This window comes from Allohoeflea poritis (assembly GCF_027889715.1).
In the GTDB taxonomy this organism is placed as follows: Bacteria; Pseudomonadota; Alphaproteobacteria; order Rhizobiales; family Rhizobiaceae; genus Hoeflea_A; species Hoeflea_A poritis.
In genome coordinates, this window is record NZ_JAPJZH010000004.1 from 113,035 (window position 1) to 170,705 (window position 57,671).

Consider the following 57,671-nt stretch of genomic DNA (forward strand, 5'->3'; position numbering starts at 1 on the left):
GCTGATCGTTCTGTCGGTGGGCGCCGATCCGCTGGTCGCGGTCGCGGTGGTCGTTTCCGCTGCTCTGCCGACCGCGAAAAACGAGTTCATTCTGGCAAAGCAATACCATCAGTCGGAAGAGCTGGCGGCGCAGACCGTCTCGCTGACCACGGCGATTTCGATCGTAACGCTCATCCTGTGGCTGCTCGCCCTGTCGCGGATCTATCCGGATTCCTTCTCAATCTGACGGTCGGGAGTTTGGTATTGCCTTGCGTTGGCAGCCCGGGCAACTGCCAATGGATGGCATGCCCAGGCGACCAATGGAAAACAGCGACAGGAACCCCCTCGCCTCATGCTCAACGGGAGATACGTACCGATGGCAGAATATGTATTCAAACACGATCATCCCACGGAAGCGGCGCGCATGGATCTCATGGCCTCGGCGCTGGATGAGGCCAGCAAGTACCAGATTTCGAAAGTACCGTTGCGGTCTGACTGGACATGCCTTGAGATCGGCGCGGGCAGCGGTTCGATTTCGCGATGGCTTGCGCCGCAAGTTCCAGAGGGACACGTCACCGCGAGCGATCTTAATCCGGATCTGCTTGCCGGCCTTTCCGGCCCAAATCTGACCACCGAAAGGCTTGACCTGATGGAGGACCTGCCGGAAGCGCGCTACGACTTCATATTCCTGCGCGCTGTCCTACATCATATCCCCGAGCGGGAGAACGCGATCGGCATCCTTGTCGGAGCACTCAAACCGGGTGGCTGGCTGTTGATAAACGAGCCCGATCTTCACCCCATCAATTGCAATCTTCCCGAAGCTTGCCGACCGGTCTGGGAAGGGTTCTACAACTGGGCCGGCGATCGCGGCATAGACTACACAACTGGCCGCCGTATCCCCGCGCTCCTGCAGAGAAATGGCATGGAAAACATCACTTCAGAGGGTCATATCGCTGTCTACCCGGGAGGCTCTGTCCATGCGGAATGGCTGCGTGTGACAATTGCAGAGATTTCGCAATCCATGCTCGACGAAGGCCGGACCACCGCAAAGGATCTGGAGGCATTCGACAAGGCCTCAAAGGATCCGCACGTCTGGCACGCCACCTTCTCTTTTGTCGGTACGAACGCCCAAAAAAAGGCCATTGTAGAACACGCTCGAAAAACTGATTCACACCGAAGCCGTCTACCGGCTGCTGCAAATGAAACTGACTGCCGAGACCTAGAGCAATTCGTCCAGCACCCGTTTGACCGCCGCCGTGTCCTCACCGCCCAGCCCCATGGCCTCCGCTTCGGCGTAAAGCCTGTCGGTCAAGGAAAACAGCGGCGCCGGGGAGCCGAGACCGGCGGCGAATTCCGCGATCAGGTCGAGATCCTTGCGCCACACCTCGTTTTTCATGGTCGGCGGGCTGTAACGCCCCTCGACCATCATCGGGCCGCGCAGCTCGAACATGCGCGACGAGCCGGCCCCGGCGCTGATGACGTCATAGGTCTCCTGTAAATCGAGGCCGGCCCTTTGCGCCAGCACCAGAGCTTCGGCGGCAGCCGTGTTGTGGATCGCCACCAGCAGATTGGCGACGCATTTCATCTTCATGCCGTTGCCGAACTCACCGAGATAGCGCGTTTCGCGTGCGATCGCGTCAAGGAAGGGCCTGCAGCGGCCGACCGCCTCCGCATCGCCGCTCGCCAGCACCACCAGGTCGCCTCTCGCCGCCTGCGCGCCGGTGCCGCTGACCGGGCAGTCGAGCAGCGTGATGTCCCTTTGCGCCAGCGCATCGCGGGCCGCGCGTTTGTCATCGATTTTCAAGGTGCTCAGTTCGACCAGAACACAGTCGGTCGCACCGCTTCTGGCGATATCGGCGACAACGGCCTCGAGCGCCGCGCTGCTTGGCAGCGACAGCAGGATCACCGGAGCCGCCGATGCCACCTCGCCCGCCGATGCTTGAGCTATGCCACCGGCGGCGCGGTGCGCGCTCACCGCTGAGCCGTCCGGATCATAGCCGGCTACAGAATGTCCCGCGGCCAGCAGGTTTTTCGCCATGGCCGAGCCCATGATGCCAAGACCGACAATGCCGACATCGGCTTTCATCGCTTTTCCTCCCTGCCCATTTCGCCTTCAGTCATGGTTGTTTCCTCGGCAAAGGTCAAGAAATTACCGATAATCGTTAATTTTTTGCCTTGCGGGCCGTTCTTTGCCTGTGCGGCAGACCGTGAATCGTTTAAACGACGCACCATGCGCACCCGCCCCGCTTCACGATTGATCATTCAGGACCCGCAGAACCGTGTGCTGCTTTTCCGTTTCATATTCGATCGGGGACCTCTTTCAGGCCAGGACTACTGGGCGACTCCGGGCGGCGGCCTTGAGAATGGCGAGACTTTCGAAGGTGCGGCCAAAAGGGAATTGAAGGAGGAAACGGGGCTTGAAATCGGCGATGTCGGACCCGTGATCGGCCGGCGGAATTTCGCGCTCCGGCTTCCGGACGGCGAAACCGTCATGGCGGTAGAACGTTTCTTCCGCATCGACGTGCAGGATGTCAGCATTTCACGCAACGGCTGGACAATGCTGGAACAACAGGTGATGAAAGAGCACCGCTGGTGGACCCGCACCGAAATCGCGGAGACCGCCGACACCATTTATCCCGAGGATATTTTACTGCTGCTTGAGGGCGAAGCCTGACAGGCGCCTCTAATGCGCCTCGTCCCAGTTGTCGGCGGCGCGGGCATCGACCTTCAACGGCACTTTCATCGCAACTGCGGGCATTGCCGAATTTTCCATGATTCCGGTGACGACGCGAATTGTCCTGTCGACCTCGTCTTCCGGAACCTCGAAGATCAGTTCGTCATGCACCTGCAGCAGCATGCGCGCGGCAAGGCCGGCCTCATCAAGCGCGGTATCCATGCGCACCATGGCACGGCGAATGATATCGGCGGCCGAACCCTGGATCGGCGCATTGATGGCCGCGCGCTCATTGAAGGCCCGCATATGCGGATTGCTGGTGGTGATGTCCGGATAATGGGCGCGGCGCCCGAAAATGGTTTCCACATAGCCGTGTTCGCGGGCAAAGGCCTTGGTGCTGTCCATATAGTCCTTGATGCCCGGAAAGCGCTGGAAATAGGTCTTGATGTATTCGCCGGCCTCGGAACGCTCGATACCGAGCTGGTTGGCAAGGCCGAAGGCGGAAATTCCGTAGATGATGCCGAAATTGATCGCCTTGGCGCGGCGGCGCACCTCCGCCGGCATATCCTTGACCGGCACGCCGAACATTTCGGAAGCCGTCATGGCATGAATGTCCATGCCGTCGGCGAAGGCCTGCTTGAGCGCATCGATATCGGCGACATGGGCAAGCACGCGTAATTCGATCTGCGAATAGTCGGCCGATACCAGCTTGTTGCCGGGCTCGCAGACGAATGCGGTGCGGATCTTGCGGCCCTCGGCGGTGCGCACCGGAATGTTCTGCAGGTTGGGATCAGACGACGACAGGCGGCCGGTGGTGGTGGCGGCCAGCGCATAGGATGTGTGGACGCGGGCCGTCTCGGGATTGATGAAGCCGGGCAGGGCATCCGTATAGGTGGATTTCAGCTTGGTGAGCTGACGCCAGTCGACAATCCTGCGCGGCAGGTCGTGGCCTTCGGCGGCCAGATCCTCGAGCACCTGCGCCGAGGTCGACCATTGCCCGGTCTTGGTCTTCGAGCCGCCCGGCAAGCCCATCTTGCCGAACAGGATCTCGCCGAGCTGTTTGGGCGAGCCGATATTGAACTTCTCGCCGGCCAGCTCGTAAATCTCGTCCTCGAGCGCCGCGGCCCCTTGCGCAAAATCGCCGGAAAGCCGTGACAGGATCTGCCGGTCAACGCTGATGCCGCGCCTCTCCATTCTTCCGAGCACCGGCACCATCGGCCGCTCGAGGCGCTCATAGACCGAAGCAAGGCCCTCAGCGGCAAGGCGCGGCTTCAGCACCTGCCACAGGCGCAGCGTGATGTCGGCATCCTCGGCGGCATAGGCCACCGCCCTGTCGATCTCGACAAAGTCGAAGGTGACAGCGGATTTGCCGCTGCCGGCAACCTCCTTGTAAGCGATCGGCTTGTGGCCGAGCCAGCGATCCGACAGCGCATCCATGCCCTGGCCGCCGCGCCCGGCATCCAGCGCATAGGAAATCAGCATGGTGTCGTCATAGCCGTGCACCTCGATGCCGTAGCGGCTCATCACCAGCCAGTCATATTTGAGGTTCTGCGCGATCTTGAGGATTGACGGATCCTCAAGCAGGTCCTTGAGCTGCGCCAAGGCGTCATCGATCGGCATCTGGCCCTCGGCCAGCCCGCCGCCGAGAAGATCGTCCTGTCCGCTCTTGTGGGCAAGCGGCACATAACATGCCTGCACCGGGCCGGACGCATTGGAGACGGCATCCTGCGGCTGATAGGCGAGCGAAAAGCCGACAAGTTCGGCCTGCATCGCATCGAGCGAGGTCGTTTCCGTATCGAAGGCGACGACACCGGTCTCACGGGCCGCTGCAATGAATTGTGCCAATGCGCCGGAGTCGCGGATGCACAGATAAGCGGCGCTGTCGATCTTCGCATTGGCGGCGGCATCCGCCCGGGCCCTTGCCAGATCGCCGGGCGTCCAGCCGCTCTCTTTTTGTTCTTGTGAAGCCGGCTTCGTATCCGGCCCGTCGCCGCGATCCAGATCGGGACCGCGTGCATCCGCGCCCCATTCGACAGCCACCTCGGCCGGTTCGATTTCCGCGGCGTCGGTTTCGGTCGCCTCGGCAACCCGGCGCGTCAGCGTGTTGAAGCCCATTGCCTTCAAAAAGGCGATCAGCTTCGGCCCGTCCTGGGCGTCGAGATGAAAATCCGCAGGCGTATCCGCGACCGGCACATCGGTCTTCAGCGTCACGAGTTCGCGCGACAGGCGCGCCTGGTCGGCGAATTCGATGAGATTTTCGCGGCGCTTGTTCTGCTTGATCTCGCCGGCCCGTTCGAGCAGCGTGTCGAGATCGCCATAGGCCTCCAGCAGCTGGGCGGCGGTTTTCGGCCCGATGCCCGGAACGCCGGGGATATTGTCGGTCGAATCGCCGGTCAGCGACTGCATGTCGATCATCTTGTCCGGCGGCACGCCCCATTTCTCGACCACATCCGGCGCTGCGATCTGCCGGTCCTTCATGGTGTCGTACATGGTGACGCGATCGGTGACGAGCTGCATCAGGTCCTTGTCGGACGAGACGATGGTGGTATGGGCGCCGGCAGCTTCGGCAAGCCGTGCATAGGTGGCAATCAGATCGTCGGCTTCGAATCCCGCCATTTCGATGCAGGGCAGGTTGAAGGCGCGCGTGGCCTCGCGGATAAGGCCGAATTGCGGGATGAGGTCCTCGGGCGGCGCGTCGCGATTGGCCTTGTATTCGGGGTAGAGCTCGTTGCGGAAGGTCTTGGACGAATGGTCGAAAATGACGGCCAGATGCGTCGGGGTGACCCCGACGGAGGTATCGCGTGCCTCCGAAAGCAGCTTCCAAAGCATGTTGCAGAAGCCCGATACCGCGCCAACCGGCAGGCCGTCCGCCTTGCGCGTGAGCGGCGGCAAGGCATGGTAGGCGCGAAAAATGTAACCCGAGCCGTCAATGAGAAAGAGATGATCGTCCTTGTTCATGGCGAAAGGGATAACGCAGCCGTTTCACCGCGTCCATGGCGGTCTCGCAATTTGAGCAATATCTGCTGTCAAACCGCCGGCCGGTCGGCGCTGCGCTTGGTTGCGAGATAAAGGTTCGTCTCGCTGGCCGAAATGCCCTCGATGAGGCGGATCTTGTGCAGCACCGCATCGAGCGAGGACAGTGTGTCGGTGCCGAGTTCGGCCACCAGGTCCCATTTGCCGTTGGTGGTGTGGATCGCCGTGATCTCCGGCATGCCACGCAGACTGGCGACGATGCGGTCGGCGCCGCGCCCCTGGATCGACAGCAGCATGATGCCGCGCACCGGCAGTTCGAAGGCATCGGAGCGCAAAATCACGCTGAATCCGAGGATTTCACCGGACTGGATCAGCTTCTCCAGCCGGCTGCGCACGGTCGCCCGCGATATGCCGAGCTCAATCGCGAGATCGGATATGGCGGCACGGCCATTGTGGCGCAGCGCCGCGATGAGTTTCTGATCGGTTCCGTCCATATTGGCATACATCTATATCAAAACGCGCAATTGATAATGCAATTTGGCATATTTGCCAAGTTTTTTCCGCCGATCATTGACGAGATAATTCTCTCAACACGAATCGGACGATGGAAATGGCATTAAATCTCAGCCTGATCGGCGCACCCGTCGAGACCGGAGCCAGCCAGCCCGGCTGTTTGATGGGCCCGGACGCGCTCAGGACGGCCGGTATCATCGATGTTTTACGAGGTCTCGGTTACGGCGTGCGGGACCACGGCAATGCCCGTGCGGCGCCCGGGAACGGCGCGACGCACGCCAATACCGCGATCCGCAACCTCGGCGAGACCATCGCCTGGTCGCGAGCGCTCGGCGACATGGGATACCGCGCCGCCGCCGAAGGCGAGTTGCCGGTGTTTCTGGGCGGCGATCATTCCATTTCCATGGGCAGCGTGCCGGCGGTGACGCGCCACGCCGCCGAGCAGGGACGCGAACAGTTCGTGCTGTGGCTGGACGCCCATCCGGACTTCCACACGCTGGATACGACCGAAAGCGGAAACCTGCATGGAACGCCCGTCGCCTATGTCACCGGCCAGCCCGGTTTCGAGGATCATTTTCCGCCGCTCCATGCGACCGTCGATCCACGCAATGTGTGTCTGTTCGGTATCCGCTCCGTCGACGAGTTCGAGCGCGAGAATCTGACCCGCAACGGCGTCAGCGTGCACGACATGCGGGCCATCGACGAACACGGCGTTCCAAGCCTTCTTAACGCCTTCCTCGAACGTGTCCGCGCGGCCGACGGCCGCCTGCATGTCAGTCTCGACGTGGACTTTCTCGATCCGACGATCGCGCCGGCGGTCGGCACAACCGTTCCGGGCGGCGCGACGTTCCGCGAAGCCCATCTCGTCATGGAAATGCTGCATGACAGCGGCCTGGTGACGTCGCTCGACGTGGTTGAGCTCAACCCGTTCCTGGACGAGCGCGGCCGTACCGCGAAACTGATGGTGGACCTGGTTGCCAGCCTGTTCGGCAAGCGGGTCATGGACCGCCCGACGCGGTCCTATTGAACCGAAGGCGAGGAGGAAACTGTCATGGTCCGTTTTGTCGGCGTCGATGCGATGATCAAGCTGGTCCGGAGGACCGGCCTGCAGCCATTTCTCACCGGGCTTTGCGGTGCGATCGAGAGCGATTTCAGCCGCTGGCAGAATTTCGAGAAAACACCGCGCATTGCCAGCCATTCAAGCGTCGGCGTCATCGAACTGATGCCGACCAGCGATGGCGATCACTACGGGTTCAAATATGTCAACGGCCATCCTAAGAACATGAAGGAAGGCTTGCAGACTGTGACAGCCTTCGGCGTTCTGTCCGACGTTTCAACCGGTTACCCGATCCTCGTCAGCGAGATGACATTGCTGACGGCGCTGCGCACCGCGGCGACGTCGGCCATGGCCGCCAAGCACCTCGCCCGTCCGGATTCCCGCTGCATGGCCATCATCGGCAATGGCGCGCAGTCCGAGTTCCAGGCGCTGGCCTTCGCGGCAATCACGGGAATCGAGCAGGTCCGGCTTTACGACATCGACCGCGCGGCCAGCCGCAAATGCGCCGCCAATCTGGCCGGTCGGGGGCTCGACGTGGTCATATGCCCATCCGCGCAGGACGCGGTTTCCGGCGCTGACATCATCACCACCGTGACGGCCGACAAGCAGTATGCCACGATCCTGACCGACAACATGGTCGGCGAGGGTGTGCACATCAACGCGGTCGGCGGCGACTGCCCGGGCAAGACCGAACTGCACCGGGACATCCTCCTGCGCTCCAGAATCTTTGTCGAATTTACGGCACAGACACGTATCGAGGGCGAAATCCAGCAGCTTCCGGAAAATTATCCGGTGACGGAGCTCTGGCAGGTGATTGCCGGGACGGAGGCCGGCCGACAATCGGCCCGGGATATCACGCTGTTCGATTCCGTCGGCTTTGCGATCGAGGATTTCTCGGCCCTCAATTTCGTACGCGAACAGGCCCTAAGCCACGGAATTTACGAGGAACTTGATCTGATCGCGGATCTGCACGACCCGCGCAACCTGTTTGGCGTTCTGGGCCATGGAAGCGCGCCCTTTCGCGGACCGCAGCAGCCGCCTGAAGCGGCGTGATCCCGGCAGAATCCTGGGACGCGGATAACGGGTTTTTCCACTGTAACATAGTCGTGACTGCAATCTCGCGGTTGTGTCCTTGAATTGCCACATTCATCAGCCCAAATCACAGTCACCGGCAAGCAAAAATGCCGATGTCTGGCGAGAGGCATGTCCCCCGCCACGCCGGACACGAGCGGCGACCTCATCCCCCCTCTCCGGGTCGCCGCTCACATCCCCAACGCCACCGTGACTATCCCCTCCAGCCACGGTGGCATCTTTTTGGCGGATTCCCTCACCTCGATCGCACCGAATTTCAGAACCGGGAACCGCATATTGTGTTTCCGGTCCAACTCGCATTAATGTCCGGCTGCGTTTCCCCCAGTTCAGGAGTGCTCCATGGCCGATCTCGACGCCACGCTTTCGCAGGCAGACAGCAATCTCGACGACAGTATCGACAGGCTCACGCAGCTTGTCAGGATAAAATCCATCTCGACGGATCCGGCCTACGCAGCAGACTGCCGCAAGGCAGCCGAATGGCTTGTCGATGCGCTGAACGACATCGGATTTTCCGCAGGCGTGCGCGATACGATCGGCCACCCGATGGTGGTCGCCCATCATGACGGTCCGGACGGGGCGCCGCATGTGCTGTTCTACGGTCACTACGACGTGCAGCCGGTCGACCCGATCGAGCTGTGGACCAACGATCCGTTCGCGCCGGTCATTACCGAGCTTACGCCGGGCCGCAAGGTGATCACCGGGCGGGGAACCAGTGACGACAAGGGACAGCTCATGACCTTTGTCGAGGCATGCCGGGCCTACAAGCAGACCCATGGGACCCTGCCCTGCAAGGTATCGATTCTGTTCGAGGGCGAGGAAGAATCGGGCTCCATATCGCTGCAGCCCTTTCTCGATGCCAATGCGGAAGAACTCAAAGCCGATCTGGCGCTGGTGTGCGATACCGGCATGTGGGATCCCGACACGCCCTCAATCTCCGTGGCGCTGCGCGGCCTGACCGGCGAGGAGGTCACGGTCAAGGCGGCCAGCCGCGATCTGCATTCCGGCCATTACGGCGGCAATGCCGCCAACCCGATCCATATTCTTGCATCCATACTGGGCGCCATGCACGACGCCGACGGCCGGGTGACCATCCCGAATTTCTATGACGGCGTTCACGAAACGCCCGACCACATCAAGGCCGCATGGGAAGCGCTGGGCCCGCCGAAGGGCTTTCTTGAAGATATCGGGCTCTCGATCCCGTCGGGCGAGAAGGACCGAAGCATTCTCGAGCGCTGCTGGGCAAGGCCGACCGCTGAAGTCAACGGCATCGTCGGCGGCTATACGGGCGAGGGCTTCAAGACCGTTATCCCGGCCGAGGCCTCGGCCAAGGTCTCGTTCCGGCTGGTGGGCGATCAGGACCCGGTGGCCGTGCGGGAGAATTTTCGCGCATTCGTCAGACAACGCATTCCGGCGGACTGCTCTGTGGCGTTTGCCGAGCACGGCACATCCGGCGCCATTCAACTGTCCTATGACGCGCCGGAACTTGCCAAGGCGGGCGCGGCGCTGGAGGCGGAATGGGGCAAACCGGCGGCGCTGACCGGCATGGGTGGCTCGATCCCCATCGTCGGCGATTTCCAGTCGAAGCTCGGCATGAACTCGCTGCTCGTCGGCTTCGCGCTTGAAGATGACAGCATCCATTCGCCCAACGAGAAATACGACCTGCGCTCGTTCCACAAGGGCGTGCGCTCGTGGATCAGGATCCTGGACGCGCTGGCAAGCTGACGGGATCGGTCAGGCGCGGCTGGCTATCCGCTCAGCCGCGCCCAGCGCGGCCGTTCGAACAGGAAACGCCCCAAACCGGTGATCTGCACGAGCCAGAACAATAGGACAGGTCCGGCGACCGCCGCAATCCAGACCAGCAGCGAAACCGTTCCGATATCCGTCACCACGCCAAGTTTCAGAAGCACCACGCGCGTGACCGCCATGGGCAGGAAAAAAGCCAGGTAAATCACGATCGAATGGGCACCGCACCAGCGAATGAACTCGCCCTTTCCAAAAGCTGAGAGCACGGCGCTGAGCGAAACCAGCGCGACGACACCGCCGATACCCAGAATCAGCGAGACGACCGGCATCATGGAAAAGGCGATGGTCGAGGCATCCGTGAAGTCAGCCACCCAATCAGGCAGGCCGGCGACCGGAGCCGCCCAGCGCGTTGCGAACCAGGTGACGGCCATGATCGCAATGGTCACCGCCAGCATGGTCACCGGATTGCGCCGCGCGAAATCCGCAAGGGCGAACACCTGCCCGGAAAGCGCATAGCCGGCGAAGAACCAGACGAAATAGGATGCAAATTCGTCGATCACCACCGCGCCCGTATGGATCGGCAACACCTGCAGCAAAACGGCCGCCGCCAGCACAATTGGAACCGGCACTGTGCGCACCAGCCGGGTGACGATGAAGAAGACAGGCAATATGTAGATGAACCACAACGTGCCGAAGGGCTGCACAAAGGCGAGCAGATAGTTGACGAACGGCGCGGCAAGCCCGCCTTCGGCAGCCATGCCCGGCGCCTTGAAGGCGAACTGGATGGTCAGCCAGAGCACGTAGAAATAGGCAAAGTGGAGAACCTTGGTGTCGAGGAACCGGCCAAGCGGTTTGTCGACGCCGCGCATGAAGAACAGACCGGACGCCAGGAAAAAGGCCGGCATGCGCATCGGCTGGCTGACCTCCACGAATATGTGCATCCAGCCATCGGCGCCGGCCGCCTTTTCGACGCCGGCCACCGAATGCAGCATGACGACGAGCAGGATGCAGAAGCCCTTGAGGTAATCGACCCACACGACCCGGCCCGATTCCAGATGAACATAGTCGCGCATCGCGTGAGCCGAAGCGGCTGCGGGTGACTGTTTTTCCACATAGGCCATGGTGCAATCCGTAAGGAAGATCATTGAATTTCCTGATCAAAATAGCAGAGCAACCAAAGCGAAGCGTTAATATCCGCGTGGCAATTGTCCCGGCCCGGCAAAACGATTAACGCCCCCTTAAATTGCCGCAATTAAAGTCCAAGCCGCTCCACCTGAAAAAGTGCTGGGACGCATGGCCAAGAAACGAAAAAACCAAACGCGCATTGAACCGTCGATGACACGCCGCAACGGCCTGCGCGCGAGCGCCGGCGACCGGGTGGCGGGCGGCCATGCATCTGGAAAGCGCAAGGGCGGGTCGACCAAGAGGAAGGCCGGCTCCGGGCGGCGCAAGTCGCGATCCGGATCCGCGCGGCGCGGCCTTACGGGTTTTCTGCAGCGATCGCTCTACTGGTGCTTCGTGATCGGTCTTTGGGTGGCCATCGGGGTCGGCGCCCTTGTGGCCTATTACGGCGCCAAGATGCCGAGCGCGACGACCTGGACGGTTCCCGAGCGGCCGCCGAATGTGAAGATTGTCTCCAGCGACGGACACACCCTCGCCAATCGCGGCGCCACCGGCGGCGAGGCGCTGACCCTGTCGCGCATGTCGCCCTATATCCCGCAAGCCGTGCTGGCCATCGAGGACCGCCGCTTCTATTCCCATTTCGGCGTCGATCCCATTGGCCTTGCCCGCGCCATGACGCAAAACGTGATGGCCGGGCGCATGGTGCAGGGCGGATCGACCCTCACCCAGCAGCTCGCCAAGAACTTATTCCTGTCGCCCGAGCGCACGATCGAGCGAAAGGTGCAGGAAGTGCTGCTCGCCTTCTGGCTCGAATATAATTTCACCAAGGACCAGATCCTGGAGATGTATCTGAACCGGGTCTATTTCGGTTCGGGCTCCTATGGCGTTGAAGCCGCGTCACGGCGCTATTTCAAGAAGCCGGCGCGCGATGTGAACCTGGCGCAGGCGGCGCTGCTCGCCGGCCTCCTGAAAGCACCCTCCCGGCTTTCCCCGGCGCGCAACCCGGATGCCGCCGAAGCGCGCGCCCAGATCGTTCTGGAGGCCATGCGTGACGAGGGTTTCGTGACGGATCGCGAAATCACCACGGCCATGACCCGGGAACCGACGCGGGCCAAGAGCTACTGGACGGGCGCGGAAAATTATGGCGCCGATCTCGTGATGGACCGGCTGGAAGCGCTGATCGGCGGCAAGGTGACCCGCGATCTCATTGTCGATACCACCATCGATTACCGGCTGCAGCAACAGGCGGAAAAGACCATCCGGGGCGCCATCGATCACAGCGGTACCAAGCTCAACGTCTCGCAGGGCGCGCTCGTCTCCGTCGACGGCTCCGGCGCCATCCGTGCGCTGGTCGGCGGCTATGATTATTCCGTCAGCCAGTACGACCGGGCGACGAAGGCGAAGCGGCAGCCCGGCTCGGCCTTCAAGCCGTTCGTCTATGCCGCTGCCCTGGAGATGGGCCGCACGCCGCAATCGGTGCGCAATGACGCGCCGATCCGGATCGGCAAGTGGACGCCGTCCAATTATGATGAGAAATATCGCGGGCCCGTAACGCTGTCCGAGGCGCTGTCCAGCTCCCTCAACACCATCGCGGCGCAGCTTGTCATGGAAGCCGGCGCCGACAATGTCGCCAAGACGGCGCGCCGCCTGGGCATCGAATCCAAGCTGCAGACCAACGCATCCATTGCGCTCGGCACATCGGAAGTGACGCTGACGGAGCTGACAGCCGCCTACGCGCCCTTCATGAATGGCGGCTACAAGGCCACGCCGCACATCATCAAGCGGGTGCGCACGGCCGACGGCAAGGTGCTTTACGAAAACACCTATGACAACCCGCCGCGCGTGCTGCGGCCCGAGATCATCGCCATGATGAACGGCATGCTGGTCAGGGCGGTCAATGAGGGCACCGGCCGCAAGGCCCGCCTCGGCAGCCACCAGGCCGCCGGCAAGACAGGCACCAGCCAGGCGTTCCGCGACGCGCTCTTCATCGGTTACACGGCGCATCTGACGACGGGCGTATGGTTCGGCAATGACGACAGCACGCCGACCCGCAAGGTCACCGGCGGCAGCATGCCGGCACTGGCCTGGCGCAGCTATATGGAGGCCGCCCACAACGGCTCGTCCAACGCCCGGCTGCCCGGTCAATACAATGTGCCGAGCGATCCAAGCCGCGTGGCGGTGCCGATGACCCGGCCCGCCGACGGCGTGGTGCGCAGACCCGCCGGTGCGATCGGCGACACACCGTCACGGCAGTGGTCGGGCGACGTGGCGCAAGAGCGCACCGGCTCGACATCGCGGCGCGCACCGCCCGCCGATGTCGGATCGCGCAACACCGACGAAACGACAACGCTTCTCGACATTATTCTGGGCAACTAGACAATCTGGACCTGGGCGCCAATTCCCATGCGCCACAGGAGCTGGTCGAAACGGTCCTGACCGTAGAACGGTTCTTTATCGAACACGAATACCGGCACGCCCCAGTGTCCGGCTTCCAGCAGCCGGTCGTGATTGGCCGCCAGGATCTGTTCGTAGCGCGATCCGTTACCGCCGGCACGCCGTTGCAGATCGTCCATGTCCAGTCCGGCACGGGCCAGCGCATCGGCAAGCGCCGGGCCCTTGTGCCAGTTCCGAGCGCTTCCATCCCAGATAAGCCGGGTGACCTGATCGAGAAAACGCCACCCGGCGCCGACCTCGTCGGCCGCGAGCGTCAGGTGGTTGAGGCGGTGAATGCGCGGCTGGTGTTCGGCCGCCCGGTAGACGGTCCCCGGCCGCATCTCGACCGGGTAGGGCCGCGCCTCGGCATAGGGCAGGCCGAGGAATGCGGCGGTACGGGCAACGTCACGAAAGAAATAGTCCTGCTCGATCGGCAGGCGGCCCTGGAAGGCGGTGGCGTTGCGCAGAACGCCGGGCTGCACGAGCCGCAGCCGGACATCCACGTCCTCATGCGCCTGCAGCGCCAGGATCCGGTCCAGCACGAAATAGCAATAGGGGCTTTGATGCGACCAATAAACGTCGACGGTTCTCATTCTCCGATTCCCTCCCGGGCAAGGCGCGTAGTGGCTGGGCGTTAAACTGATGCGAAAATGCAACAGCGGGCGCCTTATGTCTGCCACCGCATTCATCGGCCTTGCAAATTGCCCGCCAGCACGGTTTTGTTTGGTTAACATTTCGACGTGGCGGGGGCCATTTCTTGTAATGCGGTTTCGGTATGGAATCGCCGCTTGTTTTGCGGCGCAGTTGTGTTTGGGGACTGCCGCATTCGCGTCGGACGATGCATTTCTAAGCAGATTGGAAATTGGCAAACATGCCAAGGACTGGGAAGCGCGCTTCGGTGGGGGAGCGTTCGACACCGGTCCTGCATCACCCAATCATTTCTCCGGCGGCATCATCAACGGCGAGATCCTGCTGCCGTCACCCGACATACTCGAGGCGATCGGATCGCCACGCCCGCTTGTCGGCGCGGACATCGCGATCTCCGACAATCCGATCCATGTGGTCTACACCGGATTGAACTGGCAGGTTCACCTGAGCCGGCGGCTCTATGTCGGCTTTACCGGCGGCGGGTCATGGAACAGTTCGCGCGTGACGACGGACGCAGCTTCGGGCGCGACCAAGGATCTCGGATCCGACTGGCTGTTTCTTCTGCAGGCAACGATCGGCCTCGACATTACCGACAAACTGCTGGTCGAGGTGTTTTACAATCACTTCTCCAATGCCAGCCTGACGGATTTCAATGTGGGGCTGGAATCGGTCGGTGGGCGCATGGGCTACCGCTTCTAGCCGGAGCCGTATCCGGACATCCGAAGGTTGGAATCGGGCCGTTGAACGCACGGAAAATCGGTGAACTGGCATAAAATCGCGCGCCGGTGCGATTCGGGGCTTTTCAGGACCGCCCGCGCAATGCTATCGGCGGTCGCGCAGAGAGCAAAGATCGAATCCGAATCCTGCCTTGCAGTCCCATTACGTCTTTCTTATATACGGCACAACAACGGCATCCGGCCGGATGCTGGGGGATCGTACCGCTAGGGACTGTCGCATGGAACGCCGCTACGGGTCCGGACAGTTCGCTTCAAGGAGAATGTAAAATGGCAAAAGTAATTGGTATTGACCTGGGAACGACCAATTCCTGCGTCGCCGTCATGGACGGACAAGACGCCAAGGTCATAGAGAATGCAGAGGGCGCCCGCACCACACCGTCAATGGTCGCGTTTACCGATGACGGCGAGCGCCTCACCGGACAGCCGGCCAAGCGTCAGGCCGTCACCAATCCCGAAGACACGCTGTTTGCCGTCAAGCGACTGATCGGTCGCCGCTATGACGACAAGATGGTCGAGAAAGACAAGGGTCTGGTTCCCTACAAGATCGTCAAGGCCGACAATGGCGACGCTTGGGTGGAAGCCGGCGGCAGCAGCTATTCGCCGTCGCAGATCTCGGCCATGATCCTTCAGAAGATGAAGGAAACGGCTGAAGCCTATCTGGGCGAAACGGTCGAGAAGGCCGTTATCACCGTTCCGGCCTACTTCAACGACGCACAGCGCCAGGCCACCAAGGACGCCGGCAAGATCGCCGGCATGGAAGTGCTGCGCATCATCAACGAGCCGACCGCGGCCGCGCTCGCCTACGGTCTGGACAAGAAGGAAGGCAAGACCATTGCCGTCTACGACCTTGGCGGCGGCACCTTCGATATTTCCGTTCTCGAGATCGGGGACGGCGTTTTCGAGGTCAAGTCCACCAATGGCGACACCTTCCTGGGCGGCGAAGACTTCGACATGCGCCTGGTCGATTACCTCGCCAAGGAATTCAAGAAAGACCAGGGCATCGACCTGAAGAACGACAAGCTTGCGCTTCAGCGGCTCAAGGAAGCGGCTGAGAAGGCCAAGATCGAGCTGTCGTCCTCGGCCCAGACGGAAATCAACCTGCCGTTCATCACCGCCGACCAGAGCGGACCCAAGCACCTGACGATGAAGCTGTCGCGTGCCAAGTTCGAGAGCCTGGTCGAGGACCTCGTCCAGCGCACGGTCGACCCCTGCAAGGCGGCCATCAAGGACGCCGGCATCCAGCCGGGCGAAATCGACGAGGTGGTTCTCGTCGGCGGCATGACCCGCATGCCGAAGGTGCAGGAAGTCGTCAAGCAGTTCTTCGGCAAGGAGCCGCACAAGGGCGTGAACCCGGATGAGGTGGTCGCCATGGGCGCCGCCATCCAGGCCGGTGTTCTGCAGGGCGACGTCAAGGACGTGCTGCTTCTGGACGTAACGCCGCTGTCGCTGGGCATCGAGACGCTCGGCGGTGTCTTCACCCGACTGATCGACCGCAATACGACGATCCCGACGAAAAAGTCGCAGACCTTCTCGACGGCGGACGACAATCAGAATGCGGTGACCATCCGTGTCGCCCAGGGCGAGCGCGAAATGGCGGCCGACAACAAGATGCTCGGCCAGTTCGACCTGGTCGGTATCCCGCCGGCACCGCGCGGCGTTCCGCAGATCGAGGTCACGTTCGACATCGACGCCAACGGCATCGTCAACGTTTCGGCAAAGGACAAGGGCACGGGCAAGGAGCACCAGATCCGCATCCAGGCCTCGGGCGGTCTGTCCGATGACGATATCGATCAGATGATCAAGGATGCCGAAAGCAATGCCGAAGCCGACAAGGCCCGGCGTGATGCGGTCGAGGCGAAGAACCAGGCCGAAAGCCTGCTGCACTCGACGGAAAAATCGCTTGCCGATTACGGCGACAAGGTCAGCGAAGACGACCGCAAGGCCATCACCGATGCCGCCGAGGCCTTGAAGGCTGCCGTCGAGGCCGAAGAGCCCGATGCGGAAGACATCAAGGCCAAGACGCAGACCCTGGCGGAAGCCTCGATGAAGCTTGGTCAGGCCATGTACGAAGCACAGCAGGCGGAATCCGCCGAAGCGGACGCTGCGGCCGATGCCGCGGCTGAAGGCGAAGACGTTGTCGACGCTGATTTCGAAGAAATCAACGACGACGACGAGAAGAAATCGGCTTAAGCCGGACGGCCGGCGGACGTGGAAATCGTCTGCCGGCCTTTTGCCTGTCCAGGTTCTCCTGCATATGGCTTTTGACTTTCCGGGAAAACCGATTCAATCATAATGACTCAATCCAACCATGAAGCGGTCTAATGGCCAAGGCTGATTTCTACGAAACGCTCGGCGTGTCCAAGGGCGCAAGCGACAAGGACCTGAAGGGCGCCTTCCGTCGGCTGGCCATGAAGTATCACCCCGACAAGAACCCCGACGATGCTGAGGCCGAGCGCAAATTCAAGGAAATCAACGAGGCGTATGAAACGCTGAAAGACCCGCAAAAGCGGGCCGCCTACGACCAGTTCGGCCACGCCGCTTTCGAGCAGGGCGGACCCGGCGGTTTCGGTGGCGGCGGTTTCGGCGGCGGAGCCCACGCCTTTTCGGACATCTTCGAGGACATATTCGGCGAGATGATGGGCGGCGGACGGTCGCGCCGCAATGCGGGCGGCCGCGAACGCGGCGCCGATCTTCGCTACAACATGGAGATTTCGCTCGAGGAGGCCTTCACCGGGAAAACGGCCCAGATCCGCGTGCCGACATCGGTGCAGTGCGACGAGTGTTCCGGCTCCGGCGCCAAGCCGGGCAGCCAGCCGGTTACCTGCACCACGTGTCAGGGGTCCGGGCGCGTGCGTGCGTCGCAGGGTTTCTTCTCCGTTGAACGCACCTGCCCGACCTGTCACGGGCGCGGCGAGATCATCAGCGATCCATGCACCAAATGTTCCGGCCAGGGCCGGGTCAATGAGGACCGGTCGCTCTCCGTCAACATACCGGCGGGGATCGAGGACGGCACGCGCATACGCCTTGCCGGTGAAGGCGAGGCCGGAATGCGGGGCGGCCCGCAGGGCGATCTCTATATCTTCCTGTCCGTCAGGCCGCATGAATTCTTCCAGCGGGACGGTGCCGACCTTTACTGCACTGTGCCGGTCTCCATGACCACGGCGGCCCTCGGCGGCCAGTTCGACGTCGTGACGCTGGACGGCGCGAAAACGCGCGTCAAGGTTCCGGAAGGAACCCAGACCGGGCGGCAATTCCGGCTGAAGTCCAAGGGCATGCCGGTGCTGCGCTCGTCGCATATGGGCGACCTCTACATCCAGATTGCCATTGAGACCCCGCAGCGGCTGACCAAGCGGCAGCGGGAACTGCTGGAAGAGTTCGAATCCCTGTCCTCGCGGGAAAACAATCCGGAATCCTCCGGCTTCTTCTCCAAGATGCGGCACTTTTTCGACACGCTCAGCGACTGACCGCAGATGCGCCGCAGCACAGCAAGACCTTTCCGGGGGAACATGTGAATGCGGCAACACCTGCAACGACATGTCGCTGACAGATTCAGTCAAAAACTGCGTTTTTTCAAAGGCCTGGTCAGTCAGCCCAAAACCGTGGGCGCTATCGTGCCGACCTCCATCTACATGGCGCGGCGCATGGCGAGTGTCGCCAACCCGGCATCGGGCTTGCCCGTCCTGGAGCTGGGACCCGGAACCGGCGTTGTCACAAGAGCCCTGCTGCGACGCGGGATAGCACCGGAAAACCTGGTCGCCGTCGAGTACTCTCCGGAATTCTGCCGGCATATTCGAAAAGAACTTCCCGCGGTCAAACTCATCCGTGGCGACGCGTTCAGCCTGGATGAGACGCTCGGCGCCCTGCGCACGACCCGTTTCGACTGTGTGATCTCGGGCATACCGCTGCTCAATTTTCCGGTGGAAACGCGCGTGCGACTGCTTGAGGACGTGCTCGGCCGCATTCCGAAGGGACGGCCGTTCCTGCAATTCTCCTACGGGCCGAATTCACCGATTCCGGCCGGCCGCGGGCAATACAGCGTGACGCGTTTCGGCATCGAGATCCGCAACATTCCCCCGGCGCAGATGTGGATGTACCGGCGCACGGGTTAGAGCGAGACGACCAACGATGATACCGCGAATCCTTGTTTTTGCCGGCTCCGTCAAGTCGGCATCGATCAACGCCAAGCTCGCCGACGCCGCGCAGCTCACGCTGGCGCAACTGGGCGCCGACGTAACCCGAATATCACTGCTCGATTATCCTATGCCGCTGGTCGATGAGGACCTGAAGGCGCGGGAGGGCATCCCGATGGGAGCGATGAATCTCGGGCGCCTGATTTCGGCCAATGACGGCATCTTCATTGCAAGCCCCGAATACAATTCATCGGTGCCGCCACTGCTGAAGAATGTCATCGACTGGGTCAGCCTCATTTCCGAAGATGACGGAAGACCGCTCAAGCCCTGGAACGGCCGATATGTGGCGCTCGGGGCCGCATCGAAGGGCAAGCTGGGCGGCATTCGCAACCTCTATCACCTGCGCTCGGTGATGATGGCGGTGGGCACGCAGGTTCTGACCGAACAATGCGCGGTCGGCGGCGCGGGGTCGGCCTTCGACGAGGACGGGCGGATTGTCGATGAACGCGCATCGGGCATGCTCGACAAGACCTGCCGGTCGCTCTTCGACCATTGCAAGCGGCACGGCCGCGTGGACTAGCGACAAAGCCGGCCCGCCACTGGACAGACCTTTCCCGGCGGCCTAAACGAAAGCCGCACCGAATCATGAAATCAGCGAGGTAACCGCATGCAGGATGCCAGATCGCGCCTGATCGTCGGCCTGGATGTACCGACGACAGACAAGGCCGCGGCCATTGTTTCCGCCCTGGGCGACACGGTCGAATTCTACAAGATCGGCTATCAGCTCGTCTTTGCCGGCGGATTGGAATTCGCCCGCGATCTGATCGCCGGCGGCAAGCGTGTCTTTCTGGACATGAAACTGCTCGACATCGACAATACGGTCGCCAAAGGCGTTGAAAACATTGTCAAAATGAATGTCTCCATGCTGACGCTGCACGCCTATCCGAAGGCCATGCGCGCCGCGGTGGAGGCCGCCAGGGGATCGGATCTGTGCCTGCTCGGCGTCACCGTGCTGACCTCGATGGACGCCGCCGACCTGAAGGAAGCAGGCTATTCGGACGATCCGCAGACGCTGGTGGCCAGACGTGCGCGGCAGGCGGCGGAGGCCGGCATGGGCGGCATTGTCTGCTCTGCGGCCGAGGCACGCACAGTCAGACAGATCGTCGGGCCCGATATGGCGGTTGTGACGCCCGGAATCCGTCCCGCCGGCGCCGATCATGGCGACCAGAAACGCGTCGTCACACCCGGCGACGCCCTCGGCATGGGTTCCAGCCACCTGGTGGTCGCGCGCCCGATCATCGCGGCACCGGACCCGGTCGCGGCAGCGCAGGCCATCCTTGCGGAAATGGATGGCGCTCTTTCGGAAAATGCGCTCTAATTATTAGACCAAAAAGTCAAATTATGGTGGGAGGAAACCATGGCAAAAGCCTACTGGATTGCCAGTGTCGATGTGAAGGACCCCGAGCGCTACAAGGACTATGTCGCAACGGCAAAACCGGCCTTCGAGCGCTTTGGCGCCAATTTCCTGGCGCGCGGCGGCGGGATCGAAGCCCTGGAAGGCGAACCGCGCGCGCGCAATGTCGTGATTGAATTCGCATCCATAGAAGATGCGAGGAACTGCTACAATTCGGACGAATACCAGGCCGCCAAGGCCATCCGGCAAAGTTGCGCCGAGGCGGTCACGCTTCTGGTCGAGGGATATGAAGCCTGATCCTGTGCAATCGGACGGTTACACGATCCGGCCCATGCGGGCCGGGGAAGCGCCCCGGCTTCTGGATATAGATACAGCGTCGACGACGCTCTTCTCAGACGTCGATATTCCGGAAATTGCCGCAATTTCAACAGTTTGCGGCCCCAGCCTTGAGGACTTTCAACGCCATATCGAGGGCAGTGGCGTCCATGTCGCCTGCGACAGTGGCGACCGACCGGTCGGCTTTATCGCATATGAAAGCGTTGAGGCCGCCATTTATGTCTGGCTGCTGTCGGTTCACCCCGATCACATTCGCCGCGGGCTGGGGTCGCGGCTTGTCGCGTCTGCTCTGGATGCCGGCCGTTCTCTCGGGGCGCAGACATGCGTGCTTTCGACCTTCCGCGATGTAGCGTTCAACGCGCCCTTCTACCGCCGGCAGGGCTTTACCGAACTGCCGCTCGAAGAAGCAAGCGCGGTTTTCCGCAAGCGGTTCCGTGACGAGGTGCCGGCAGGCACCGACCCGGGTCTCAGACTGCTGATGCAATATGCGTTTCAAAGCGGCTGAACACCCAAGATTATGGGGCCTGCGGCCTATTGGCACTTCACCTTCACCACCGTTTTGACTATGAAACAGGCTGAAAAAGCAATTCTTGCGGGGAGCGGGCGACCATGACGCTGAGCAATGAACCGAAGCTGGTCACGGTATTTGGCGGATCCGGTTTCATCGGACGCCATGTCGTGCGCGCGCTGGCAAAGCGCGGCTACAATGTGCGCGCCGCCGTGCGCCGGCCGGACCTCGCAGGCCACCTGCAGCCCATGGGCAATGTCGGCCAGATCGTCGCCGTTCAGGCCAATCTGCGGAACCCGGAATCGGTGCAGCGGGCCATTCAGGGCGCTGATCATGTGGTCAATCTCGTCGGCATCCTGTTCGAGCGTGGCCGTAACACCTTCGACAATATACAGCACAACGGCGCGCGCGCCGTGGCGGAAGCCTGCCGCGCCGCCGGCATCGGCCTGACCCATGTCTCGGCCATTGGCGCGGACAGCGGCAGCCTCTCCGATTATGGGCGCACCAAGGGCCTGGCAGAGGAGGCGGTTCGTCAGGCCGTTCCCGACGCGACGATCATCCGCCCCTCCATCGTGTTCGGCCCGGAGGACGATTTTTTCAACAAATTCGCCGAAATGGCGCGCTTCTCCCCGTTCCTGCCCCTGATCGGCGGCGGCGTTACGCATTTTCAGCCGGTCTATGTGGGCGATGTTGCCGAAGCTGTCGCCAAGGCCGTCGACGGCGTTGTCGAGCCGGGCAAGACGTGGGAACTCGGCGGACCGGAGATTCTCGATTTCCGGCAATGCCTGACACTGATGCTGGAGATGATCGGGCGCAAGCGCGCCTTCCTGTCGATCCCATGGTACGCAGCCAGCCTGCTCGGCAGGGTGATGTCGCTGGTGCCGCTGATCGATCCGGTTCTGACCAGGGACCAGGTCGTCCTGCTGCGGTCCGACAATGTGGTTTCGGCGGCGGCGGAGTCGGAGGGACGCACGCTTGCAGGCCTCGGCATCGAGGCGACGACGCTGGAAGCGATCCTGCCGTCCTATCTCGTGCGCTTCAAACCGGCCGGACAGTTCACCAAAGACCTGATCGCCTGATTTGGCGACCCTTGCTGGCATATTTCTTCCGGACGGACTGCCCGCACATTTCGCCGCCCTCTTGATCGCGGCCAGTTTTGCCACCTCCTTTATCACGGCCTCCGTGGGAATTGGCGGCGGCGCGGCCATGATCGCGCTCATGTCCTATTTCGTTCCGCCCGCAGCGCTCATTCCTGTCCACGGCGCCGTCCAACTGGGCTCCAATGGCGGGCGAACGATCGTCTTGCGCGATTATGTCGACTGGACCCGGGTCGCTGCCTTCTCTGCCGGCGCGCTGTTCGGTGCCGCGATCGGCGCCGCCATCGCCGTGCGCTTGCAGAGCGGCATCATCCTGATGGTGCTCGGCGCTTTCATCGTTGCCACGACCTGGGTTCCGCTCCGGCGCATCGCGGCGATGAAAACGAGGGGATTTGCGGCGATCGGTGCGATCACGACCTTTCTGGGCATGTTTCTCGGCGCAACCGGCCCCCTCAACGCGGCGCTGCTGTCCAACAGCTTTCCGGTGCGTCAGAAGCTTGTCGGATCGCTCGCGGCGCTGATGAGTGTCCAGCACGGTTTCAAGGTGATCGGATTTGCGGTTGTCGGCTTTGCCTTCGCGCCGTGGCTGCCGCTGATCGCGCTGATGATCGCCAGCGGCTTCGGCGGTACGCTTGCCGGCTCTAAACTGCTCAATACCATGCCGGAGAAGGGCTTCAGGCTGGCCTTCAAGCTTGCCCTGACGCTGCTTGCGGCCGGCATGATCTTTCGCGGTGTGAAGACATTTTACTGGAATTAACACATTCGCCATTGAACCTTCATGAGTATGCGCTTACATGTGGCAAATCATTAGGAATTGGCTGATAAATTCAGCTTCGCCGTCACGGCGAGGTTGTTGTTTTGCGGCAGGGGACATGCCGTCGGCCAAGGCCGTCGTTGGGGATAAGACGGGTTTTTTGAGTATCATGACAGAACAGAAAATAATGGGCAGGGCCGTTTTTTCATCGTTCATCATCGCCGGCGCCGTGATATTGGCAGCGGCATTCCTGGCGCCACAGGCCGGGATGAGCCGGGACAGCGGATGCAATGCCGCCTACGGCATCGACAATTGCACGGCTGACCTTGCCGGAGCCGGCAGCAACTAGCCCAAATCCTGATTTTTTCGCGACACAACGCGCATCGGCAGCCCGCCCTCGGGCTGGACCGTCAGTTTCTGCACGGGCCATGGATAGGTCTTTTCGGTGCAATCGAAACGGTAGCGGCGCATCAGCACGCCGAGCGCGATCACCGCTTCCCGCAGCGCGAAGGTGGCGCCGATGCAGACCCGCGGGCCGACGCCAAACGGCAAATACTGGAAACGGCCGATCGAATCCCTGTTTTCGGGCAGAAAGCGGGCGGGAATTAAGGGCTGAACGGGCGCATCCATGGCGTCGACACTTTCCTAGAGAGCATATAGGCGTCCGGCACCGCCGACCAAGCCGTTTTCGGCGCCAAACAAGACTATTTTGCTTGCCAACGGGACCCGGGCGACTATACCGAATAATTGGATTTTTTGGGTAAAATCATTATATTAATGTCAAATTGGCCGGGTGATTCGCGGCGCCAGAACCCGGCGAGCATGCATCCAGGAAAGATCACCACAATATGAGCGACAACCCCGAGAACGAGACATCGGCGAATCCCGAATACGATGCCGAATCGATCAAGGTTCTGAAGGGTCTGGATGCGGTGCGCAAGCGTCCAGGCATGTATATCGGCGATACGGATGACGGTTCCGGCCTGCATCACATGGTCTACGAGGTGGTCGACAACGCGATCGACGAGGCGCTCGCCGGCCACGCGACGGATGTGACCGTGACGCTGAATGCCGACGGTTCCTGTACCGTGACCGACAATGGCCGAGGCATTCCGACCGACATGCACCCCGAGGAGGGCGTTTCGGCGGCGGAAGTCATCATGACGCAACTGCATGCCGGCGGTAAATTCGACCAGAATTCCTACAAGGTGTCCGGCGGACTACACGGCGTCGGCGTGTCGGTGGTCAATGCCCTTTCCGTTTCCCTGAAGCTGAAGATCCACCGCAAGGGCAAGATCCACGAGATGAGCTTCACGCATGGTGTCGCCGACGGTCCGCTGACGGTGACCGGCGATGCGGGCGATCAGACGGGCACAGAGGTCACCTTCCTGCCGTCGACCGAAACCTTCACCATGACGGATTTCGACTACGGAACCCTCGAGCACCGGCTTCGCGAGCTGGCTTTCCTGAATTCCGGCGTGCGCATCACGCTGACGGACAACCGCCATTCGGACGTTCGCCGCGACGAAATGGTCTATGACGGCGGCATCCAGGCCTTCGTCAAATATCTCGACCGCAACAAGAAACCGCTGGTGGAAGAGCCGATCGCCATTGACGGCGAAAAGGAAGGCATCACCGTCGAAGTGGCCATGTGGTGGAACGACAGCTACCACGAAAACGTGCTGTGCTTCACCAACAATATCCCGCAGCGCGACGGCGGAACCCATATGGCCGGCTTTCGCGGCGCGCTGACCCGTCAGATCGTCTCCTATGCCGACAGTTCGGGCCTGACCAAGAAGGAAAAGGTCTCGCTGACCGGCGACGATTGCCGCGAAGGTCTGACCGCCGTGCTTTCCGTCAAGGTACCGGATCCGAAATTCTCTTCGCAGACCAAGGACAAGCTGGTCTCCTCGGAGGTTCGCCCGGTCGTCGAGAGCCTCGTCAATACGGCGCTCAACCAGTGGCTGGAGGAACATCCCCAGGAAGCCAAGATCCTGGTCGGCAAGGTGGTCGAGGCGGCGGCGGCCCGCGAAGCGGCCCGCAAGGCGCGCGAACTGACGCGCCGCAAGGGCGCGCTCGACATCGCATCGCTTCCCGGAAAGCTCGCCGACTGCTCGGAGCGCGATCCGGCAAAGTCAGAAATTTTCCTCGTCGAGGGCGATTCGGCCGGCGGCTCGGCCAAGCAGGGCCGTTCGCGCGAGAACCAGGCGATCCTGCCATTGCGCGGCAAGATCCTTAATGTCGAGCGGGCACGCTTCGACAAGATGCTGTCCAGCCAGGAAATCGGCACGCTGATCACGGCGCTCGGGACCGGCATCGGCAAGGACGAGTTCAATCCGGAAAAGCTGCGCTATCACAAGATCATCATCATGACGGATGCGGATGTCGACGGCGCCCATATCCGCACGCTGCTGCTGACCTTCTTCTTCCGCCAGATGCCGGAACTTCTGGAACGCGGCCATTTGTTCATCGCCCAGCCGCCGCTCTACAAGGTCACACGCGGAAAGTCCTCGCAATATCTGAAGGACGAAAAGGCCTTCGAGGAGTATCTCATCGGCGTCGGTCTCGAGGATTCGGCGCTCGAACTGGACAATGGCGAAGTGCGCACCGGCGAAGACCTGCGCAATGTGATCGGCGATGCGCTGAAGCTGCGGCAGCTGATCGAGGGCCTGCATTCGCGTTACGACCGGACAATCATCGAACAGGCGGCCATTGTCGGCGCGCTCAACCTGGAACTGATGAATGACGGCGCCAGCGCGCAGCAGAAGGCGGAAGCGGTCGCCAAGCGGCTCGACGCCATAGCCGAAGAGACGGAACGGGGCTGGAGCGGCAGCATCGGTGACGATGGCGGGCTGCGCCTGGAGCGGACGGTACGCGGCGTTAAGGAATCGCATCTCATCGATGCCGGCCTGATCGCCTCGGCGGACGCCAGACGCATCGACCAGATGACCGAAGGGCTGCAGGAGATCTATTCTGGAGCGGCCCAGCTGATCCGCAAGGAAGATTCCACCGATATCACCGGGCCGAGCACGCTGCTCGATGCGATCTTCGCCATCGGCCGCAAGGGCCTGACCATGCAGCGCTACAAGGGTCTCGGCGAAATGAATGCCGACCAGCTTTGGGAGACGACGCTCGATCCCAATGCCCGCACGCTGCTTCAGGTCAAGATCAACGATGCGACCGACGCTGACGGCCTGTTTGCCCGGCTGATGGGCGACGAGGTCGAACCGCGGCGCGATTTCATCCAGGAAAACGCCCTGAATGTGGCAAACCTGGATATCTGATGTGTGCGTTAAGGGTGTTTTTCAAGTTGATTACACCCTTGGTTGAATCAATAGCCGGAACCGTTGCGCTGCAGCAAAAAGCTGTTAGGCTGTCGCCGGATCACGTTGCGTTGCACAATATCGTGATGGTGTATTGGCTTGTGGGGACAAGCTGCACGTCCATATGGGGTGATACCCGGGGAGCAGATTCATAAAGGCCAGAGGGGTACATCGATGTTCTATCAGCTCTATGAATTGAGCCATGCGGCGATGTCGCCTTGGCGGGCTGCGGCTGATGCGATGCGGCTGGCCTATACCAATCCCCTCAACCCGATCTCGCAGACACCGGCCGGCCGGACGCTGGCCGCGGGCCTTGAAGTCTTCGAACGCACGACCCGGCGCTATGGCAAGCCGGAATTCGGCATCCATGAAACGACGGTCGATTTCCAGAAAGTGCCGGTGCACGAGGATATCGTCTGGAAGAAGCCGTTCTGCAATCTGATCCATTTCCACCGGGCATTGCCGCCCGAGGCCAAGCGCGGCCCGAAAATCCTCATCGTCGCGCCGATGTCGGGCCACTATGCGACGCTCCTGCGCGGAACGGTCGAGACCCTGCTTCCAAGCGCCGATGTCTATATCACCGACTGGATCGATGCGCGCATGGTGCCCGTGAGCGACGGTTCCTTCGACCTTGACGACTATATCGACTACATCATCGAGATGATCCACTGCCTCGGCGAGGACACCCATGTGCTCGCCGTGTGCCAGCCGTCGGTTCCGGTGCTGGCGGCCGTTGCCGTCATGGAAAAGCGGGGCGATCCGCTGTCGCCGCGGTCGATGACGCTGATGGGCGGGCCGATCGACACGCGCATCAACCCGACCGCGGTCAATGCGCTGGCGGAAACCAAGCCGCTCGAATGGTTCCGCGACAATGTCATCATGCGGGTTCCGTGGCCGCAGCCGGGCTTCATGCGCGAGGTTTATCCGGGCTTTCTGCAACTGTCCGGTTTCATGTCGATGAATCTCGACAAGCACATGATCGCGCAGAAGGATTTCTTCCAGCATCTGGTCGAGGGCGATGGCGATTCGGCCGAAAAGCACCGCGATTTCTACGATGAATATCTGGCTGTCATGGATCTGACCGCCGAGTTCTACCTGCAGACCGTCGAGACCGTCTTCATCGAGCATGCGCTGCCGAAAGGCTGTTTCATGCATCGCGACGAGCTCGTCGAGCCCTCGGCGATCAAGTCTGTCGCCCTTCTGACCGTGGAAGGCGAGAATGACGATATCTCCGGCCTCGGACAGACCCGCGCGGCCCATGATCTGTGCGTGAACATACCGGAAGACATGCGCCAGCATTACATGCAGCCGAAGGTCGGCCATTACGGCGTCTTCAACGGCTCGCGCTTCCGGGCCGAAATCGCGCCGCGCATCGTCGATTTCATGCGCTCGCACGATCATCGCAAGGCCGCCGCGAAGAAGTCCAAAAACCCGATTCGTCGCCGCAAGCGCGTACTGGCCGGCGCGGCCGGCAAGTAGGTTCCGCATCTTCCATATTTTCAGATACTGAAGCTGAATGCAGCGGACGGACCCGGTGCGGAAAATTGCCTATCCGGTAAATTTTCCGCTGAATTATTGTTTTATTTCAATATGTTGCAAATTTTATCGATCTCAATTTCTTGAATCCGGCCCGATTGCCCCCACATCAAAACCGTGAGCGGCAATGTCTGCTGCTTCCTAGCAAAAGGGCTTATCGATGACCAATACCACAATGTTGCGTCCTGCCTGGACCCCTCTGACCATCGGCCTGATGGTCCTGGGCTTTGTCGTATTCTGGCCTCTGGGCCTTGCAATGCTTGCCTACATCATCTGGGGTGACCGGCTCGACGGTTTCAAACGGGACGTGAACAAGGCGACGGACGAGATGTTCGCCGGCTGCAAGCGCGCCCGCCGTCACAGCCACCGGAGCTATCATTCGCGCACCGGCAATGTCGCCTTTGACGAGTGGCGCGAGAAGGAGCTTGCGCGCCTTGAAGAAGAGCGGCGCAAGCTTGACGAGGCACGGGAAGAGTTCGACACCTATCTTCGCGAATTGCGGCGGGCCAAGGACCAGGAAGAGTTTGATCGCTTCATGGCCAAACGAAAAAAAGACCGGCCGGCAGACAGCGATCAGGACTGACCTCCAGGTCTAGCCTCATGACTTGGCGCCCCAATGGGGCGCCCTTTTTGCGTTACGCAGAGAATCGCCTAAACAAAGACGCATGTTCGGACTGAAGAAGCGTTCGAGGACATCGCGCAAACAGGCAGAGCGCGGCCGCGACATAGCGGTCGCCGGTCGCCGGCTGCCGCTCACAATCAGGGAAAACGAACGCGCCACGCGCCTGACCTTGCGGATCGAGCCGGGCGGCAGGGCGCTGAAGATGTCGGTTCCCGTCGGGATACCGGATCACGAGATCGACCGCTTCCTGCATCGCCATCATGGCTGGCTCAAAAGCCGGCTGGACAAGATGCCGAAGGCAAGCGGCCTCGAGGATGGCGGCTCCATTCCCATCCGCGGGGTTGCCCATCGCATCGTGCGAACGGGAAAGCTGCGCGGCATAACCGAAACAGGCGAAGCGGATGGCGAGCCCGTTCTTCAGGTCGGCGGCGCGCCGGAACATCTCGGCCGACGGATTGTCGACTTCCTGAAGAAACAGGCCCGGGCGGATCTGGAAGAGGCGGCCAACCGCCACGCCGCGACTCTCGGAAAGACCATTGCCGGCATCCGCTTGAAGGATACGAAGAGCCGCTGGGGATCCTGCAGTTCGCGGGGCAACCTCTCCTTTTCCTGGCGCATCGTCATGGCGCCCGACCATGTCATCGACTATCTGGCCGCGCACGAGGTCGCCCATCTTGCGGAAATGAACCACGGTCCGCGCTTCTGGGCGCTGTGCCGCCGGCTGTGCACCCGGACCGACGAGGCCAAAAGCTGGCTGAAGCGCCACGGATCGTCGCTGCATGCCATTGATTTCCATCTATAAACACGTCCATTGCGGCCCGGCGCGGTCCTTGAGGCCGACCAGCCGCCATCCGGCGTTGACGCACTGAAACATTCCTGAGCCGGTCATCCGAATTCGGCACAAATCGGCATCCCGGATACTCGACTCCGGCGCGATTTCATGCGACGAGCACCCCATGAGCGTTTCTGTAAAAATCTGCGGGCTGAAGACGCAGGAAACCCTTGAGGCGGCCATCGATGGCGGCGCGTCCCATGTCGGTTTCATCTTCTTTGCAAAAAGCCCGCGAAACATTGCACTGAAAGACGCCGGCCTGCTCGCGGACCGGGCACGTGGACGGGCGCGCAATGTCGCGGTGTCGGTGAACGCGGATGATGAAACGCTGGACGCAATCGTCTCGGAAGTGCGGCCGGACATGCTGCAGCTTCACGGCAGCGAAAGCCCGGAACGCGTTGCCGCGGTCAAGGCGCGCTACGGCCTGCCGGTCATGAAGGCCGTTGCCCTGAAAGAGCAGGGGGACCTGCGCCAGATGGAGCCCTATCAGGGCGTTGCCGACAGGTTCCTGTTCGAGGCCAGGCCGCCGGCGGGATCGGAACTTCCCGGCGGCAACGGCGTTCCGTTCGACTGGACCATTCTTTCGACGATCGATCCGGATATCGATTACATGCTGTCCGGCGGCCTTGACGCCGAAAATATCGGCGACGCGCTGGCCGCAACCGGCGCCCGGGGCGTCGACCTTTCCTCGGGCGTTGAGAGCGCGCCTGGGCAGAAGGACATCAAACGGATCGCTGAATTTTTCGAGGCGCTGAGGTCCGCAGAAAGGGCCGCCGCTTGAGGAGTATCCCGTGAACCAGCCAGTCAAACCCAATTCCTTCCGCGCCGGACCCGATGAAGAAGGCCGCTTCGGCATTTTCGGCGGACGCTTTGTCGCCGAAACGCTGATGCCGCTCATCCTCGACCTGCAGGATCACTGGGACAGGGCCAAGGAAGATCCCGAATATCAGGCGGAACTGGCCGATCTCAACACGCATTATACGGGCCGGCCCAGCCCGCTCTATTTCGCCGAGCGGCTGACGCAGGAACTGGGCGGCGCGAAGATCTATTTCAAGCGCGACGAGCTCAATCACACGGGCTCGCACAAGATCAACAACTGTCTCGGCCAGATCCTGCTGGCGCGCCGCATGGGCAAGACCCGCATCATCGCCGAAACGGGCGCAGGTCAGCACGGCGTTGCCGCGGCGACGGTCGCGGCGCGGTTCGGCCTGCCCTGCGTCGTCTATATGGGCGCGACCGATGTGGAACGGCAGGCGCCGAATGTCTTCCGCATGAAGCTTCTCGGCGCCGAGGTCATTCCCGTCAGCGCCGGCAACGGCACCCTCAAGGACGCCATGAACGAGGCGCTGCGCGACTGGGTGACCAATGTCGAAAGCACCTATTACCTGATCGGCACCGCCGCCGGCCCGCACCCCTATCCGGAAATGGTGCGCGACTTCCAGTCGGTGATCGGCCAGGAGACCAAGGAACAGCTCATGGAGCGCGAGGGACGGCTGCCCGACATGATCGTCGCGGCGGTCGGCGGCGGCTCCAACGCCATCGGCCTCTTCCATCCCTTCCTGGATGATGAATCGGTGCGGATCGTCGGTGTCGAAGCCGGCGGCAAGGGGCTCGACAGCAAGGAGCACTGCGCTTCGCTGACGGCTGGCAGCCCCGGCGTATTGCACGGCAACCGCACCTATCTGCTGCAGGATGGCGACGGCCAGATCGAGGAAGGCCACTCGATATCGGCCGGGCTCGACTATCCGGGCATCGGGCCGGAGCACTCATGGCTCAAGGACAATGGCCGGGTCGAATATGTGCCGATCATGGATGACGAAGCGCTTGAGGCGTTTCAGCGCCTGACCCGTGTCGAAGGGATCATTCCGGCGCTCGAGCCGTCCCATGCGCTCGCCGAGGTTATCAAGCGGGCGCCGGCGATGGGCAAGGACGAGATCATCGTCATGAATCTGTGCGGGCGGGGCGACAAGGACGTCTTTACCGCCGCAAAACATCTCGGAGTGGAGCTGTAACAATGACCGCGCGTATGGATGCCCGCTTCGCTTCGCTGGCCGAAGAAGGCCGCCCGGCCCTCGTCACCTATTTCATGGGCGGCGATCCCGATTACGCCACCTCGCTCGAGGTCATGAAGGCGCTGCCGGAAGCCGGCGCCGACGTCATCGAACTCGGCATGCCCTTTTCCGACCCGATGGCGGACGGACCCGCCATCCAGGCGGCAGGCCTTCGCGCGCTGAAAGGCGGTCAGACGCTCGCCAAAACGATCCGGATGGCAAGCGAATTCAGGCAGAGCGATCAGGATACGCCCATTGTTCTCATGGGATACTACAATCCGATCTACATCTACGGCGTTGACCGCTTCCTCGACGATGCGCTGACGGCCGGCATAGACGGGCTGATCATTGTCGACCTGCCGCCGGAAATGGACGAAGAGCTGTGCGTTCCGGCGCTGAAGAAGGGCATAAACTTCATTCGCCTGGCGACGCCGACGACCGACGACAAACGGCTGCCGACCGTGCTCAACAACACGTCGGGCTTCGTCTACTACGTCTCGATGACCGGAATCACCGGCGGCGCATTGCCGGACACCGACAGGGTGGGCGCGGCCGTTGCGCGCATCAAGGGTCATACCGATCTGCCCGTTTGCGTCGGCTTCGGCGTCAAGACGGAAGAGCACGCCAAGGCCATCGGCGCCTCGGCCGACGGTGTCGTCGTCGGCACGGCGATCGTCAATGCGGTTGCCGGTTCGCTTGATGAAAACGGCGCAGCAACGGCGGCGACAGTCGGGCGGGTCGCGGAGCTTGTCCGGGCACTTTCCTCAGGTGTCCGCTCATCCCGCCTTGCCGCGGCGGAATAAAACACCCACATTGTACGTTCGTACTGTTTGACACCTGGAGTATTGCGCCGTGAACTGGATTACCAGCTTTGTGCGTCCGAAGATCAATTCGATGCTCGGCCGCCGGGACGTTCCGGAAAATCTTTGGATCAAGTGCCCCGAATCCGGGGAAATGGTGTTCCACACCGATCTCGAGGAGAATCTGTGGGTCGTGCCCAATTCGGGCTACCACATGAAAATATCGGCCAAGGCGCGGCTGAACTATCTCTTCGATGACGGGAAATTCGAGGAAGTTGCACGTCCGAAAGCGGTCCAGGATCCGCTGAAGTTCCGCGATTCGAAGAAATATACGGACCGGCTGCGCGACGTGCGCGCCAAAACGGGCCTGGACGATTCCATCATCGCCGGCATCGGAACGATCAAGGGCGTGCGGGCCGTTGCCGTGGCGCATGATTTTTCCTTTATCGGCGGATCGCTCGGTGTCGCCGCCGGCGAAGCGATCATTCATGCCTTCGAGGTCGCAACCGAACAGAAATGCCCGCTCGTCATGTTCGCCGCCTCGGGCGGCGCGCGCATGCAGGAGGGCATCCTGTCGCTGATGCAGCTGCCGCGCACGACCGTCGCCGTCGAGATGCTGAAGGAAGCGGGCCTGCCCTATATCGTGGTGCTGACAAATCCGACGACCGGCGGCGTTTCGGCCTCCTATGCAATGCTTGGCGATATTCATATCGCCGAACCCGGCGCCGAGATCTGCTTTGCCGGCAAGCGGGTGATCGAGCAGACCATCCACGAAAAACTGCCGGAAGGCTTCCAGACATCGGAATATCTGATGGAACACGGCATGGTCGACATGGTGGTAACGCGTCACGATCTTCCGAAGACGCTGGCGCGTCTTTTGAAGATCCTGATGAAGGAGCCGGCGCAGCCGGCGGAAATCGTCGCGCCGCCGGAAGAGGCCGTCGAACCCGCCGAAACGGCGTCGGTCGACGAAGGCGAAACCGCACCCGAACCGGCGCTTGAAGCGGCGGAGGCAGGTGCCGGCGATGGATCGGAAAACCGTGACGCAGACAACCGCGGCTGACGAAATCGATCACCTGATGCGCCTTCATCCGAAGGGTTACGACCTTTCGCTGGGGCGCATCGAAGGACTGCTTGAAAAACTCGGCAATCCGCAGGACCGGTTGCCGCCGGTGGTCCATATTGCCGGCACCAACGGCAAGGGTTCCGCCGGCAGTTTCTGCCGCGCCATTCTTGAAGCCGCCGGAATGGCGGTCCATGTTCACACTTCACCGCATCTGGTTCACTGGCACGAACGGTTCCGGATCGGCGAAAAGGGCCGGCCCGGCCAGCTTGTCGATGACGCAGTGCTGGCGGATGCCATCCGGCGCGTCGCGCGCGCCAACAACGGCGAACAGATCACCGTTTTCGAGATCCTGACGGCGGTTGCATTCGTGCTGTTCAGCGAACATCCCGCCGATGCCGCGATCATCGAGGTGGGGCTCGGCGGGCGTTTCGACGCGACCAATGTCATCAAGGAACCGGCTGTCAGCCTGATCATGCCGATCTCGCTCGATCACCAGGCCTATCTCGGCGACCGGGTGGAGCTGATCGCCGCCGAAAAGGCCGGCATCATCAAGCCGGGCGTGCCGGTGGTGGTCGGCTTCCAGCAGGAGGATGCTGCGCGCGATACGGTGGTTTCGACCGCCGACAGGCTGGGTTGCACGGTCAGCGTCTACGGACAGGACTATCACGCCCATGAAGAGCATGGCCGTCTGGTCTACCAGGACGAGACCGGCCTTGCGGACCTGACACTGCCGCAGCTTCCGGGACGCCACCAGCTCTCCAACGCCGCCGCGGCGGTTCGGGCGCTGAAAGCCGCCGGGTTTTCCATCCCGGACCGCGCCATCGAAGAGGGCCTGCAGAATGCGCAGTGGCCCGGGCGCATGCAGCGCGTCACCGGCGGGCCGATCGTCGCACAGGCGGCCGAAGGCGCCGAAATCTGGATTGACGGGGGCCACAATCCGGCCGCCGGACAGGCCATCGCGGAAATGATCGCTGAACTGGAAGAAAAGCAGCCACGGCCGCTGTTCCTGATCAGCGGGATGATCAACACCAAGGACCCGGTCGGCTATTTCGCCGCCTTCTCCGGCATGGCGCGGCATGTCTATACGGTGCCAGTCACCAGTTCCGATGCCGGTGTCGATCCGGTCGCCCTCGCCGAGGACGCGGCGAATGGCGGACTTTCGGCACAGCCGGCGGCCGATGTGCGCCAGGCTCTGGAAATGATGCGCGAGGATTTCGCGGACATGGAGGCCGCGCCGCGTATCCTGATCGGCGGCTCGCTCTATCTCGTCGGCGAGGTGTTCGCCGACAATGGAATCATACCGAGTTAGGCCGCCTCTTTACGGCAAAGCAAAACCGCACCGCCAATGAGGCGATGCGGTCGTAAATTCGCTTGTGCCTTGTGCGGTCAGACGGAGCCGCTGATCCAGCTCGACAGTGCCGATTTCGGCGATGCACCGACCTTGATATCGGCAACCTCGCCGCCCTTGAACATGGCAAGGGTCGGAATGGAACGCACGCCATATTGCGCGGCGATGTCCGGATTCTCGTCGATATTGACCTTGGCGACCTTCACCTTGCCGGCCATCTCCGAGGAGATTTCCTCAAGGCTGGGCGCGATCATCTTGCAGGGTCCGCACCATTCGGCCCAGAAATCGACCACGACCGGTTCCGAGGAGTCGAGAACCTCAGATTTGAAATTTGATGTGTCGACCTTGACGGTGGCCATCGTTGTAGCTCCTTTGCATTCGTTTGTCCGCGCGCAAACATTTTAGTTATTGCTAATATCTTGCAGGCATGCGCCGATTTCAAGGACCGGCATGTCACTTTGTTGTCAAACAACGCAAACTTCTTGCCCAAAGACGCTCAATTGGGCGATTCAACTTCCAAATCGGCGAGAGCCGAGGCGAGCCTGTCCGCCGGCAGCGGCACCAGCGCCGGCGCCTCTGTATAGAGCAGCGCGGCCTCGACGGGCCTGCCGGGATAGAGCGGCCGCATCAGGGCGCAATAGAGCGCCATCTGCACCAAATGGCCGTTGGGCACATCTTCGGCCCGCAGAACCGGCGGGCGGTTGGTCTTGTAGTCGACGATCAGCACGCGATCGTCGGTAACGGCAACGCGGTCGAGGCGGGCGGAGACCGCGCGATCCGATCCGGCAACCCTCAGCGTTCCCATCAGCGACACCTCGGCCTGGCTTGCGGGCGCAAAACACGGCGCAAACCGCGCATCCTGCAATATTGCGAGCACCGTCTCGCAAATCCGGTCCCGCTCCTGCTGCGGCCAGCCGCCGATGACCCGCTGCAGGTAACGCACCGCCGCCGCCTCCCGGGTTCCGGGTGCAATGCCCGGAAGAAGCTGGAGCAACCGGTGGACGATGCGGCCGCGCTCCATGGGCCGGCCATCGGCCTGCGACCGGTCGAAGAGGGGCGAGCCGGCAGGGGCTGAAAGCGCGTCCTCGTCGATCACCGCGCCCACAGCGGACGGGGAAAGGGGCCTTGGCAAGCGCTCGGCGGCTGTGAGCGGCACCAGCAACCGACCCGGAACCGCCGAAACGACGTCCGGTTCGGGTTCCGGTTCCGGCGCGACCGGTTTGCGCTCGTCCTGCACGGTCGAGAAGTGCAGTCCCTGCCATTCCTGCCCTGCCGCTGAATAGGTCGCCGTGCGACCGGCGGCATGGCCTTCGAGCGCCTCGGCCACCATCCTGTGCCAGTGCCGGTCGTTCGGCTTGCGAATTCCGTGATAACCGCAAACCACGAGATGGTCGGCGGCACGCGTCATGCCGACATACAAAAGCCGCCGATACTCGTCTTCCGATGCATTCAGGATCGCGTCCTTCAACGCTTCCGTCGCCGTATTGGCAACCGCTTTGCCTGGCACCCAAAGGACAGCGGGCGGCAACGGCCCCACGGTCTTGTCGACGGCAAGCTCGCGCAGCTTCGGTACATGGGTGCTTTCCGCCGGTTTGCCGCCGGAATCGACCAGGAAGACCACCGGCGCCTCAAGACCCTTTGACGCATGCACCGTCATGATGCGAACCTCGTCGCGCCCTTGCTCGAGTTCGCGCTTGATTTCCGGCGAGCTGGCCTCAAGATTTGCAAGAAAGGCCTGAAGGCCGGGCAACGCTGCCGTTTCATGCTCCAGAGCGACATTGAGGAACTCGTCCAGCACGTCGCTCGCCTCCGTTCCGAGGCGCGACAGGAATTTCGCGCGACCGCCATCCCGCCCGAGGATGCGGGCGTAGAAATCGAAGACCGGCATGCGGTCGGCCAGCGCCATGAGTTCGGTCAGATATTCATGCGCCGAAGCCCATCGGCCGCCATTGCGCGCCAGTTCCGCAAGATGCGCGAACACGCTCAGGCCTTCCGCGCGCTGCGCCGCGAGCCTGAAGATGTCGTCTTCGGAAAAATCGAACAGCGGGCTTTTCAGCAACGCGCATAAGGAAAGATCGTCACCGGGAAGCAGCATTGTGCGGCCCAGCGCCATCAGATCCTCGACAGCGATATGCTCAACAAGCCGCAGGCGATCGGCGCCAGCGACGGGGATATGGCGGCGTTTCAATTCGCGCATCAGGGCGGCGACGAAACCGTCCCGCTTGCGCACCAGGACCAGAATGTCGCCGGCGGTCAGCTTGCGCGGCTCGCCCTTGTCGATCCGCGTGCGGCCGGAATCCAGCCAGTCGCGGATGGTGCCGGCAACGCGGCGCGCAAGGACCGCAGGCGGCGAGGATTCAGGCGTCGCATCGAAGGGCGCCTTCCAGTCCTCGTGATCGTCGGCAGCCTCCTTGCCGATCATTTCCCAGATATCGACAGCGCCCGGATCGCGGGCGCGGTGGGCGGCGTGGGCAACGCCCTCATCCGCCGCCGACAGCCCCTTGCGGTTGGCCTCATCGGCAAAGACCGTGTCGACGGCCAGCAGCACGTCGCCGGTCGAGCGGAAAGAAAGATAAAGATTGAGCGCATCGAACCGTCTTTCGGCGGCAAAGGCTCTTTTTCCGACCATTCGCCCGGTTTCGTGAAACAGCTCCGGCCGGGCGCCCTGGAAGGAATAGATGGACTGTTTCTCGTCGCCGACAGCGAACAGGGTGCGGATGTCCTCGCGCGACGATTTGCCGGCAAAGAATTCCTCGGCAAGCTTCGCGATCACCGCCCATTGGTCGGGGCTCGTGTCCTGCGCCTCGTCGACGAGGATGTGGTCGATGCCCCGATCGAGCTTGTAATGCACCCAGGGACCCGCGCCGTCGCGCTGCAGCAGGCCGGCGGTGCGGGTGACGAGGTCCTCGAAATCGAGCAGGCCGCTGCGGCGCTTCAGCGTTTCATAGTCGCGATCGAGACGCCGCGCCAGCTCCAGCGCCGCGCAGGTGGCATCTATCATGCGCAGCGTCTTCAGGCGATCGAGGAGCGCCATCATGTGCATCGCTGCCGCATCCAGCTTTTCACCTATTTCGGGGAAAACCTGCCTTACCTTTGCGGACGCCGCATTCCGGAAATTGCGCGGGTTGCCATCCTGTTTCAGAAACACAGCCAGAAGGGCCTCGAAGCGCCGGCACGGATCGGTCTCACGGACGGCGGCTAGCAGCTCTTGCGATTTGGTTTTGGGGGTTTGCGCGGTCTGGCCCAGCGCCACCGCACGATAGGCATCGAGATCGTCCTGCGACAGCGAGGGCAGGGGCCAGGCCTGCGGCCAAAGATCATCCTCGGTCTCGCTGGGGCCGATATTCAGGGCCTTGCGCAATACCGGCTCCACCCCGCCGGCGCGCTCGGCCGCCGCAAGGAACTGCCTGATCGGTTGCCGCTTCCTGACGAGTTCACCGAAGAGGTCCTCAAGGCCCCTTTCGCCTCCGGCCTCAAGAACGGTGTTGAAGGCGGCCGTCAGATCGGTGTCATCGCCGCGCGCAACTGCCGAGGAGAGCTTCTCGCGGGCTTCGTCCAGCAACCGCGCCGCTGCCGCCTCGTCCATCACCTCGAAATGACCGGCGACATTGGCCTCCAGAGGAAATTGGTGCAGCACAGCCTCGCAGAAAGCGTGGATGGTCTGGATCTTCAATCCACCCGGCGTTTCCAGTGCGCGGGCGAAAAGGCGACGGGCGAAGGCAAGGCGTTCCGCGTCGGGCCGGCGGCCCTCAAGATGGCGCAGCCTCTTGCCGAGTTCACTGTCGTTAAGAACCGTCCATTCTGCCAGCCGCTCAAAGACACGGTTGGACATCTCCGAGGCTGCCGCCTTCGTATAGGTCAGGCACAGTATGGCGGAGGGACGGCAACCCGACAGGAGCAGGCGGATGACGCGCTGCGACAACACATGGGTCTTGCCGGAGCCGGCATTGGCGGAGACCCAGGCCGAGCGTACCGGATCGGAGGCCAGCCCCTGCTGGCGCGTCGTCCAGTCGAGATCGCGCTCGACAAATTCACCGGGTCGGGGCGGCGCAGTCCCGGCCATCAGCCCGCGCCCGATTCGTCTGCATCGGCCGAGGACCATTCGCGTACCCGCGCGAGATGATCGTAATCATGACCATAACTGGTGGCGCTTTCCGGAATGGCCTGCGAAACAAAGCCGATCCTGCCGGCGGCAAGCGCCGTGACGAGATCGCCGAGCCGTTCGACCGACTCGTCCGCAAGGTCTGCCGGCGATTTTTCGACATCGCTGCCCTGCACCTTGCCTTCGATCCGCTCGACCTTGAGAACCGGATCGGGCTTGAGGCGTACATAGGCAAGGCTTGCCGGTTCAAGCGTTCCGACATCGTCGAAGGCTCCGGCCCGCAATGCGGCCGCCTCCAGCGGAAGCTGCGGATCAAGCAGCGTCCAGGCCTGTTTGCGGCTCGGCGACGAGCCGGTCTTGTAGTCGAGAATATCCGCGAGGCCGTCGGTCCGGATGTCAATGCGGTCGGCGATGCCGGAGAGGGTAATACCGCAATTCTCAAGCTGCATTTTCGCACGGCATTCGGTGAAGCGGGCGGTGATTTCCGATCCGCAGCCGCGCTCCCACTCGACAAAGGCCGCGGCGATCTTGTCGAAATGGGCGCGCCACAAAAGGTCGATATGGGCGGGAAGCGCCTGCCGGTCGAACTCTCGCTCCGCAATAACTCTTAGCTGGCTAAGCGCTTCTCTCGCTGCGAGATCATCAACCTCGGCGATGAAACATTCGAGAATCCGGTGGTAGAGCGTGCCACGTTCGGCCGGACCGGGTTCGGCGGCAAGTTGCTCGGGCGGATCCAGATCGAGAACGCGTCTGGCATAGACGGCATAGGGATCGCGGCGCAGCGTGCGGATCTCGCTGAAAGAATAGCGTTTCGGCTGGAGGTCCGCCGGCGGTTTCGGCGCGGGCCGGCTCGCCAAAGGCGCATCGTCGCGCCGATCAAGCGCCTCCGCCCATTGCAGATAATGCATGCCGCGCGCCCGCAGCCGGTCTGCCTCGGCCTTGCCCAGGACCGCCGAAAGGCGCTGAAGCCAGCGCGACGCCACGGTCGGCGCATTTGCGGCCCGGGTCGAACGGCTGAGGATGACATGGGGTGCACCGAGGCCCATCTGAAAATCATGGGCGGCAAGACCGATCCGACGCTCGGGCGGCTCCAGACCGACGGCAGCCTTCATGCCGCGCGACAAAAACGGATCGCCCGCCGGGTTTGCCGGCCAGGTGCCCTCATTGAGGCCGGCCAGAACGAGCGTGTCAACATGCTGAAGCCGCGCTTCAAGCGCACCCCAGATGAAGATATGCGGGTGGCCGCCGGCGCGCGGCTTGACCAGTTCGCCGGCGACAAGTGCCGGCACCATCTGCGTCCATTCGGCGGCGGTGCAGGAGAAGCCGGAGCGGTCCTCCATGACGGACGCGATAAGATCGGCAAGGCGTTCACCGGCTTCATCGCCCCAAAGTGCGTCCAGGTCTCCGCCCGCATTTCGCGCAATCTCTTCCAGCAGGCGCCCGGACAGGCCGGCCCATTGGCCGACTGTCGTTTCCTCGACGCTGATGACAGGCTGAAAGGCCGCTTCCAGCCGTGCCGCGAAGTCGCGCGCAAGCGCAAAATCCGCCTCGCTCATGCGCCTGAACCAGTGCGGCGCGTGCCTCGGTTCATCCCTGCGTTCGCGCAGCCGGCTGTCGAACCGGCTCACAAGGTCGTCCAGGCCGACATCACCGGTCCCGCCACGCAGTGCGATCCGCTCGAAAATCCGTGCCGCGTTGCGGGCCGTACCGGGGTCGCGCCCGAGCAGCATCAGCGGATGTTTCATCAGGCCGAGCAGCGCCACGGTCCGTTCCTGGCCGAAGGCGCTTTGCAGCAGGAGCTGCAGCAGGCTTGCCTGGGGGCTTTGCGCCAGGAACGCACCGCCTGAATCATTGGCGTCGATACCGAAGCGCTGGAGTTCGGCCGCGACGCGGCGGGCAAGCGTGCGGTCGGGCGTTACAAGAGCAATCTGTTTCGGCGGCGCTTCCACTGTCTTGCCGCCATCCGGCGGCGCGTCCGCCGCAAGGCGCATGGCAATGGCGATCGCCAACGCCTCTTCGCGTTCCGTCGCCGCCTCGATCAACTCGACTTTCTCAAAAGCCGCTCCGATTTCCGCCGATGCATCGCTGCCGCCGGCCCAACGATCGGTCGCCTGGGCCGGCATCATCGACGTGGAAACCACGGCGTTGCGGTGAGCAATCGGCGTTGCCGGCCTGCCGAGTTCGGCGATCTCTTCACGTGTCGCGCCGAGGCCGCGAAGAAGCATGAAGAGACCATATTGGGGATGAGCGCATATGGCGGGATCGAAGGGCGCGTCGCCGGCCGGGCCTCCGACCAACGACCAGGCGTCCGCGTCGAGATAAAGATCCAGCCCGGGAAGCACGATTGCGCCGTTTTCGAGGCCGGCGACTGTTTTCATCAATGCCGCCGTCGCCGGGATCGAGCCGGTCGATCCGGCAATGATCACCGGCCCTTTCGGCGGATCGCGCTCGAGCCGAGCCGCCTCGGCATGCAGAACCGCATTGCGGTGGGCGGCGGGATCTGCGCAGCCGAGCTCCCGCAGGCGCTGCGGCCAGAAACCGGTGGCGATCTTCAGGAATTCGAGCGTGAGCTGCCACCAGACCGCATAATCGTCCCCGACAAGATCGTCGAGCGCCGTCCATGGCCTGTTTTCCGTTTCCATCGCCTCAAGGAGCCCGGCAAGATCGCGCGCCAGCCAAACGGCGTCCGCCGGGTTTGCCGGCGCAATGAGCCGGTTTTCCCGGTGAAAGTCGGAAACGGCCTTGGGCAGGCTGCGCTTCCAGGCCGTGATGAGCTGCGCGAGTTCGAGCAGTCTTTCCGTGGTGCCGACCGGTGGCGCAAGATCGAGCAGCGCCGGCTGGTCCTCCTCCAGGAATCCGCCGTCGTCATCGTTTTCGCCGAGCGTCCGGACGGTCGGCAATATGGCCGACCCACGGTCGATGAAATCGACGAATTCGGAGCGCAGGGCACGGGCCGCGCGGCGTGTCGGAACGTAGATCGTCGCTTGAGAAAGCGCCAGCGGATCGTCCGCGCGGTAGCCGAATCCGCCGATCAGTTCGCCATGGCAAAGAGCCTGCGCCAGGCGGGGCAGAAAGGGCTCGCCGGGCGCGATCGTAAAAAGCCGCTGCGCGCTCATGGCGACAGGGCCGGCTGTGCGCCTGCCCGGAACGCCTGCATTGCATCTTCGGCTTCGCCGATGGCATCGGGCGTTCCGATGGTCAGCCAGAGGCCCTTTCCGGCCAAGCCGTAGAGCCGCCCGTTCTCGATTGCCCGGTCGTAGCAGTGGTTCAGGGAAAACGGTCCGGCCGGTGTCTGCTGAAAAATCGCCGGATCGGCGATGGCGGCGCCCATATTCACGCATGGATCGGGCGATGTCCCGTCGTAGCGCGCTATCCGGCCGGCCTCGTCCAGGAGAAAGTCGCCGCGTCCGCCATAACCAACCACCCGGTCCATCGGCACCGTCGTCAGAAGCATGTCCATGCGCGCCCGATCCCACGCCGCCGCCAGCCTTTCAAGGTGCAGATCGGCGCCGGGCTGCTCAAGCCAGAATGTGTCGGCATTCAGGATGAAAAAGGGATCCGGCCCGAGAAGCGGCAGGGCTTTTACTATTCCTCCGCCGGATTCCAGCAACTCCCCGCGCTCGTCCGAAATGGTTATGGCGTCGCCCGCCCGCGCGTGCAGATGGGCCAAAAGCTGATCGGCGAGGTGGTGAACATTTACGACGATTTTCTTCACGCCGGCTTCATGGAGGCTGTCGAGCACATAATCGATCATCGGCCGGCCGTCGACCGGCACCAGCGGCTTGGGAACCGTTTCGGTGATCGGGCGCATCCTCATGCCGAGGCCGGCGGCAAGGATCATGGCTGTATCGGGCATGTCGATCGTCCGTTTCGCGGATTCCTCAGCGGACCCGCCTTCATGATTCGCTCGGCGTTATTCCAGCTTCTGTGTAGCAGTCATGCAAGGGATGGAGAACCGGATGGGCGAGCGTGCGCCGCAGATAGGCCTCGATACGGGGCAAATGGCGCAGATATCCCGGTTTTCCGTCGCGTTTCTTCAGCCGCACGAAAATGCCGAGGATCTTTGTCGCGCGCTGGCATTCCATGATGGCCAGCGCCTCGCGAAACGGGACGGGATCGAAATCCGGATCCCGGCGACGCGCATGTTCGTAGCGGGCCACAAGACGATCGCGCAGTACCGGCTCGACGGCCACGCGCGCATCCTGGACCAGCGAGGCGACGTCATAGGCGGCCGGACCGATCATGGCGTCCTGGAAGTCGATCAGGCCGATGCGTTCGATACCGGCGCGATCCGCCTGCCAGAGTATGTTGGGTGAATGGAAATCGCGAAGCACCAGGCTTTTCGATGCGTTTTCCAGGCGATCGATCAGGCCGTTCCAGCCGGCATGGAACTTTTCTCGCAGCCTCGGTGAGGGTTCCGCGCCCAGCTTGTGGGGCAGATACCAGCTCAGGTAAAGATCGACCTCGATCAGCATGGCTTCGCGGTCGAAAGGCGGAATGGTGTGGGCCGTGCCGTCCTGTATCGTTATGTGCCGCGGCACATCCGTCCGGTGGAGCGCGACGAGACAGTCGATCGCCGCCTCCCAACGCGCGGTGACCGGCAGGCCCTGATCATCCAGGATGCCGCCGCGGCCGAGATCCTCCAGAAGCAGGAAGCCGGTGTCGAGATCCCGGGCAAGGATTTCGGGCGCGCGGAACCCGTTGTCGCGCAGGAAGGATCCGATGGCGACGAAGGGGCGGATATCTTCCGCCACATGGGCGATCTGCGCATAGCGCTTGCCGTCGCGCAGCACCGGTCCGATGAGCCTTTTCGGCGCGTCCATCAGGATCAGCCGTTCCCCGCCGGCAGTGGTCACGGCCTCGTAGGTGCGGGTCGAGGCATCGCCCTGGAGAAACTGCCGGTCTGCATCGTCATGGCCGGCCGCACCGAGGAATGCGCGAATGGCGAGCGAACGGCGGATGCGCTGCATGGCCTGATCCGGACCGTTCAACCGCACCTTTCTCGAATCTTCCGGCCCTTCGTCGATTTCAATGAGGATCCTGCCGGAAGGCAAAGCGTCCCCAGCGTGCTCCGGCCATTCGATCAGGACCGCGCCGTCACCGAGAGCCTCGTCAAGGCCGAGCTCGACAAGTTCATCCGGATCGGCAATCCGGTAGAGATCGAAATGGGCGATCGGAATGCGCAGATCATAGCTCTGTACGAGCGTGAATGTCGGGCTGGGCACCTCAAGACCCGGATCGGCGGCGATACAGCGGATCAGGGCGCGGGCCAGCGTCGACTTGCCGGCGCCCAGGTCTCCACGCAGCGCAAGGCAGTCGCCGGGCCGCAAGGCCAGCGCCAGATCCTGCCCGAGCCTTTGCGTCGCCCGTTCGTCGTCCAGCGCGATTTCAATAGGCAATTCAGCCAATCGGCACTTCTTCCTGCTACTCGGCAGCCTGCGAAGGAAGCGGCGGGCTTTCCGGCAACCGGCATTCCACGCGCGTGCCGCTGCCTTCATCGCTGCTGACCTTCACCGTACCGTTGTGCAGGCTGACGAAGCTGTCAACAATGGAAAGGCCAAGGCCAGCGCCGCTGCGCCGCCCGGTGCCGTTATGGGCTTCGAAGCGGTCGAAAACGGTTTTCAGCACTTCGCTTGGAATTCCGGGACCGTCGTCGCTGACGGCGAAGACGATTTCTTCGCCTTCGCGCGCGCAGGTCAGGCGGATCGTGCTGCCTTCCGGCGCGTAATTGGCGGCATTGCTGAGCAGTTTGAACAGGATCTGCTTCAGCCTCTGTGAATCGGCGGTGATCGCCTCGGCGCCCTTGCCGATATCGACATTCAGCGTAATGCCGTTTTCCTTCAGCCGCGCGTCGATGAGGTCGATCACCTCGTCGGCCAGTTCCGGGACATCGACACGCCGCATGTCGAGCTGCATGATGCCGGCATCCACCGTCGCCAGATCGAGAATATCGTTGACGATGGTCAAGAGCAGTGCGGACGAGGTCGAGATATGGTCCACATATTCGGCCTGTTGCGGATTCAGCTCACCGATCTGCGGTGTCTTGAGGAGATCGGTGAAGCCGATGATATTGGTGAGCGGCGACCGCAACTCGTAGGACACGTGCTGCACGAAGTCGTTTTTCAGCGCATCGGCCTTGCGCAAAGCATCGTTCTTCTCGGTGAGCGCTTTTTCGACCCTGGCTCCGTCGGTCACGTTGACGAAGGTCAGCATGACCTGCGCATTGGGCAGCGGCACGATCGCATAGTCGAGAACGATACCGCTGTTGAGCTCCAGCCGTCCCTCATGGGTGCGGCGTTCCTCGTCGTAACCGGTGATGACGGAAGAAAAATACTCCCAGCCATCGGGCTGGTCATAGGACGGCGCGCAGATCTCCCTGATCTCATTGATATGGGCGTCGGTGGCGGCGGCCTTTTCCGGAATGGCCCACAGCGCGCGGAAGGCCGGGTTCGAAAGGCGCAACCGGCCGTCCGCCCCGAAGACGCAAACGCCCTCGGCAAGATGGTCGATGGTTTCGCCCTGCACCTTGACCAGCGTGTTGTAACGGGTCTCGAGATCGTATTTCTCGGTCAGGTTCTCGAAGACCCAGGTCACGCCGCCGCGCGGGTGGACATTGGCAAAGACATTGAGCGTCTGACCGTCCGGCAGGTGCCACAGATCGGGCTGCGGGTCGACCGACTGGTAGACGGACAATATGGAATCCTTCCAGTCCCGCCAGGAGCCGGGCTCCGGCAGGCGCCCTTCAGCCCGCAGCCTTTCGAGAAACTCGCTGTTGGTGGGTTTCGAATCGAGATAGGGCGTGTCGAGGTCCCACAGGTTCTGGAAAGCCTGATTGTAGAACTGAAGCCGCTGCTCGCCATCGAATATGGCCACAGGCGTGGCGAGATGATCCAGCGTCTCGGAATGGCTGGCTATCGTGCGCTCGAGTTCCTCGCGCACCGATTCGATCTCCGTCACGTCCTGCGCCAGACCGGCCGATCCGGAGGCACTGGAGGCATCCGTGACCTCGAAGAATGTCCGGTTGCCGCGCACCACGGTCGACAGGCGGTCGATAAAGGGCCTGTCCGTCAGCCTTTCCGACTTGATGCGCGCGCGCGCCTGGGTGCCCAGAAGTTCAAGGCCCCGTTCGACCGCGTCGGCGCCGCTGACCGCCTCGACGGCATTGGCATAGGCCTGGTTCGTCCAATGGAGCCGCCCGTCGACGTCACGCAGCCAGACAGGCGTGTCGATCGTGTCGAGCAGGCCCTGCAGCGTTTCGACGGCGCCGACGAGGCGGTCGCGCTCGATCTTGAGGCCGGCCAGTTCGGCCCTTGTGTTGGCCAGGGGCGCGACCCGCACGATGGCGCGCCCGCCGGAGGTCCGGCCCTGTGCCTCAAGCACATGGCCGCGCTGGGTCTCGACCTCGATATCGAAGCTGTTGGCATGGGCGCGCAGGGAATCGATCGCATGATCGATACGCGCGGCGCTGACCGGTTCGAGCCAGCGGCCGAAGGCCAGAAGATCCGGGTTCGCCGGCGGTGCGCCGGTATGCAATGGCAGGCTGCCGAGGAACTGCGCCGATGACTGACCGTCCCAGATGATGTAGCAACGGTCCTTCTCGACGACCAGCGCCTGCAGGCGCGCCAGTTCCGTGTTGGCCTCGCTCAAGGCCGTCTGCAGCCGCGCATTGTCGTGGGCGATCTTGCCGCGTTCACGGATGACCCAGATGGCCGAGATCATCGCCGCCGAGACCGCGCCGATGACCAGCGCGAAGTTCATGACTTCGAAAGAGTTGACGAACAGACGGCTGCCATGTCCTGCAAATCCCGAAGAGTCGCTCGCCGTCTGGGCGAGCGCGGGCCATGACAGGCATGTCGTCGCCAGCAGTCCCATAGCGGACAGGCGCGTTCCGATACGCCGTGCCGATGTGATCATGCATTCCCCGTACGCCGTGTTCCAGACGCCCGTCGTCGAAGACGAATCAGTCTCCGGCATGTCTTGTTCCTTCTAGCCGCATCTATGCCAAGACAGCCCTGCAACGCCCCGTCCTTGTCGCCGGCGGGTGCGCGAATCATTGTGTCTTTATAGTAACTTGTTCCCGAATCATGTTGAAGATGCGGCCCAAAAAAGAAATCGCGCCCTTTTGTCAAGGACGCGACCACTATATATTGTGGGTAAGATCTCGAAAATCAGTATCTGTAGTGTTCCGGCTTGAACGGACCCTGTTGGGTGACGCCGATGTAGTCGGCCTGCTCTTCTGAAAGCTGGCTGAGATTTGCGCCGAGTTTATCAAGATGCAGCTTGGCCACCTTCTCGTCGAGCGCCTTCGGAAGCACGTAGACTTCGTTCTTGTAGTTGTCGCCCTTCTTGTAAAGTTCGATCTGGGCAAGCACCTGGTTGGTGAAGGACGCCGACATGACGAAGGACGGGTGGCCGGTGGCGTTGCCCAGATTGAGCAGCCGTCCCTCGGACAATAGGATCATGCGCCTGCCGTCGGGGAACTCGATCATGTCGACCTGCGGCTTGACATTGTGCCATTTGAAATTGCGCAGCGCCTGGACCTGAATCTCATTGTCGAAGTGGCCGATATTGCCGACAATGGCCATATCCTTCATCTCGCGCATGTGGTCGATGCGGATGACGTCCTTGTTGCCGGTGGTCGTGATGAAGATGTCGGCCGATCCGACGACATCCTCGAGCTTGACCACCTCATAGCCGTCCATCGCCGCCTGCAGGGCGCAGATCGGGTCGATTTCGGTGACCTGAACGCGCGCGCCGGCGCCGCGCAATGAAGCGGCGGAACCCTTGCCGACATCGCCATAGCCGCACACGACGGCCACCTTGCCGGCCATCATCACGTCGGTGGCGCGGCGGATACCGTCGACCAGCGATTCACGGCAGCCATATTTGTTGTCGAATTTGGATTTGGTGACCGAGTCGTTGACGTTGATCGCCGGGAAGGGCAGCTGGCCCTTCTGCTGTAGTTGATAGAGGCGGTTGACGCCGGTGGTCGTTTCCTCGGTCACGCCCTGTATCGCATCGCGCTGCTTCGTGAAGAAGCCCGGGGACTGTTCCATGCGCTTGCGGATCTGCGCAAACAGGACCTCTTCTTCTTCAGAACCCGGATTGGTGAGCACGTCCTCTCCGGCCTCGGCGCGGGCGCCGAGCAGGATGTACATGGTGGCATCACCGCCATCGTCGAGGATCATGTTGGATACGCCGCCATCGGCCCACTGGAAGATCTTGTCGGTATAGGACCAGTATTCCTCGAGCGTTTCTCCCTTGACGGCGAAGACCGGGGTGCCAGTCTGCGCAATGGCGGCAGCGGCGTGATCCTGGGTCGAAAAGATGTTGCAGGACGCCCAGCGGACATCGGCGCCAAGCGCCTTCAGCGTTTCGATGAGAACCGCCGTCTGGATCGTCATGTGGAGCGAGCCGGATATGCGGGCGCCCTTGAGCGGCTGGCTGGCACCGAACTCTTCGCGACAGGCCATCAGGCCGGGCATCTCCGTTTCGGCGATCTCAATTTCCGTGCGGCCGAAATCCGCCAGGGCGATGTCGGCGACAATGTAATCCGTACCAGTGCTCATCTTGTTCTCCGAATGGGTGTGGGGCCGGCGGCAATGCGCATGCCTGCTCCGCGCCGTCCTTCTCAAGCCGCCTTTAGCAGGCTGAACCCAAAAGGGCAACAAGATATAAAGAAGTCTTTATGTGATTCGACCCGGCGATCCGCTGAAATACGGTCGAACCGTCAAGAATCCTCGCCGAACCGGTTGGCGATGAGTTCGTCGAGCGCATCGAGCGCCTTTTGCGCATCCGGCCCCGACGCGGACACGTCAATGCTGCATCCGGGGCTGGCGGCGAGCATCATCAGGCCCATGATCGATGTTCCGCCGACACTCATGCCGTCCTTGCTGACCAGGATCCGGGCATCGAAGCTTTCGGCAAGCTGCACGAATTTCGCCGATGCCCGGGCATGCAGGCCGCGCTTGTTGACGATGTCGAATGTGCGGACGAGCTGTCCGTTCACGGCCTCATCCATGCGCTAGAGCGAGTTGTGAGTAGATTGACGCATTTGACCGCGGCGATTTTGGTCTCTGGCCAGGCGGGTTGCGCGCCGTGGTGTTCCCTCACCACAAGCGCGAGCCAACGACGCCAGGGGCCAAAATCGCCCGGCCCATTCCATATTCGTTTCCAATATCTTCTCCCCTTTCGAGGGTGGGGAAAATCGGCCCATCGGACGTCGTTGCGCCGCTTGCCCGATGCGCTGCATCGCGCTGCGCGACGCGCCTAGCCGAGTGAACCGGTTTTCCTCCATCAAATGCGTCAATCTAATCACAACTCGCTCTATTTTCCGCTCAGGACGCGGCTCGCGACATTGATATATTTGCGGCCCGCTTCCTGCGCTTCCGCAAGCGCCTTTTCCATGTCGTTGTCGGTGCGAACGCTTGCCAGCTTGATCAGCATGGGAAGGTTGACGCCGGCCACCACCTCGGTGCGGCCGCCATCCATGACCGAGATGGAAAGGTTTGAGGGTGTGCCGCCGAACATGTCCGTCAGGATGATGACACCTTCGCCCTCGTCAGCCTTGGAGACAGCCTCAATGATGTCCATGCGCCGCTGGTCCATGTCATCCTCGGGGCCGATCGAAACCGTTTCCAGCAATTTCTGCGGCCCGACAACGTGCTCCAGCGCGTTCCGGAATTCTTCGGCGAGCTTGCCATGGGTGACAAGCACTAATCCAATCATCTGCAACTGCTCCTGCGGTCGTGACCGGTCAGAACCCGCGCCATACTGCACCCAGATGGAGGCGATTACCAGTGGAATGCCGCGTGCGCCAACGCGTCAATCGTTAAGGCTTAAATGTGCATAGGCGTCAATTCAACAGGTTTTGATTGCATTCACGCAAACAGCCGGTTTTCCAGACGCGCCGCCAGCAGCGCGAACGGGTCCATCAGACGTCCGGGCTGCAGAAAGACGAGCGGCAGATAAAGGCCCGGAAGAACCTCGCGCTGCGTCGACGGATCGGGAAACCGTTCGCCCTTGCCGGTATATTCAACCGAAACGGCGATGTGCATGACAGCCCGCTCCAGATGATGTTTGCGGATGATGCCGGTTCCACGCATCTCCATCAGGCCACGAATGGGCTCCGGCGCCACGGCGACAACGCACTTACCGGATTTTTTCAGAAAGACCTGATCATCGGCAACCAGCGCGGCAAAGCGCCCGCTCAAGCACGCGGACTGGATGAACTCCTCGGCAAGGCGGCTTTTGCCGCTGCCGGGCGGCCCGACGATGAGCACGCCGGTTTCACCGACGACGAGCGCCGTTGCGTGGATATTCGGGAGTTTGTCTGTTGTCTTTTCAGGCACGTCGTGTTCACGCCCGCCTGAGCGGCAGATGAACGATAAACCGCGCGCCCCGGCGCTGGCCGGTCTTTTCATCCACCATGTTCTCGGCCGTGAGCGTGCCGCCATGGGCCTCGATGATCTGGCGGCTGATGGAAAGGCCGAGACCCGAGTTCTGGCCGAAGGCCTCGCCTTCCGGCCGGTCCGTATAGAAGCGCCGGAAAATGTGGTCGATGTTCTCGGCGCTGATGCCGGGCCCGTTGTCTTCCACCAGGATGAGGCAGCTGTTGCGGGTGCTGGTCAGGCGAATGCGGATACGCCCGCCGATATCGGGAACGAAGGAACGGGCATTCTCGATGAGATTGGTCACCACCTGCCCGATGCGCAGGTCGTGGCCGGACACCATGTAACGGTTCTTCTGAGCCGTTTCCCGGTCGATCTCGAAATCGATCCGAACCATTTTCGCGCCCTTGCGGATCTGGCTGGAAATGCTGACGAGATCCTCGAGCAGACGCCGCAGGTTCACCGGCTCGGCATCCTGGCGGGCAAGTTCCGCATCGAGTCGCGAAGCATCGGAGATATCGCTGATCAGACGGTCGAGCCGACTGACATCATGCAGGATGACATCGAGCAGACGCCGCCGTGAATCGTCGTTGCGGGCCAGCGGCAGCGTCTCGACGGCGCTGCGCAGCGAGGTCAGCGGGTTCTTCAGCTCATGGCTGACATCGGCCGCGAAGCTCTCGATCGCATCGATGCGATCGTAAAGCGCGTTGGTCATGTCGCGCACGGCCACAGAAAGGTTGCCGATCTCGTCCTGCCGAGCCGAGAAATCCGGAATCTCCTCGCGAATGCTCACGCCGCGGCGCACCCGCTGGGCGGCATCGGCGAGACGGTGCAGCGGGTTGGCGATGGTTCCGGCGAGCAACAGCGACAACAGGATCGTCACGGCAGCGGCGACGATGAAAACGCGCACGATGGCCAGCCGCTCGGCTCGCACGATCTTGTCGATATCGCCGGCCTGGGTCGACAGCAGCAGCACGCCGAGCACCGCCCGGAAACGCTGGACCGGCACGGCAACCGAAACAATCAGCTCACCCTTGTCGGTTGCCCGCACCACGGCGCTGCGGCCACCGGTCAGCGCCGTCAGCACCTCCTCATAGAGCGTGCCGTCGCCGCCCGGCTGTTCCTGATAGGTCGGCAGGTCGGCCCTCTGGATAAGCCGGTTGAGCGAATCCAGCAGGCGCTCCGCGAAGGGCAGGATCTCCTCGTCCAGCGGCGGCAGGTCGTAGCGCAGGATCTGCCCGGCGGAATAAAGGTGCTGGGAATCGAGGATAAGGCTGGCGTCGCGGTCGTAGATACGGGCTCTTGTGCGCGTCGGCGAGATCAGCCGGCGCAGAACCGGCGCGACGCGCTCCGGGTTGATGGGGAATTCGAGATCCTCGATTTCCCCGCCGGGGGAGATGCTTTCCCCGGCCTGCAGCTCAAGCAGCTTTTCGGGATCGATCGTTATGGAGTCGGTTTCCACGCTGGCGGAGCCGGCAATGGCGGCGGCGATGATCTCGCCCTGGGTCAGCAGGCTTTCGACGCGGGCGTCGATCAGCCCTTCGCGAAACTGGTTGAGATAAAGAATGCCGGACAGAAGGACGAGCAGGGCGGCGAGATTCAAAAACAGGATGCGCCGTGTCAGGCTGGAGAAGATGATGCGGCTCAGCGCCCGGCTGATCAGCGCGAACGGATAGGACCAGGGACGGGCCTCGACGGCCTTTTGCGGAACCGGCCGGTCTTCCTCCTGAGGACGCTCCTGCGGTACCTCGCTGTGATCAAAATTCGCCGTCATATACCCGGACTGTTTCGCAATCAGTCTTCCCGGAACCGGTAACCGACCCCGTAGAGAGTCTCGATCATATCAAAATCATTGTCGACCATCTTGAATTTCTTGCGCAGGCGCTTGATGTGGCTGTCGATCGTGCGATCGTCGACATAAACCTGCTCGTCATAGGCCGCGTCCATGAGCGAATCCCGGCTCTTGACGACACCCGGACGCTGGGCAAGCGAATGCAGGATCAGGAACTCGGTCACCGTCAACGTGACCGGCTGTCCCTTCCAGGTGCAGGTGTGGCGCTCCTGGTCCATGACAAGCTGTCCGCGTTCCAGGCTTGTGCTCTCCATCGGGCCGGCCTTGGCCGGCGCTGTGGCGTCGCGGCCGGCGGCGCGGCGCAAAATCGCCTTGACGCGCTCGACCAAGAGCCGCTGCGAAAACGGCTTGGTGATGAAGTCGTCGGCGCCCATCTTGAGGCCGAACAGTTCGTCGATCTCCTCGTCCTTGGAGGTGAGGAAGATGACGGGAATGTCCAGCTTCTGACGCAATCGGCGCAGAAGCTCCATTCCGTCCATGCGCGGCATCTTGATGTCGAGGATCGCCAGTTGCGGCGGGCGGGCCACAAGCCCCTCAAGCGCGGAGGCGCCATCGGTGTAGGTTTCGACACGATATCCTTCCGATTCCAGCGCGATGGAAACGGATGTCAGGATATTGCGGTCGTCGTCGACGAGCGCGATTGTCTGCATGTGCATTCTCTCCGTCAGCAATGCCGGGCGGTCCGGTTTGGCCGGCACCCATAATATATCGGGCGTGTCATGAGGCCAAAGGTGGAACAAATTGTGGCATAGATGGCTTTGGGCCTCTTTTCAACGGCGCGGCTTCATCCGCCTTGCCCTTTGTAATCTTGTGTCTTGCCGCGTGATTTAAACGATTTAAAAATTCCGAAACTTTTTTAAATCGATTAATATCTTGAAATCATTAATCTTTTTAACAGGTGGCTGTTGCGAAATTTAAATTTCGCCCCTATGGTCCGGCAACTTTTTACCGGGCAACCGCAGATCAAAGGTGGCAAAATCCATGCATGCGACAGGACCTGAAACCGGAAAACGCAATCTTTCCAACGGTATCGACACGATCGGACTGAGCGGCCTGCAGCATGTCTATTACAATCTCAACGAAGCCGAGCTTTATGAGCAGGCCCTGTGCCGGGGCGAGGCCGTCATCACCGCGCAGGGTGCGCTGCGGGCACTCACCGGCCAGCACACCGGCCGGTCGGCGCAGGACAAATATGTCGTGCGTGATGAAAAAACCGGGCCGCTGATCTGGTGGGACAACAACAAGGCCCTGTCGCCGGCGCATTTCGACACGCTGCTTTCCGATTTCAAGGCCTACGCGAAGGGCAAAGAACTTTTCGTGCAGGATCTGATCGGCGGCGCCGATGAAAGCCACGCGCTGGCCTCGCGCATCGTCACGGAGTTTGCCTGGCATTCGCTGTTCATCCGCAACTTGCTGATCCGGCCCGAGCGCGCGGCGCTGGGCGGTTTCGAGGCGGAGCTGACCATTGTCGACTTTCCCGGCTTCAAGGCCGATCCGGAACGTCATGGCTGCAGCAGCGAGACGGTGATTGCCGTCGATCTGGAACGGCGCCTGGTGCTGATCGCCGGCACCTCCTATGCCGGCGAGATGAAGAAGTCCGTCTTCACCGCCCTCAACTACCTGCTGCCGGAGCGCGGCGTCATGCCTATGCACTGCTCGGCGAACCAGGGCCCCGACGGCGACACGGCGATCTTCTTCGGTCTATCGGGTACCGGCAAGACAACGCTCTCGGCCGATCCGAACCGAACCCTGATCGGCGACGATGAACATGGATGGGGCGAGGACGGCGTCTTCAATTTCGAGGGCGGCTGCTACGCAAAGACCATTCGCCTTTCCGAGGAAGCGGAGCCGGAAATCTACGCCACGACACAGCACTTCGGCACGGTGCTCGAGAACGTCGTTCTTGATGAGAACAGGCAGCCGGATTTCGACGACGGCTCACTGACGGAAAACACCCGCTGCGCCTATCCGCTGCATTTCATTCCCAATGCCAGCGCCACCGGCCGGGCCGGACAGCCCCGCAACATCATCATGCTGACGGCCGATGCCTTCGGCGTGCTGCCGCCGATCGCCCGGCTGACACCGGCCCAGGCCATGTATCACTTCCTTTCCGGCTATACCGCCAAGGTGGCCGGCACCGAAAAGGGCGTCACGGAGCCGCAGGCGACCTTCTCCACCTGCTTCGGCGCGCCCTTCATGCCGCGCCATCCGTCCGAATACGGCAATCTGCTGCGCGATCTGATCGCCCGCCACGACGTCGATTGCTGGCTGGTCAATACCGGCTGGACCGGCGGCGCCTTCGGAACCGGCAGCCGCATGCCAATCAGGGCGACCCGCACCCTCTTGACGGCGGCGCTGGACGGATCGCTGGCAAAAGCCGATTTCCGAACCGATCCGCATTTCGGCATCGCCGTGCCGGTCTCGGTCGAGGGCGTCGACAGCGCCATTCTCGATCCGCGCTCGACCTGGTCGGATCCGCAGGCTTATGACGCGCAGGCGCGCCGCCTTGTCGACATGTTCATCGACAATTTCGCCAAATTCGAGGATCACGTCGGCACAGACGTCCGCGGCGCGGCGCCGGGGATGGCGCAAGCGGCCGAATAGATCCGGAAAATTCCTGGAGGAGGACAAGCCCGCGGAGCAATCCGCGGGTTTTTTGTGTGAATAGGGCAGGGTAGTATTGCGTTGAATTCAACGGACCGGCAACGCACCCATGGCAAGCGAGTCCCTTTACATCAATGCGACGATTACGGTGGCCGGCTGGGAGCTGGTGGAGCAATTCATTCGCGCATCGGGGCCGGGCGGCCAGAACGTCAACAAGGTCGCGACCTCCGTTCAGTTGCGGTTCGATGCGCGCTCATCGCCCTCGCTGCCCGAACGTGTCAAGCACAACCTCGTTTCGCTTGCCGGCCGGCGCATGAGCAAGGACGGCGTCATCGTCATCGAGGCTGACCGTTTCAGGACCCAGGAGCGCAACCGCGCCGACGCGCGCGACCGGCTGAAGGCGCTGATCGAGCAGGCCGCCGCGCCACCACCGCCGAAACGCAAGAAGACCAGGCCGACCAAGGGTGCCGTCGAACGCAGACTCAAGGCGAAGGCGGCGCGGTCGGGCATCAAGAAGCTGCGCGGTTCGGTGGAACGGGAATGAGCACGCTGGCGGAGGGAATCTCCTATTATCCGGACCATTTCGACCGTCCGGCACAGGAAGCGCTGGTCGATGCCATCCGCGACGTCGTGCGCGTTGCGCCGCTTTTCGTGCCTGTCATGCCCCGGACCGGCAAACCCATGCATGTACGCATGAGCAATTGCGGGCAACTCGGCTGGGTGACCGACAAGGACAACGGCTACCGTTACCAGCCAACCCATCCACAGACCGGGCGCGCCTGGCCGCCAATCCCGCCCGCGCTGCTGCAACTGTGGGACGATGTGGCCGGTTTCGATGCGCCGCCGGAGGCCTGCCTGATCAACTTCTACGGCGATAGCGCAAAAATGGGCCTGCACCAGGACCGGGACGAACAGGAGTTCGCAGCGCCTGTCGTTTCGGTGTCGCTGGGCGATGATTGCCTGTTCCGGATCGGCGGAACGGAACGCGGCGGGCCGACGCAATCGATGCGGTTGCGCAGCGGCGATGTCATTGTGTTGGGCGGGCCGTCGCGGCTGCGCTATCACGGTGTCGACCGGATTTATCCGGCGAGTTCGACCCTGCTGAAAGACGGCGGTCGCATAAATCTGACCCTGAGACGGGTGTCAAATGCGTCAATCTAATCACAACTCGCTCTAGATGCCCAACTGGCGCCCGGTTCTTAACTGGCCATTTACTTGAAATCGATAGCCTCTTCTCGTCATTTTGAATCGGACGGCCGTACCTGTGACCCAAGACCTCTCTCAAGGTGGCGTCAATAATCGCCCCATCTATTCGCTTGTTCTTCCGATATTCAACGAGGAAGCCGTTTTACCGATCCTCGCGAAGCGCATCACCGAGCTGCTCGATCAGCTTGACGGCCCCTGCGAGGCGATATTCGTCGATGACGGCAGCAGCGATACCAGCGTTATTTTCCTGCGGGAAATGGTCAATCAGGACAGCCGCTTCAAACTGATCGAACTGTCTCGCAATTTCGGGCATCAGATCGCCATTACCGCCGGTATGGATGCAGCGACGGGCGATGCCGTTATCGTCATGGACGCCGATCTTCAGGACCCGCCGGAGGTCGTGTTCGATCTGATCGCCAAATGGAAGGAAGGGTTTGAGATCGTCTACGCCAAGCGCATCAAGCGTGAAGGCGAGACCGTGTTCAAGAAGATCAGCGCAAATCTCTTCTATAAGGTCCTCGATCGAATGACATCGGTCGACATACCGCGCGATGTCGGTGATTTCCGGCTTGTCGGGCGCAAGGCCCTGACGACGTTCCAGGGCATGCCCGAGCGTGACCGGTTCGTCCGCGGCATGTTCGGCTGGATGGGCTTCCGTCAGACGGAGGTGCCGTTCGAGCGACCGGCAAGAGCCGCCGGCGAAACCAAATACCCGTTGTGGAAAATGCTCCGCCTGGCGGTCCATGGCATTGTCAGCTTTTCGGAAAAGCCGCTGCGCGCCGCTCTCTGGCTGGGCCTCGGGATCTCCCTCATGGCCGGCCTTTTCGGCGTCTACGCGCTGTTTGCCTGGCTTTTCAAGGCGAATGTGGTCGAAGGCTGGACCTCAACCATGGTCGTCGTGTCGTTCCTTTTCGGGATCAACATCTTCATGACGGGCATTATCGGACTTTATGTCGGCGGTATCCATGCGGAGGTCAAACGACGCCCGCTTTACGTCATCGATCGCCTCGCCGGCTTTCAGCATGGCGCTGAAGCTGAGTTCGACCGGCGTCAGGGCGGTACCGACCGGAGGATCGCCTGATGGCGACACTTTTTGACAGCTATCGGTCCAGCTATGACAACGTTGTCGAGGATTCGGTCAGTTTTTCCGGCCTCAAGCACGATTTTTTCCTGGAGGCAAAGGCCGACCTGCTGGCCAGACTGATCGTGGAGCGGCGGCTCGTCGGGCATCCGGACGGCCCGCGCACCCTGGATGTCGGTTGCGGTATCGGTGCCCTGCATCCTTATCTGAGCAAAATTCTTCCGCGCCTGGAAGGATGCGATATTTCCAGCGAATCCATCGAACGGGCCCGCATGGACAATCCGGATGTTGCGTATCAAAGCTATATCGCGCCATCACTGCCCTATTCCGACAATACATTCGACCTGGCTTTCGCGGTCTGTGTCATGCATCACGTCATTCCGCAGGACTGGTGCGGCTTCATCCGTGAAATGAAAAGGATCGTCCGGCCGGGCGGCTGCGTCACGATCATCGAGCACAATCCTCTCAATCCGCTGACGCGGCTCGCCGTCCTGCGCTGCCCGTTTGATGAAGATGCGGTTCTCCTCAGTCACAGAAAGACGGCCAGACTTCTTCAGGACAGCGGTTTGCGCAATGTGCGAAGCGAATATTTTCTGCTTCTGCCGACCAAGGCACGGCCCGCGCGGTCCGTGGAAAGAGCGCTTTCGC

General features: G+C 62.0%; 49 protein-coding genes and 2 pseudogenes (2 of these 51 only partly in view). 32 read left to right on the plus strand and 19 right to left on the minus strand.

Going from position 1 to position 57,671, the window contains the following annotated elements; translation table 11 throughout:
• Together OOZ53_RS07930 and OOZ53_RS26530 are read left to right on the plus strand one after the other, a co-directional pair.
• Window positions 1–226: the 3' end of an AEC family transporter gene (locus tag OOZ53_RS07930; RefSeq protein ID WP_271088880.1), read on the plus strand. Its footprint begins 725 nt before the window's first position; 226 of the gene's 951 nt are visible here — the last part of the coding sequence; the start codon falls outside the window, past its left edge; it ends in the stop codon at window positions 224–226.
• Window positions 227–412: 186 nt separating this feature from the next.
• Window positions 413–904: pseudogene (locus OOZ53_RS26530) on the plus strand (class I SAM-dependent methyltransferase); the annotation flags it as partial.
• 294 nt (window positions 905–1,198) lie between these two features.
• Here OOZ53_RS26530 and OOZ53_RS07935 read toward each other — a convergent pair.
• Both OOZ53_RS07935 and OOZ53_RS07940 read right to left on the minus strand, forming a co-directional pair.
• On the minus strand, window positions 1,199–2,065 hold the full coding sequence (locus OOZ53_RS07935; protein WP_271088881.1) for an NAD(P)-dependent oxidoreductase: 867 nt from the start codon (window positions 2,063–2,065) through the stop codon (window positions 1,199–1,201).
• Entirely contained in the window at window positions 2,062–2,241 is a 180-nt protein-coding gene (locus OOZ53_RS07940; RefSeq protein ID WP_271088882.1) for a hypothetical protein, read from the minus strand. The genes OOZ53_RS07935 and OOZ53_RS07940 overlap by 4 nt, the downstream gene beginning before the upstream one ends.
• Here OOZ53_RS07940 and OOZ53_RS07945 point away from each other — a divergent pair.
• On the plus strand, window positions 2,234–2,653 hold the full coding sequence (locus tag OOZ53_RS07945; RefSeq protein WP_271088883.1) for an NUDIX hydrolase: 420 nt from the start codon (window positions 2,234–2,236) through the stop codon (window positions 2,651–2,653). The two genes, OOZ53_RS07940 and OOZ53_RS07945, sit on opposite strands and share 8 nt — an antisense overlap.
• A 9-nt stretch (window positions 2,654–2,662) precedes the next feature.
• On the opposite strand, the gene polA is transcribed toward OOZ53_RS07945, so the two are convergent.
• Entirely contained in the window at window positions 2,663–5,611 is a 2,949-nt protein-coding gene (polA, locus tag OOZ53_RS07950; RefSeq protein WP_271088884.1) for a DNA polymerase I, read from the minus strand.
• A gap of 68 nt (window positions 5,612–5,679) precedes the next feature.
• Window positions 5,680–6,120 (minus strand): Lrp/AsnC family transcriptional regulator, encoded by a 441-nt coding sequence (locus OOZ53_RS07955; protein ID WP_271088885.1) that lies wholly within the window; start codon window positions 6,118–6,120, stop codon window positions 5,680–5,682.
• 116 nt (window positions 6,121–6,236) lie between these two features.
• Between OOZ53_RS07955 and rocF the strand changes: the two genes are divergently transcribed.
• From rocF to OOZ53_RS07970, 3 genes are all read left to right on the plus strand, one after another.
• Entirely contained in the window at window positions 6,237–7,166 is a 930-nt protein-coding gene (gene rocF, locus OOZ53_RS07960) for an arginase (protein ID WP_271088886.1), read from the plus strand.
• 24 nt (window positions 7,167–7,190) lie between these two features.
• The gene (locus OOZ53_RS07965) at window positions 7,191–8,249 is read left to right on the plus strand and encodes an ornithine cyclodeaminase (RefSeq protein WP_271088887.1); all 1,059 of its coding nucleotides are present in this window, start codon (window positions 7,191–7,193) and stop codon (window positions 8,247–8,249) included.
• A 378-nt stretch (window positions 8,250–8,627) separates the two neighbouring features.
• Window positions 8,628–10,010, plus strand: coding sequence for a M20/M25/M40 family metallo-hydrolase (locus OOZ53_RS07970; protein WP_271088888.1), 1,383 nt, complete (start codon window positions 8,628–8,630; stop codon window positions 10,008–10,010).
• Window positions 10,011–10,033: 23 nt separating this feature from the next.
• On the opposite strand, the gene OOZ53_RS07975 is transcribed toward OOZ53_RS07970, so the two are convergent.
• Window positions 10,034–11,176, minus strand: coding sequence for an acyltransferase family protein (locus OOZ53_RS07975; RefSeq protein WP_333780591.1), 1,143 nt, complete (start codon window positions 11,174–11,176; stop codon window positions 10,034–10,036).
• Window positions 11,177–11,324: 148 nt separating this feature from the next.
• Between OOZ53_RS07975 and OOZ53_RS07980 the strand changes: the two genes are divergently transcribed.
• A complete protein-coding gene (locus OOZ53_RS07980; protein ID WP_271088889.1) occupies window positions 11,325–13,529 on the plus strand; it encodes a transglycosylase domain-containing protein in 2,205 nt (734 codons plus the stop codon).
• Here the strand turns inward: OOZ53_RS07980 and OOZ53_RS07985 are convergent.
• Window positions 13,526–14,179: a 2-hydroxychromene-2-carboxylate isomerase gene (locus OOZ53_RS07985; protein WP_271088890.1), complete on the minus strand. Its 654-nt coding sequence runs from the start codon at window positions 14,177–14,179 to the stop codon at window positions 13,526–13,528. The two genes, OOZ53_RS07980 and OOZ53_RS07985, sit on opposite strands and share 4 nt — an antisense overlap.
• A 262-nt stretch (window positions 14,180–14,441) precedes the next feature.
• Between OOZ53_RS07985 and OOZ53_RS07990 the strand changes: the two genes are divergently transcribed.
• The 11 genes from OOZ53_RS07990 to OOZ53_RS08040 all read left to right on the plus strand — a co-directional run bounded on the left by OOZ53_RS07990 (window position 14,442) and on the right by OOZ53_RS08040 (window position 23,559).
• Complete coding sequence (locus OOZ53_RS07990) at window positions 14,442–14,933, plus strand: acyloxyacyl hydrolase (RefSeq protein ID WP_271088891.1); 492 nt, start codon at window positions 14,442–14,444, stop codon at window positions 14,931–14,933.
• Between the two features lie 305 nt (window positions 14,934–15,238).
• Window positions 15,239–17,161 (plus strand): molecular chaperone DnaK, encoded by a 1,923-nt coding sequence (dnaK, locus tag OOZ53_RS07995; RefSeq protein ID WP_271088892.1) that lies wholly within the window; start codon window positions 15,239–15,241, stop codon window positions 17,159–17,161.
• A 131-nt stretch (window positions 17,162–17,292) separates the two neighbouring features.
• Window positions 17,293–18,435, plus strand: coding sequence for a molecular chaperone DnaJ (gene dnaJ, locus OOZ53_RS08000; protein WP_271088893.1), 1,143 nt, complete (start codon window positions 17,293–17,295; stop codon window positions 18,433–18,435).
• A 48-nt stretch (window positions 18,436–18,483) separates the two neighbouring features.
• Window positions 18,484–19,080 (plus strand): phospholipid N-methyltransferase PmtA, encoded by a 597-nt coding sequence (gene pmtA / locus OOZ53_RS08005; protein WP_271088894.1) that lies wholly within the window; start codon window positions 18,484–18,486, stop codon window positions 19,078–19,080.
• Window positions 19,081–19,096: 16 nt separating this feature from the next.
• Window positions 19,097–19,681: an NADPH-dependent FMN reductase gene (locus OOZ53_RS08010; protein ID WP_271088897.1), complete on the plus strand. Its 585-nt coding sequence runs from the start codon at window positions 19,097–19,099 to the stop codon at window positions 19,679–19,681.
• 87 nt (window positions 19,682–19,768) lie between these two features.
• The gene (pyrF, locus tag OOZ53_RS08015) at window positions 19,769–20,479 is read left to right on the plus strand and encodes an orotidine-5'-phosphate decarboxylase (RefSeq protein ID WP_271088899.1); all 711 of its coding nucleotides are present in this window, start codon (window positions 19,769–19,771) and stop codon (window positions 20,477–20,479) included.
• Between the two features lie 39 nt (window positions 20,480–20,518).
• Window positions 20,519–20,812 carry a DUF1330 domain-containing protein gene (locus OOZ53_RS08020; protein ID WP_271088900.1) on the plus strand — a complete coding sequence of 98 codons (294 nt, stop codon included), beginning with the start codon at window positions 20,519–20,521 and terminating at the stop codon, window positions 20,810–20,812.
• A complete protein-coding gene (locus OOZ53_RS08025; protein WP_271088902.1) occupies window positions 20,802–21,356 on the plus strand; it encodes a GNAT family N-acetyltransferase in 555 nt (184 codons plus the stop codon). The genes OOZ53_RS08020 and OOZ53_RS08025 overlap by 11 nt, the downstream gene beginning before the upstream one ends.
• 104 nt (window positions 21,357–21,460) lie before the next feature.
• Window positions 21,461–22,438 (plus strand): complex I NDUFA9 subunit family protein, encoded by a 978-nt coding sequence (locus tag OOZ53_RS08030; RefSeq protein WP_271088903.1) that lies wholly within the window; start codon window positions 21,461–21,463, stop codon window positions 22,436–22,438.
• Between the two features lies 1 nt (window position 22,439).
• The gene (locus OOZ53_RS08035) at window positions 22,440–23,213 is read left to right on the plus strand and encodes a sulfite exporter TauE/SafE family protein (protein WP_271088904.1); all 774 of its coding nucleotides are present in this window, start codon (window positions 22,440–22,442) and stop codon (window positions 23,211–23,213) included.
• Between the two features lie 166 nt (window positions 23,214–23,379).
• On the plus strand, window positions 23,380–23,559 hold the full coding sequence (locus OOZ53_RS08040) for a hypothetical protein (RefSeq protein WP_271088905.1): 180 nt from the start codon (window positions 23,380–23,382) through the stop codon (window positions 23,557–23,559).
• On the opposite strand, the pseudogene OOZ53_RS08045 reads toward OOZ53_RS08040, so the two are convergent.
• Window positions 23,556–23,816, minus strand: a pseudogene (locus OOZ53_RS08045) (cytochrome P450); the annotation flags it as partial. The gene OOZ53_RS08040 and the pseudogene OOZ53_RS08045 overlap by 4 nt on opposite strands.
• 242 nt (window positions 23,817–24,058) lie before the next feature.
• Between OOZ53_RS08045 and gyrB the strand changes: the two are divergent.
• The 9 genes from gyrB (at window position 24,059) to OOZ53_RS08090 (ending at window position 34,749) form a co-directional block, all read left to right on the plus strand.
• Entirely contained in the window at window positions 24,059–26,494 is a 2,436-nt protein-coding gene (gyrB, locus tag OOZ53_RS08050; protein ID WP_271088906.1) for a DNA topoisomerase (ATP-hydrolyzing) subunit B, read from the plus strand.
• Between the two features lie 213 nt (window positions 26,495–26,707).
• Window positions 26,708–28,012, plus strand: coding sequence for a polyhydroxyalkanoate depolymerase (locus tag OOZ53_RS08055; protein WP_271088907.1), 1,305 nt, complete (start codon window positions 26,708–26,710; stop codon window positions 28,010–28,012).
• Between the two features lie 217 nt (window positions 28,013–28,229).
• Window positions 28,230–28,652: a DUF2852 domain-containing protein gene (locus OOZ53_RS08060; RefSeq protein WP_271088908.1), complete on the plus strand. Its 423-nt coding sequence runs from the start codon at window positions 28,230–28,232 to the stop codon at window positions 28,650–28,652.
• Between the two features lie 82 nt (window positions 28,653–28,734).
• Window positions 28,735–29,493, plus strand: coding sequence for a M48 family metallopeptidase (locus tag OOZ53_RS08065; protein ID WP_271088909.1), 759 nt, complete (start codon window positions 28,735–28,737; stop codon window positions 29,491–29,493).
• 154 nt (window positions 29,494–29,647) lie between these two features.
• A complete protein-coding gene (locus tag OOZ53_RS08070) occupies window positions 29,648–30,304 on the plus strand; it encodes a phosphoribosylanthranilate isomerase (protein WP_271088911.1) in 657 nt (218 codons plus the stop codon).
• Window positions 30,305–30,314: 10 nt separating this feature from the next.
• Window positions 30,315–31,535 (plus strand): tryptophan synthase subunit beta, encoded by a 1,221-nt coding sequence (trpB, locus tag OOZ53_RS08075; RefSeq protein WP_271088914.1) that lies wholly within the window; start codon window positions 30,315–30,317, stop codon window positions 31,533–31,535.
• Between the two features lie 2 nt (window positions 31,536–31,537).
• The gene (trpA, locus tag OOZ53_RS08080) at window positions 31,538–32,377 is read left to right on the plus strand and encodes a tryptophan synthase subunit alpha (protein WP_271088916.1); all 840 of its coding nucleotides are present in this window, start codon (window positions 31,538–31,540) and stop codon (window positions 32,375–32,377) included.
• Between the two features lie 49 nt (window positions 32,378–32,426).
• A complete protein-coding gene (gene accD, locus OOZ53_RS08085; protein ID WP_271088918.1) occupies window positions 32,427–33,437 on the plus strand; it encodes an acetyl-CoA carboxylase, carboxyltransferase subunit beta in 1,011 nt (336 codons plus the stop codon).
• Window positions 33,400–34,749 carry a bifunctional folylpolyglutamate synthase/dihydrofolate synthase gene (locus OOZ53_RS08090; protein ID WP_271088920.1) on the plus strand — a complete coding sequence of 450 codons (1,350 nt, stop codon included), beginning with the start codon at window positions 33,400–33,402 and terminating at the stop codon, window positions 34,747–34,749. The genes accD and OOZ53_RS08090 overlap by 38 nt, the downstream gene beginning before the upstream one ends.
• 77 nt (window positions 34,750–34,826) lie before the next feature.
• Here OOZ53_RS08090 and trxA read toward each other — a convergent pair whose 3' ends face one another.
• From trxA to OOZ53_RS08150, 12 genes are all read right to left on the minus strand, one after another.
• Window positions 34,827–35,147, minus strand: a complete 321-nt coding sequence (trxA, locus tag OOZ53_RS08095) for a thioredoxin (RefSeq protein WP_271088922.1) — start codon at window positions 35,145–35,147, stop codon at window positions 34,827–34,829.
• A gap of 137 nt (window positions 35,148–35,284) precedes the next feature.
• Entirely contained in the window at window positions 35,285–38,851 is a 3,567-nt protein-coding gene (gene addA, locus OOZ53_RS08100; RefSeq protein WP_271088924.1) for a double-strand break repair helicase AddA, read from the minus strand.
• Window positions 38,851–42,006 (minus strand): double-strand break repair protein AddB, encoded by a 3,156-nt coding sequence (addB, locus tag OOZ53_RS08105; protein WP_271088926.1) that lies wholly within the window; start codon window positions 42,004–42,006, stop codon window positions 38,851–38,853. The genes addA and addB overlap by 1 nt, the downstream gene beginning before the upstream one ends.
• Window positions 42,003–42,752, minus strand: a complete 750-nt coding sequence (locus tag OOZ53_RS08110) for a nucleotidyltransferase family protein (RefSeq protein WP_271089190.1) — start codon at window positions 42,750–42,752, stop codon at window positions 42,003–42,005. The genes addB and OOZ53_RS08110 overlap by 4 nt, the downstream gene beginning before the upstream one ends.
• A 34-nt stretch (window positions 42,753–42,786) precedes the next feature.
• Window positions 42,787–44,298, minus strand: a complete 1,512-nt coding sequence (tsaE, locus tag OOZ53_RS08115) for a tRNA (adenosine(37)-N6)-threonylcarbamoyltransferase complex ATPase subunit type 1 TsaE (RefSeq protein WP_271088929.1) — start codon at window positions 44,296–44,298, stop codon at window positions 42,787–42,789.
• A gap of 16 nt (window positions 44,299–44,314) precedes the next feature.
• Window positions 44,315–46,804 carry a sensor histidine kinase gene (locus OOZ53_RS08120; RefSeq protein WP_425499123.1) on the minus strand — a complete coding sequence of 830 codons (2,490 nt, stop codon included), beginning with the start codon at window positions 46,802–46,804 and terminating at the stop codon, window positions 44,315–44,317.
• A 254-nt stretch (window positions 46,805–47,058) separates the two neighbouring features.
• Entirely contained in the window at window positions 47,059–48,459 is a 1,401-nt protein-coding gene (ahcY, locus tag OOZ53_RS08125) for an adenosylhomocysteinase (RefSeq protein WP_271088932.1), read from the minus strand.
• Between the two features lie 161 nt (window positions 48,460–48,620).
• Window positions 48,621–48,899 (minus strand): HPr family phosphocarrier protein, encoded by a 279-nt coding sequence (locus OOZ53_RS08130; protein WP_271088934.1) that lies wholly within the window; start codon window positions 48,897–48,899, stop codon window positions 48,621–48,623.
• A 317-nt stretch (window positions 48,900–49,216) separates the two neighbouring features.
• On the minus strand, window positions 49,217–49,618 hold the full coding sequence (locus OOZ53_RS08135) for a PTS sugar transporter subunit IIA (RefSeq protein ID WP_271088935.1): 402 nt from the start codon (window positions 49,616–49,618) through the stop codon (window positions 49,217–49,219).
• 152 nt (window positions 49,619–49,770) lie between these two features.
• Complete coding sequence (locus OOZ53_RS08140) at window positions 49,771–50,241, minus strand: HPr kinase/phosphorylase (protein WP_271088936.1); 471 nt, start codon at window positions 50,239–50,241, stop codon at window positions 49,771–49,773.
• A gap of 7 nt (window positions 50,242–50,248) precedes the next feature.
• Window positions 50,249–52,054 (minus strand): stimulus-sensing domain-containing protein, encoded by a 1,806-nt coding sequence (locus OOZ53_RS08145; RefSeq protein ID WP_271088937.1) that lies wholly within the window; start codon window positions 52,052–52,054, stop codon window positions 50,249–50,251.
• A 20-nt stretch (window positions 52,055–52,074) separates the two neighbouring features.
• The gene (locus tag OOZ53_RS08150; RefSeq protein WP_271088938.1) at window positions 52,075–52,782 is read right to left on the minus strand and encodes a response regulator transcription factor; all 708 of its coding nucleotides are present in this window, start codon (window positions 52,780–52,782) and stop codon (window positions 52,075–52,077) included.
• 331 nt (window positions 52,783–53,113) lie between these two features.
• Between OOZ53_RS08150 and OOZ53_RS08155 the strand changes: the two genes are divergently transcribed.
• From OOZ53_RS08155 to OOZ53_RS08175, 5 genes are all read left to right on the plus strand, one after another.
• Window positions 53,114–54,736, plus strand: a complete 1,623-nt coding sequence (locus OOZ53_RS08155) for a phosphoenolpyruvate carboxykinase (RefSeq protein ID WP_271088939.1) — start codon at window positions 53,114–53,116, stop codon at window positions 54,734–54,736.
• A gap of 109 nt (window positions 54,737–54,845) precedes the next feature.
• Window positions 54,846–55,280, plus strand: a complete 435-nt coding sequence (arfB, locus tag OOZ53_RS08160; protein WP_271088940.1) for an alternative ribosome rescue aminoacyl-tRNA hydrolase ArfB — start codon at window positions 54,846–54,848, stop codon at window positions 55,278–55,280.
• Window positions 55,277–55,897, plus strand: a complete 621-nt coding sequence (locus OOZ53_RS08165; protein WP_271088941.1) for an alpha-ketoglutarate-dependent dioxygenase AlkB family protein — start codon at window positions 55,277–55,279, stop codon at window positions 55,895–55,897. The genes arfB and OOZ53_RS08165 overlap by 4 nt, the downstream gene beginning before the upstream one ends.
• Window positions 55,898–56,000: 103 nt before the next feature.
• A complete protein-coding gene (locus tag OOZ53_RS08170) occupies window positions 56,001–57,023 on the plus strand; it encodes a glycosyltransferase family 2 protein (protein WP_271088942.1) in 1,023 nt (340 codons plus the stop codon).
• Window positions 57,023–57,671, plus strand: the 5' portion of a protein-coding gene (locus OOZ53_RS08175; protein WP_271088943.1) for a class I SAM-dependent methyltransferase. It continues 44 nt past the right edge of the window; only the first 649 of its 693 coding nucleotides appear in the window; it begins with the start codon at window positions 57,023–57,025; its stop codon lies beyond the right edge, outside the window. Before OOZ53_RS08170 ends, OOZ53_RS08175 begins: the two co-directional genes overlap by 1 nt.

Coding starts and splice junctions, on each gene's coding strand:
- OOZ53_RS07935 (WP_271088881.1), bottom strand. CDS start 2,065: ATGAAAGCCGATGTCGGCATTGTCGGTCTTGGCATCATGGGCTCGGCC.
- OOZ53_RS07940 (WP_271088882.1), bottom strand. CDS start 2,241: ATGATCAATCGTGAAGCGGGGCGGGTGCGCATGGTGCGTCGTTTAAAC.
- polA (WP_271088884.1), bottom strand. CDS start 5,611: ATGAACAAGGACGATCATCTCTTTCTCATTGACGGCTCGGGTTACATT.
- OOZ53_RS07955 (WP_271088885.1), bottom strand. CDS start 6,120: ATGGACGGAACCGATCAGAAACTCATCGCGGCGCTGCGCCACAATGGC.
- rocF (WP_271088886.1), top strand. CDS start 6,237: ATGGCATTAAATCTCAGCCTGATCGGCGCACCCGTCGAGACCGGAGCC.
- OOZ53_RS07965 (WP_271088887.1), top strand. CDS start 7,191: ATGGTCCGTTTTGTCGGCGTCGATGCGATGATCAAGCTGGTCCGGAGG.
- OOZ53_RS07970 (WP_271088888.1), top strand. CDS start 8,628: ATGGCCGATCTCGACGCCACGCTTTCGCAGGCAGACAGCAATCTCGAC.
- OOZ53_RS07975 (WP_333780591.1), bottom strand. CDS start 11,176: ATGATCTTCCTTACGGATTGCACCATGGCCTATGTGGAAAAACAGTCA.
- OOZ53_RS07980 (WP_271088889.1), top strand. CDS start 11,325: ATGGCCAAGAAACGAAAAAACCAAACGCGCATTGAACCGTCGATGACA.
- OOZ53_RS07985 (WP_271088890.1), bottom strand. CDS start 14,179: ATGAGAACCGTCGACGTTTATTGGTCGCATCAAAGCCCCTATTGCTAT.
- dnaK (WP_271088892.1), top strand. CDS start 15,239: ATGGCAAAAGTAATTGGTATTGACCTGGGAACGACCAATTCCTGCGTC.
- dnaJ (WP_271088893.1), top strand. CDS start 17,293: ATGGCCAAGGCTGATTTCTACGAAACGCTCGGCGTGTCCAAGGGCGCA.
- pmtA (WP_271088894.1), top strand. CDS start 18,484: ATGCGGCAACACCTGCAACGACATGTCGCTGACAGATTCAGTCAAAAA.
- OOZ53_RS08010 (WP_271088897.1), top strand. CDS start 19,097: ATGATACCGCGAATCCTTGTTTTTGCCGGCTCCGTCAAGTCGGCATCG.
- pyrF (WP_271088899.1), top strand. CDS start 19,769: ATGCAGGATGCCAGATCGCGCCTGATCGTCGGCCTGGATGTACCGACG.
- OOZ53_RS08020 (WP_271088900.1), top strand. CDS start 20,519: ATGGCAAAAGCCTACTGGATTGCCAGTGTCGATGTGAAGGACCCCGAG.
- OOZ53_RS08025 (WP_271088902.1), top strand. CDS start 20,802: ATGAAGCCTGATCCTGTGCAATCGGACGGTTACACGATCCGGCCCATG.
- OOZ53_RS08030 (WP_271088903.1), top strand. CDS start 21,461: ATGACGCTGAGCAATGAACCGAAGCTGGTCACGGTATTTGGCGGATCC.
- OOZ53_RS08040 (WP_271088905.1), top strand. CDS start 23,380: ATGACAGAACAGAAAATAATGGGCAGGGCCGTTTTTTCATCGTTCATC.
- gyrB (WP_271088906.1), top strand. CDS start 24,059: ATGAGCGACAACCCCGAGAACGAGACATCGGCGAATCCCGAATACGAT.
- OOZ53_RS08055 (WP_271088907.1), top strand. CDS start 26,708: ATGTTCTATCAGCTCTATGAATTGAGCCATGCGGCGATGTCGCCTTGG.
- OOZ53_RS08060 (WP_271088908.1), top strand. CDS start 28,230: ATGACCAATACCACAATGTTGCGTCCTGCCTGGACCCCTCTGACCATC.
- OOZ53_RS08065 (WP_271088909.1), top strand. CDS start 28,735: ATGTTCGGACTGAAGAAGCGTTCGAGGACATCGCGCAAACAGGCAGAG.
- OOZ53_RS08070 (WP_271088911.1), top strand. CDS start 29,648: ATGAGCGTTTCTGTAAAAATCTGCGGGCTGAAGACGCAGGAAACCCTT.
- trpA (WP_271088916.1), top strand. CDS start 31,538: ATGACCGCGCGTATGGATGCCCGCTTCGCTTCGCTGGCCGAAGAAGGC.
- OOZ53_RS08090 (WP_271088920.1), top strand. CDS start 33,400: ATGGATCGGAAAACCGTGACGCAGACAACCGCGGCTGACGAAATCGAT.
- trxA (WP_271088922.1), bottom strand. CDS start 35,147: ATGGCCACCGTCAAGGTCGACACATCAAATTTCAAATCTGAGGTTCTC.
- addA (WP_271088924.1), bottom strand. CDS start 38,851: ATGGCCGGGACTGCGCCGCCCCGACCCGGTGAATTTGTCGAGCGCGAT.
- addB (WP_271088926.1), bottom strand. CDS start 42,006: ATGAGCGCGCAGCGGCTTTTTACGATCGCGCCCGGCGAGCCCTTTCTG.
- OOZ53_RS08120 (WP_425499123.1), bottom strand. CDS start 46,804: ATGATCACATCGGCACGGCGTATCGGAACGCGCCTGTCCGCTATGGGA.
- ahcY (WP_271088932.1), bottom strand. CDS start 48,459: ATGAGCACTGGTACGGATTACATTGTCGCCGACATCGCCCTGGCGGAT.
- OOZ53_RS08135 (WP_271088935.1), bottom strand. CDS start 49,618: ATGATTGGATTAGTGCTTGTCACCCATGGCAAGCTCGCCGAAGAATTC.
- OOZ53_RS08145 (WP_271088937.1), bottom strand. CDS start 52,054: ATGACGGCGAATTTTGATCACAGCGAGGTACCGCAGGAGCGTCCTCAG.
- OOZ53_RS08150 (WP_271088938.1), bottom strand. CDS start 52,782: ATGCAGACAATCGCGCTCGTCGACGACGACCGCAATATCCTGACATCC.
- OOZ53_RS08155 (WP_271088939.1), top strand. CDS start 53,114: ATGCATGCGACAGGACCTGAAACCGGAAAACGCAATCTTTCCAACGGT.
- arfB (WP_271088940.1), top strand. CDS start 54,846: ATGGCAAGCGAGTCCCTTTACATCAATGCGACGATTACGGTGGCCGGC.
- OOZ53_RS08165 (WP_271088941.1), top strand. CDS start 55,277: ATGAGCACGCTGGCGGAGGGAATCTCCTATTATCCGGACCATTTCGAC.